Origin of the sequence: Microvirga guangxiensis (assembly GCF_900102135.1) — a bacterium.
In the GTDB taxonomy this organism is placed as follows: domain Bacteria; phylum Pseudomonadota; class Alphaproteobacteria; order Rhizobiales; family Beijerinckiaceae; genus Microvirga; species Microvirga guangxiensis.
The window spans coordinates 394,358-452,028 of the sequence record NZ_FMVJ01000004.1 but is presented as its reverse complement, the minus strand read 5'-3'; the positions used below and the strand labels follow the sequence as shown (position 1 = coordinate 452,028).

Genomic DNA, 57,671 nt, shown 5'->3' with positions numbered 1-57,671 from the left:
CAGCCCTGGTTGGCACGCCAACTCATAATCTTCCCCGACAGGGCATCAATGATGCGCTCGGGTTTTCAGGCTTCGTCTTCAAGCTCGAAGAAGCACGTTTCTCTCTTCTTCTGCGAGGATCCTAGAACGATGCGGGTCCTTACCATCACCAATATGTATCCGAGTTCCTCTCGACCAGGATGGGGCTCCTTCATCCATTCTCAGGTCGAAAGCATAAGGAAAGCAGGCGTCGAAATCGATCTCCTGGAAATTGAAGGCTACCGCAGCCGCTGGAATTATTTCCGCGCGATCTGGGACATGCGTCGGATGATCCGGCAAGGAGATTACGATCTGATTCATGCCCATTACGGATTATCGGGCCTCGTTGCACGTTGCCAATTGTCATTGCCTGTCGTCGTCTCATTCTGCGGCGATGACCTCTATGGGCATGCTGGCCCTGATGGGCGTCCGCGTCGCAAAAGTCTCGTTCTAGCGTGGATCCACCGGCAACTTTCTCGTTTCGTGGATGCCTCTATCGTGAAGTCCGCTGCAATGAACTCCCTGCTTCCGCGACAGGACGCAACCGTCATTCCGAATGGGGTTGATCTTGATCTTTTCAAGCCAATGGATCGCGCATCATGCCGGGCCTCTCTTGGCCTGGATCCAGCCAGGCTTTACATCCTATTTCCTTATGGACCGGATCGCGCCCGTAAGAACTTCCCTGCGTTGCGGGAGGCCGTCAATCAGCTCAACACGGAGGCTACGGCCCAAGGGCTGATCGAGATCCTCACCATTGAAGGAGAGCCCCAAGAGCGAATTCCGACATATATGAACGCAGCCGACCTGATGGTGCTCCCCTCATTCTGGGAAGGATCGCCAAATGCCGTCAAAGAAGCACTGGCCTGCAATCTCAAGGTCGTCGCAACCGACGTCGGAGATGTTCGTGAACGCCTCGCTGATCTTCCCGGCACATACGTCTGCGATCCGACAGCTGCTTCGATCGCGATGGGGATACGTGCCGTTCTCGCAGATTATCGCCCTGTCCGCAGTCGTGAAGCGATGCTTGATCTGTCTCTGGAGCAGGTAGGCAATCGTGTTATCGACGTTTACCGGAATATCCATCGTCATCGGCGAAACGTCCTCATCATCGTTGAGAACCTTCCCGTCCCCTTCGACCGTCGAGTATGGCAGCAGGCCAACGCGCTGAAAGCCAACGGCTTGGGCGTTTTTGTGATTTGTCCCAAGAGGGGCACCTACAACAAGTCTCACGAGGTCATCAACGGCATCGAAGTCTTTCGCCACCCGCTCCCGGAGGCCCGGGCCGCTTGGGGCTATCCGGTGGAGTATGGCATCGCTCTTTTCTGGCAGCTCGTTCTAGCATTTCGGATTTACTTCACGCGGGGTTTCGATGTCATTCACGCCTGCAATCCGCCCGATCTGATTTTCCTCGTCGCGGCCCCTTTCAAGCTCCTGGGCGTCCGATTCATCTTCGACCATCACGATCTATGTCCGGAACTTGGCGAAACAAAATTCGGAACCGGCTGGAAAGCAACAGCGGCTCGCAAAGTCCTTCATTTTCTGGAGCGCGCAACATTCCGCCTTGCCGATGCTTCGATTGCGACAAACAATTCCTATCGGAATGTCGCCATCCAGCGAGGAGGCATGAAGCCCGAGCGGGTGTATGTCGTACGCAGCGCCCCCGACCAGGCAAAGTGGCAGCTGGTCGAGGCGGATCAAAGTCTGAGGTCGCGAGCTCGCTTCCTTGTTGGCTATGTCGGCGTGATGGGTTCTCAGGAGGGCTTGTCCAATCTTCTCGCAGCCATCAGCGAGATCGTCTACGGAAGAGGACGTCGAGATATCCGTTTCATGCTCATCGGCGATGGACCCGAGAAAGCCAGCCTTCAAAACGAGGCGGTATCTCTCGGGATATCCGAATGGGTTGAGTTCACGGGTCGGGTTCCGGATGCTGATCTCATTCGTATTCTATCCTCATGTGACATCTGCGTGAATGCAGACCTCGCCACCTCCTTCAACGATCTGTCGTCCATGAACAAGATTGTCGAGTACATGGCGCTAGGAAAGGCAATTGTTCAGGTCGATCTGACAGAAGGACGCTTTACCGCAATGGACGCGGCTCTCTGCGCCGCAGCCGACGACCCGATCGATTTCGCCGATAAGATTCTCGATCTGCTCAGTGATCCAGAGCGCATGCAACGGATGGGCGCAGTCGGCCGAAAGCGCCTCGATGAAACGCTTGCCTGGAAACATCAAGTTCCCAACCTCCTGGCCTGCTACTCCTCCGTCATCGGCCCCTTTTCTACCGTCGAAACACATGCCCCTTCTCCAGAGGTGCTGCGACATGACCTCAACCCCAGTGCGAAGGCTTGACATGATTAGAGCGATTTTGGTTGGCCTAGTTATTGCCCTTTCAGGCTTATTCTCGATCCCGCCATCTCTGGCCTCAGATTACAGATACGAACTCAGGCCAGGCGACGAGGTCCGCATCACAGTCTACAAAGAACCTGAGATGTCGGGAACGTTCCGGGTCAGTGCGACAGGGAGCATATCAATCCCAGGGATCGGCGAATTGAAGACGATGGGAATGACTGCCGAGGAGTTGCGCGTGGCTGCGATCAGCGCCCTCTCAGCCCGGCATTATACGAACCCGGATGTTGCGATGGAGATCGTAAAATATGGCCCCGTCTTCATCATGGGCGATGTGAGAAATCCTGGCCGTCAAGAGTACATTCCAGGCCTAACCGTAACCCAACTCGTAGCGATCGCAGGAGGATACCCTCTTCTGGCTAGCGTATCGGATGGCAGCGCTCTCTCGCGGGATGCCGATAGGCAGCGGCAGGATCTGGCAAGCGCGCAGCACAACTACGCAGTTCAGACTGTCAAGCGGGCAAGGCTGATTGCTGAGCGCGATGGAGAGAAAGAGCTCCCGGCCCTCTCGGAGCTGGAGAACTTGGTGGGAAAGGAGCGGCTTGAACAAATTAAGTCAGCTGAGCGGCATTTGATGCGCACTCGCGCAGAGGAGGAGGCGCAAAGAATGCAGCTTCGAGTTTCGCAGCAAAAGGAGGTGGAAAAGAGCAAAGTTGCGCTTGAAGAGCAACTCATCGCTACCCGGCGGCTGCGGGATATCGTTGATGTCGACCTGAAGAACATCAAAGAGCTCAAGGAACGCGGTCTCACTGCAAGCACTAGGGTGCTGGATCTCGAGCGTATGTCATCCGACACGGACATGCGATTGAACAACACAATTGCTCTGATCGCACAGTCAAACCAGACCCGTATCAACATCGAACTGGAAATCAAGCGGAGCTCTGAGGAGCGCCGGATCACGCTGGCCGAACAGCTGATAGAGGTCGAAACGGAGTTGGCCACTCTTCGTCGTCGGATCACAGATGCCACCGAGTTCCTGAACAATCATGGGTATGCCCTTCCAAGTCCCTCAGGGCCTCAGGCCGAGATTGTTCGCAGCTTTACGCTTGTCCGAGAGGCGTCCCCAGAGCAAGTCGCAGTCAACGGCAACGATCCCGTACTTCCTGGCGATGTTCTCATCGTCACTCGAGAGACCATGACCCAACCTGCAGGTTTGGGGGCGGCTCCTCTAAACACTCAAGACCCCCGCACCCGAGTTGGCAGCTTGCCTCCCTCGCAGGATTAGGAAGAACTCATGCGCTATTCATCAATCCCACTGTCTCTGCGCCGGGCCTGTCGCGACATCCTCGCCACGGTACAGCCGGGTCCAAGCGGTGTGGTCCTCGGCATTATGTCGACACTCCCACGTGAGGGCGTGTCCACTATCACGATCGGACTATCCAAAGTCTTAGGCGATACGCAGCAGGTCCTCCTTGTCGATGCAAGCGCTGGGCTGCCGATTGCCGAGCTTATCAATGCCGAACCCCGACCACTCGTAATTTCTGAGCTCCTGCATCCGCACTACGTTAACGTTCGGGACTGGATCACCTCAGATCCCGAAAGGAACTTTGACCTTCTGACATTGCACCCCGACCAGCTATCCGCTCCGTCATGGGAGGGTAACTGGGCAGCTCTGAAAGAACTTTTGACTCAGAAATACGATCTGATCCTCGTTGATCTCGGCTCTCTGCAAAAGCAGCTTTCTCCATCCTGGAGTGGAGGCGTCGACTACATGTATATGGTTGTCGATATGTCTCTCACGACAGTTGATGCACTCGTGCGATCCCGAAAGGAGCTTGACGTCCTACGTCTTCCTATCTCTGGCGTGATCTTGAACAGACGGACCTTCTCCACGCCTGCGTTTCTTGCGGGAGATAGATTATGAACACGCATTGGGCGTCAGTGGCGCCGGTTGTATTGGATGTAGGCACTCCGTCTCGAGCAAAAGCCTGGATCTTTCTCTTTCGCCGCAGGTACATGATACTTGGTGTATTCTTGGCACTCTTCACTGCTGCGACGGCTCTGATATATCTTGTTCCTCAAACCTACACGGCAAAGTCGAGCCTTCTGGTCGAGCGCACGCGTTCCCCTATCATGCGAACTGACTACTCGCCTGGTCTTGAGATGAACGAAGTGATGAATACAGCACGCGGTATCGCGAGCTCACGCAGCGTGATTTCCGCAGCTGTCGACTCCCTTAAGCTGACGGAAAGGCCTCCCTCCAATACTTTGTTTGCCAGTCTCCTGAGAGGCGTAGATGCAATTCTCAGGACACTGGGTCTCGTACCTGAGGTCAACCCGCGGGACCGTTGGATTGAATCAGTGACGAAATGGCTTACTGTTACTCCAGTGGTTAACTCGAATATTCTGACAATCTCAATCTCACACGATGACCCACAGCTTGCCGCTGATCTGGTTAACGAGATTACCAATCAATACATCAAGCAGCACCTGAAGATTTATTCGACCCGCGGTCTCGCCGAGTTCTACCGTGACCAAAAAGATCTTGCTGAGAAAGAGTATCACGCTGCGCGCCAAAGAATCATCGATTTCAAGAAGAACGCTTCTCTCTATGCCATCTCAGCATCGCGCGATGAGTACGCTCGAGAGCTGAGCACGCTTCGTGGCCAACTTCTCACATCAACTAATGACCTGAACCGGCTCACACGGCGTTATGATGCCCAGCACCCTGAAGTGGTTGTTTTAAGAGACACCATATCGGCAGTCGAGGCGCGAGTTCAGGAAACCGAAGCCAAGCTTCAGCGTCTCGAGCGAGATGAAGCAACTCTTACGGATATGGAGCTGCAACTCGATACTCGTCGCAAGACCTACATCGACTATTCAAACAAATACAGTGAAGCTGCAATTAGCGAGCATGCCGATCCGGATGTCGTGAACGTTCGCCAGGTAGAACAGGCGGTAGTACCGCCTCAGCCATGGATTGCGCGTTTGTTCCTCATTATAGGGGCGATGATAGCCAGTCTGGCCATAGCGATCGGAGTCGGGTTGCTTCGCGATTATTTCGATGATCGCCCAACTGGGCCAGAGAATGTGGAGAGCGCTCTCGGCGTCCCGGTTCTTGGCTGGCTAGAGCGTCTTCCAGCCACAAAACTCCGTTCGATCTATGTCGAAAGCGACATACGGAGGATTGAATGACCAGTTTCAATCGGAAGCGGGTCGCCCTGATTATGCCGATCCGAAATGATGCCGCCTCAGTTCGACCGACCATGGATGCTATCTATGCTTCAACGCGCATGCCCGACGAAATCGTCGTCGCAGATGGTCTCTCTACAGATGGAACACTTGAGCTAATCAAGGAGTATGAAGGTCGTGGCATTACGATTACGGTCGTCGCCAACCCGCGCCTTTGGGCCGGCGGGGGGCGGAATGCCGCCGTCCGCGCAACAAACTGCGACATTCTCGTTCTGAACGACTTCGGCAACATCATCGAACCCGACTACATTGAAAAGATCGTCAAGCCCTTTGAGAGCGACGAACAAATTGAACTCGTCAGCGGCCTCTTTCAGATGCGTGTCACGAGCGATTTCGAGCACTGCGTCGCAGCCATCCACTATTACGATAACTACGTTCTTGAGCGATTAAACTCTGATGAAGTGCGGCGACTTCTCCCGGAGATCATTCTTCCAGGCGGGCTTTGCACAGCTGTTACCCGACGCATGTGGCTGGCGGCAGGGGGGCAGCCAGAGTGGCTCGCAAAGGGACAGGACAAGCTTTTCAGCCGCAAAGTTTATGCCCTAGGCGGCAAGAGCGTTGTCGCTCCCGATGCTAGGCTCTGGCACCATGTGCGGAGCAATCTCGGAGATCTTTTCCGTCAGGTATTCTTCTACGGACGCGGAAATGGCCAAATGCGCTTCATTTCGCGGCATGTCGTCCGTCTTATGATGGTTTACGGCTCCGTGTCAGCACTTCTCCTGCTTGGCTTCGTTAGTACTGCCTTTCCTGTGCTCGCAGCGCTCGCTTTCTTGGCTTATATCTGGCGTGCTGGCGCAAGAAAGGTCCTTCTTATAGACGGCCGCTTGAAGAAGCTCCGCTATATTCCCATGGCAGGCTTGGTGCTTGTAACAAGAGACATCGGCTCCTTGCTCGGACATCTGCTTGGCTGGGCGGAATGGGTAGCGAGGCCAAAATTCCGTGACCTCTATTACCTCTATATGCGCGAACTTCCGCCCGAGCGAATCTCTGTCTTGGCACCTGACAGTGCTGGACCGGGCATGGTCGGAAAGATGCTTCGAGCCATGAAAGTCTCCTGATGACGCCTCTTTTCCAGGATCAGATCAAGGTTGAGGCGCTTACGAATCTGGAAGCCTTCGACCGATATGCGACGGAATGGGATGCTGCCGTTCAACAGGCATCCTTTATCGGCGTGCAGATGCGCCACTTCTGGATCCGGCGATGGCTGACGACGATCGGAGCCGGACAGGATATTGCTTTCCAGATTTTGCGCGACGGCGCGGGTGTTGTCGGCTGTGCGGCATGGGTTCCTACGGTTCAGCGGATGGGCCTCGTGAGCGCCCCGGTGTTGCGCCTTGCCGGTCAACCGCTTTTCAAGCGCTCACAGATTGTCCTCGTGCGACGTCAAGCACAGGCGGTTTCTGCAATGCTGGCGGACCTGCGCAAGATGCGCTGGCGCTGGCTTGATCCAGGACTGCTAACAGATGATGATCCTTTACTCAGTAACCTTCCTGCTTTTTCTAACGGTATCAAACCCTGCGAGAGAAACAGCTATACCCTCCCCCTGATTTCTGCAGATGGGAACTGGGATGCTTATCTCTCAAGTCGCTCGCGAACGATAAGGAAGCAATATCGGCGCCGTCTGTCGACGGACGGATTGAAGATCAGAGTGTTTCCGAGCGATTTCACTTCGCTTGATGAACTCATTGGCGTGGTAGAACAAGTCGCGCGTCGAAGCTGGAGTTTCGATGAGGGGACATCCGTAGTGTCAACAGCATCGCATTGGGAGTTCTGGCGCGGCATCATCCAGGACGCTGTAGCACAAAACCTTCTGCATGCGTCTTGTCTCTTCCAAGGTGAGAGGCCAACAGCCTTCATCTTTGGAATCCATCATAACAAAGTTCTGTATGCTCTCAAATCCTCCTTCGATCCTGAGCTTTCAAAGATCGCGCCTGGACAGGCGGTCATCTGTTCTTTGATCCAGACAGCCATGGAGAATCGAGAGATCGAAACAATAGATCTCGACTGCATCATAGGGCGTGGCGATTACAAGCTCGACTGGGCGACAGAGACGCGGACAATGCGTCAGTACTATGCTTTCCGGTCCGGTTTTCTTCCCAAGATTTTCCTACACGCTTATCAGATCAAGAAGCACCTCGACAGCAGAACGCGCCTTGTGTCAGCTGACCTGACGGAGGCTGCCTCATGACCTTGGATGCTGGCTGGCACCATGGAATAGCAGCGCTCGATGCGCTCAAGAACGAGTATCAGGAACTCCTGAACCGTTCCAGCGATACGACCCTTTTCAATAGCTGGAGCTGGATCCGGGCCGCGGCCGCTCATGATATTCTCTCGGGTCGGGAAACCAGGACGCTTACGATCCATCGGAACCGTGAACTCATAGCTTGTCTGCCGATGACGTGGGGACGTGAGTTCATTTGGGGGCTGCCTGCACGAACATTGCGGCCTCTTGGTTATCCACTCAGCGACAGGATTGGGATCCCTGTAGCGGACGCAAATCCGGATGTTCTGGAATCGCTCATTGGACTCTTGTTAAAGCCCGGCTTCACGCAATCCGACGTAACTATCCTGAGTGAGCTCCCAGAGTCTGCAGGTTACCGGAAAGTTTTTCAGGATGCGCCGCTACGACATCATACTCTTATCCGCCTTTGCAGTCGGGCTCCGGTCGTCGACATAGTGGATCCGGCGAAGTCCGGTGAGTTCTTCTCCAAGAGCCTCAAGGTGCGCTTGAACCGCTCGCGCCGTAAGCTGCAGAGTACGGGATCGGTAACCTTCGAGCGTGTGCGGCCTTCTCCTCAAGATCTTCCTGGGCTGATCAGCCTCATCGCGTCAATCGAGAGCAGGAGTTGGAAGGGGGCCGCCGGCACCGGGATCTTTTCAACTTCCCAGCGGCGCTCATTCTTTGAGGATATTGCCTGCGCGCTGGCCATTGATCGGCGCGTGGAGATTACCCTGCTTAAGCTCAACGATGAAGTAGTAAGTTACCGCTTTGGTTTTTTGTTTGACCACACCTACCTGGATTACAATTTCGCCTATCCGGAAGATCTTTCTGCCCTGAGCGTTGGCCGTGTTCTACTGGGTGAGGCCATAGACACAGCCTACAAGGCTGGCCTTAGGACTTTCGACGCCTCTCGCGGCTCCTTGACCAAACCGAACATTCTGCACGACTGGACGCAACGTGCCATCGAACACGACGAGGCTTGGCTATTCGCAAAAAGCATCTGGGGCAATTTCCTGCGCTTGGCCATCGTGAAGGGAAAACCGGCGGCCAAGCGATTGATGAAACGGGTGGAGGCGGTGTGATGGCGAAGGGAGAATCCAAAGTCATTATGCGCCATGGACGAGTCTATGGGATCGCAAACCTTATCAATAGGGGCGCAGGACTCATCCTGCTTCCCGTCTATACGCATGTTTTGACCCCGGCTGAGTTCGGTCTTTACGCGAGCATTGTGATCGTCACGGACATTCTGTCCGTAATCCTTGGGATGGGACTGGGACGGGCGCTCGTCCGACTGCATGTCGAGCAACAGGACGAGGCGGGGCGAGGTGCTGTTCTCGGAACTGCCCTGGCAGCTTACGCAGGAATGTCTCTCTTAATTGCGCTCCTCGCATATCCCGCATCCCTGATTGCGAGCAGACATCTGTTTGGACTTGAGGGTGAAACCTGGGTTTTCGCATGGGCGATCTTGGGACTGATCCCATCAACCCTGTTCAACCTTCAGCTCAATTACATCATCGTTCTGAAAAGGTCGGGATTCTATCTTTTCATATCCATCGTGAAAGCCGTCTTGCTTACAGCTCTCAGTCTCTGGCTTGTCGTCCTTCTCAACAAAGGCGTCTTTGGGATCGTGATTGCAACTTTGATAGGGAGCACTGCCGTCTCGCTGATCATTCTGATCGACATGTATCGTACGACATCAATGTCCCTATCACGGCCAATCCTTGCTGAACTGCTGAGATTTGGCAGTCCCTTGGTACCTACGATCATGCTCGATACGATTCAGTCCTCGTTGGACAGGTACGTGATTGGCTCTCTGCAAGGCTCTTCAGCGCTCGGCAACTACGGGCTCGGCCTCCGAATTACGAGTCTGCTCAATCTCTTCGTGACAGCACCGTTCATGCAAATTTGGGGCGTCCGGCAGCTTGAAGTCCTTCAAGCTGGTGACGAAAACAGGGAACTCCCCCAAATTTTCTTCCGCTTCATGCTCACTCTTATAGGTTTGAGTGTCGGAATCAGCATCTTCAGCGACGAAGTAATCCGCCTCATCGCCTCGGAAGCCTATGCTCCTGCCGCATCGGTTCTTCCTTGGCTTGCATGCGTGCAGGTTCTCGCCGCGCTTCGAAGCTATGGGGAACTTGGCTTGCACTACGCCAAGAAGACCTCTCCTCTTATTGGGATCTCGCTTACCAGCCTGCTCATCGGAGCTCCGATCTATTGGATCGTGGCGCTGAAATTCGGGATTGTCGCCATCGCATCTGTATGCGCCGGGGTCATGCTCGTCCGCACCGGTCTCACGCTGCTATGGGCAGATCGGCACAGTAGCCTTGTGCGCATGTTCCCCTGGTACAGCTTTACTGCAGCCACTGCCGTTGCCGCCGTATGCGTGACTGGCACCTTCCTGCTGCCCGCTGACGCCAACCTCTTGGAGATTCTCGCGGCCAAGATCGGGATCCTGATGGCCTTCTTCGCTGCTGCACTTGCCCTCTTGTGGAGAGCTGAGAGAGCTTCGTGGGACTCATCAGCCCTGTCTTCGAGATGGTGGTGGGCAGGGCGGCGAATCGAGCGCGAAGTATAGAGGAGAAAAGGCATGGTTCAGGTCCGACCCGTTCCATCGATGCCTGGGCCGAGCATAGCGTCGCTGCTTTCTAGAAGGAATGTCACCCTCCCATTTCCCTTCGACAGTCCTCATGTCACCTTCTGGAACACGGCGCGAGTGGCGCTCTGGCAGGCGGTTCACGCGCTTGGATTGAAAGCCGGCCAGACAATCGCAGTCCCGGCCTTCTGCTGTGGATCTGAAATCGATCCTTTTCTCGCAGCTGACCTCAAACTGTCGTTCTTCGCCATTGGTGATGATCTTTCTCCCGATCCCGCTTCATTCGAGAAAGCCACGGAGAATGCATCGGCAGCGATGGTGACCCACTACCTCGGCTTCCCTGCGGATCTAACGTTTGCAAAAGATATAACCCGCTATCTCAATATTCCACTTATCGAAGATTGTGCGCATGCTCTTTACGCCACCCAGGACGGCAATCCCATCGGGATGAGTAGTGACGCGGCAGTGTTCAGCCTCCGCAAGACGGTGGCTCTTCCGGATGGAGGCGCGTTGTATCTGAAGTCCGGCGAAGTTGGCACAATCCCGGCGCCACCCTCACAAGAAATCGTTCGCCGATCGACGCGCAAGCTCGTGTCCCTAACGCTACGAACCCATCCTATTGCTGTTGTGAGGGCGGCGGAGGATCTGCGCCGGCGCATGAAAGTCAGACGTGCTCAGTCGGATGACTCGAAGATCGATCTCCCTGATGAAGTCCAGTGGGATCTTCAGCCCTTCTCTCGGAGCGCATCGAATCTCGGCATGTCGAGCCAGGCGCTCCGCCTTTTCAGAGCAACTGATCATGAGTTTGTCAGAGCTAGCCGCCGTCGAAACTATCTGATGCTTGAAGGCGCCCTCAAGAACTTGAAAGGGCTCAGGCCCATGGTGCCTCAGCTTCATCCAGGCGCTTGTCCTCTGTTTTTTCCCATTCTCGTTGACGACATTGCAAGCCTGCGCAAAGCGTTGGCGAAGGAAGCCGTCGCGGCAAAGCACATGTGGCCACTGCTTCATCCCGCAGTTCCTTGGGAGCGGTTCTCAAAAGAGCGCACATGGAAGGAGAAACTGCTCGGCCTGCCGGTGCACCAAGCACTCCAACCCAGTGACATAGACCGTCTCTTGCATGTAGTGACACAATGGAGCCGAGGATGACTCAAACCACGACCATACGCCGGGTTGCTGACCTCGACGAACTCGAAGCCATTGGCCCGCTTTGGAAGGATCTTCAGGATCAATGCGAACATTCTCATGTTCTCATGGATCATCGCTGGGTCTCTGCGTGGTGGCGTCATTTCGGTGCTGGAAAAGCTCAACATACCCTGGTTATGTCGCAGGGGCGCACGCCTGTTGGGATCGTCCCTCTCGCTGTCACAAGAGGTTTGGAAGCATACCCGTTTCGGGATGCGTATATATCGAGCCCTGACGACTACCGCTATATTCCTTCGCTCCGCTGGCAACGCATCGTACCTGTCCGCCGCCTGACATTTCCGGTTAATATTGCTTCCAGCAATGTCAGAGGTCAGATGGTTTTTCCACAACCTGACCGGAACCTGTATGCAGCCTTTGCTCGGTATGCAGCCGAAACGTCATCCTCGTGGGATGTGGCAACACTTCCCGGCCTCCGTTCTTGGATGCATGAAGATACGATGCTTGGGTCGGCGCTAAGGAGCACGGATCTATCACTCGGAAACAGGCACAGCACCCGTGAAATGCTTTATGTGGATCTTCCCGCGACATGGCCAGAGTTCCTAAAGATGCGTTCCCGGAATTTTCGGGAAAATCTCAAGCACGAGAACAAAAAGCTCACACAGACATTCTCCGCGCTTGGACCAATGAAGATCAGCAACTTTCGCGGGTCAGACATAACAAGAAACATTAACCGCCTGTTCGCTCTGGAAGAACAGAGCTGGAAGGTGACAAACGAGAAGGAACGCCGTCTGCACCTTGCACTTGACGATAAAACACGCAGCTTCCTTCGCGACGTGGCCGAACGTTTCTCCGCAGATGACGAGGCAAACTTAGGTATTCTCAGCTTTGGCGATACGGATGCAGCTGGCGTATTTAATATTGAGCGCGGCGGCACATCACTTGGCCTCGTTCTCTATCGTCACGAGAAACTCGGTGCTCCGGTCGCCATTGCCCCTTTGTTCCAGAACCTTTTCGAAATTTCGATATCACGAGGGATGAAGAGAATTGATTTCAATGGATATACTCGCAACTACATGAAATGGGCGAAAGAATCGCACATTTATTCACGCGTCATCTTCTTCAATTCGAAACCGTATTCTCAATTGCTCCGAGCCATTGACAGCAGCGCCGTCGCCATGGGCCATCTGATTTCACCTTCAGGCAATGCCTCGACAGAACAAGCGAGGACAACTCCATGACCTTTCTGGATCAGCCCTCATCATTCGCGAACATAGAGACGAATATATCAAAAAGTTTTGCGGACGCGTTTTCTGTAGAACGTATTGATTCAATTTCGAAGTATGATGCTTTCGCTTGGAGCTGGGACCAGATTCAGGACAATTATTCCTTTCGTCATGTGCTCCTAGACCGGCGGTGGGTAAGCGCTTGGTGGAACGTCTTCGGACAGAGGAAGGATTTGCATACTCTTCTGGTTCGCGAGGGGTCGGAGATGCGAGCTATCGTGCCGATGATCCTATCGCGCGGATGGGAGGCTTGGCCGAGTCGGGACGGGCCATACCAAATCACAGACGACCATGCGAATCTTGACATTCCAAAATGGCGCCGAATCGTCCCAGTCCGTCGCGTTACGTTCCCGCTCAACATTCCATCGCAGAATGCGCGTGCGCATGCGCTCCTTAATGGCGATCCCACGCCTGTCTGCGGCGCAATAACTCGATATTGGTCCAATCGTGCCTCTGAGTGGGACGTGATGGTACTTGAAGGACTTCCGATTGAATCCGGCCAGCGAGAGGCCTTCACAGAAGCGGCGATGGGGGAAGGATTTTCTGTCCTTCCTGCAGGCCGTGTTCGAGTGATGTATCGAGCGGATTTAAACGGCGGTTTTGATGCCTATCTTGCTCGGCGGAGCTCGCACTTCCGAAAGCGCCGCAGACAACACATCGCGCGATGCCGCAGCGCTGGCGACCTTACACTGATATCCTTTCGAGGTTCGAATATTCGTCGTGGCCTCAACATCCTATTCGAGGTTGAGAGGCATACTTGGAAAGCCAATCCCGATGGAAGTGTACGGGTACGGGTGCCGCTGAACGATGAACTCAGACGCTTCCTGACTGAAGTTAGCGTCGCGTTTGCCTCAAGCGACGATGCTGTCATTCATGTCATGTGCCTCAACGGCAATCCTGTCGGCGCGATTATGGGCCTTTCGCGACAACATGTCATGCTCTCTCTTCTCATCTATCTTCGTGACGACGTACGCAGTTCTATCAACACCACGCCGCTTATGGACGCCCTCATTCAAGATGCCATTTCGCATGGAATGGTCGAATTGGATATCAATGGTGTGACGGAGTTTGCGCGTAAATGGGCCACTCATGAAGAGAAGTATCAGCGACTTTACATCTTCAACCGGCATCCGAGAGCGCAGCTTCTGCGCATCAGCAAATCTCTTGTAACAAATCTATCCCAGCTATCCAGATCGATAGAGCAGGACCAGAATGGAGATGACTATGGGAGCCCTTAATGCAATTCTCCGTCTCGACGGAGGCAGTCCCTCCATCGAGACCCTCCTTCGTATGGCAGCTGCAGCTCCGCACCGAGGTCGCAACCCATCAACTTATGTGAGCGGACCCCTCGCATTGGCGCACCAGCGCAACAGTGCCTCTGTAGCGGATCCCCAGCCCTACGTTACGGACGGCGGCCGCCTAGCAGTCGTCTTGAGCGGACGCTTGTATAATCTTGACGAGCTAGCGAGCAAGTTGCGCCAACTCGGCCACTCGGTCGGCGACGGGCATTGCTCTGCTATCGCAGCAGCCTACGACGCGTGGGGAGTTCAATGTGTCAAAGAACTCGACGGTGATTTCGCATTCGTCCTATATGATGCGCGCAATCGCCGATTGCTGGGTGCGCGCGATGCAATCGGCGTAAAACCGCTTTGCTATGCTCACTGGAATTCATCCTTGTGGCTCGCCTCGGAGCCAGCCCAAATTCTTGAGGCAGGAGTTCCAGCCGATCCATGCGAGACGTCGATCTCATCCTACATCGCCCTGGAGCGCTCTCTAATCGACGCCAGCCTCTCGTTTCACAGGGACATTCGGCGCCTGAAGCCAGGCCATATTGTTGTTCAGGAGGGTACTGGTCCAGCCCGAGAGGAGCCATACTGGCGCATCGATCCGGTCAAAAAAATCGAAGAAACAAGCGAAACCGACATTGCTGCCAGAGTACGGGATTTGCTGATCGATTCCGTACGTCGCCGCACACCGTCCGAAGGGCCTTATGCGTGTGAACTCAGCGGCGGCTTCGACTCGTCGACCGTAGCGGCCCTTCTGCGGCGGGAACTTGAACGACGCAAGATCGATACGCCTATAGAAACTTTCTCCTTTGAGCTGCGGGACCAGGCGGCGGATGAGCCGGAACTCATCAAAGCTGTTGCAAAGAGCATCAACGCACGCCACCACCACATTTATGTCGATACGGAGAATGCCTTCAATCGTCTACCGCAAATTCAACGCGCCGGTGGCCAACCGCAAGTCGACATGGGCCTTCTCTATCTCTGGCGGTGCAAGGAAGAAACTGCGCGTCATGGGGTTCATGTGACCATGAGCGGGCTTGGAGGCGACGAATTGTTCTTTGGGCGCTATCACTATTTAGCGGACCTTCTTCGCTCAGGACGCTTCATTGAATTCACCCGCGACCTGATGGGTTTGTTTCCGATCGACCGAAGCACGGGAAAGCCGTCTTCCCTCCAACGTCTGACGATGGCCTATATCGCCTCGCCTCTCATCCCGCGAAATATGCGGTTTGCCCTGCGCAAGCTCCAGGGGCGACCTGTCGTACCTCCTTGGGTGAATTCCAGCTTGGCGCGCAGGACAAATCTGGCCGAGCGGATCCTCCAAGGTCCAGAGCGGGTCTATTCCGACTACTACCGCCAGGACTGCCTCGAAGTCTTTAACTCTATCCTCGTCAATATTGCGCTGCCTATGCATGAAGCCCTCGGCGCCATTTTCGACGTCGATACACGCTTTCCTCTTCTTGACCGGCGTATTGTCGAGTATCTGTTTGCGGCTCCCAGGGAGTTGAAAATCCAGCATGGCCATACCCGGATTCTCCAGCGTAAAGCCATGGAGGGAATCCTGCCGTCCGTAGTTACGCAGGAGCACTTGAAGAAGAACTTCAATCCCGTTCTGTGGCGCCAGCAGCACGAGCATTTTCTAAGCGCGCTAAAACCGTTCATGAGCCAGCAATCCTTCCGCATTGCTGATTACATCGATGTCGACTGGCTCCGCAGCACTTATGAGGCTTTCGTCGCAGGTCGCGCCCCTGGACAGACTGGCTATCTGCTTTGGTATGCGTTCAACCTCGAAATCTGGCTTCAGGCACAAGGTTCCAGCAGGGAAACTATCCGCGATGGAATACCCGCAGCTTGAAATTATGCGTTCTCAGCGCGAAGCAGCAACGAACCTGCGCAGTGCTTTCATTTCCGGCACTAGCGTTCCAAGTCGCCGGAAGCTGCAGGTGTAGGACAAACGTATATGTCACAGATTCTCAATGCGATTGGCTATCACCGTCCAATGCGGTACAGCAGCCGCCTCTTTGCGAGGATACTTGAAATCGCAGTTTGGGTCGTCCTTGGTTTAGGCCTCGCTCTTTCGGTCGCATCATCAGATTGGATCGGCGCCGCCATGTTCTTTGGCGTCGTAGGGGTAGGATTTCTGCTTGTCATCGACTCCAAGCTCATTGCGATGCTCTGGCTGATCGGGCAGCCTACCCTATTTGTGTTTCCCAACAACATCGCGGCGAGCGTTCCCTTCTTCACTTTGGAACGTGCTCTGTTTCTTCTGCTACTGGGCTTGATGATCGTGCGGATGATGACACGCTCCGTAGAGGCTCGGCCCATGTCTAAACTGGACCGGAGGGCTTTAATTTTTGTCGGCGTGCTTGTCGTCTCCTTTTTAACGACAATCATCGACAAGGATCTCAAGACGATCAGAGGCGATCTCGCTTTTCTTCTTCAATGCTACCTGATGCCGTGGCTGTCGATCCTGATTGCCCGCAGGCTGGACTGGACAGAAACTGACGTTCTCCGCTTTCTACGCCTTCTGACAATTGCTGGATTAGGCCTATTCGGGATCGGGGTACTTCAGTTTTTTCTTGGCATAAAGTGGTTTACGCCAACATCTTTCGAGGTCATTCACGAGGGACGCACAACCGGCACCTTCGCAAATGCTGTCGAATATGGATCGGTTCTTGCCGGGATTGGATTGCTGACGCTCGCACAACTGGTGACCACTCAGAATCTCCTACTTCGCCTTGCGCTCCTCTTCAGCTTCGGAATCATGGTCGGGGGGATTGTCATCTGCATGACCAGATCCCCTCTCGTAGGCCTCGCTTTAGGTCTGCTGATCGTGTTCTTGGGGGATCGACGCATTCGCCCTCTCATCGCCGCTGGCGGCGCTTTCGGAGTTCTTGCGGCAGCTGCTGTTATTCCACTTGTCCTGGATGTTGATGCTCTGCTGTATAGGTTCAGCGAACTTGAGCCGATCTATAATCGAGTTGCCTTGTTCATGACTGCGACGAACATGATAGAAAATTTCCCTGTCTTCGGGATAGGTTTCGGGAGGCATTCTTTTAGCGACGCCAAAAATGCTTATCTGGACGGAGCCGGGGAAATTGGCGCAGAATGGGCAGCAGGCATCGGAGTCCCGCACTTCGAATACATTCATGTCCTCGTACTATGCGGGACAGTAGGCCTTATCTGCTATATTCTGGCGTTCACTGCCTGCATCAGCACTCTTCGCGCCATCTATCGAGATCCACGTGCAACGACCTTCACGCGCACCACTGCGCTCTACGTTCTGGCAATGCTGGCAAGCCTTCTTGTTAACGGGCTCTTCGTCGACTTCCTGGCCTACAATTATTTCATGTCGCTTGTCTGCTTCATGGTTGGCATGGTTTCAGTCATGAGGGTCGGGCCCATAAACTATCCGGCGCTAGAGAGCGAAGAACGTAGCTCTCTCGACAATTCAACGTCCGATAGCAATCGTATTCCTGCAATGTCTTGAACGCCCGAGCGGCTCACCGCAATGATGATTGTTGGCACCAATTCGCCGGGAAAACTGCGATATGGATCGTTTCTGTATGAATGATGCAATGAGCTAGCCATGCGATCATAACAATCCTGAAGCTAGCCGCAGAAATGTATGCTCCAGGCTGAACCACGTCGCGGAATCGCATACTGAATAAGTGACGCGGGTCGCGCATTATCTCTTTTTCAATTTCATAGATTTTGCATGACTTTCTTCCTTTTCTTCATTCTACTGCCTATTGATCGCCCAGAATACATTCTTCAAATATTAAAGATTTCATAAGAAATTTTTCTTCTTAATCTTACCTGGAATACATAATCCGTGAATGCCATTATTTGGTCGCATTTTATTACGATCTATCCGCCCCGTTGCTAATGAATAATTATTAAATGAAATTTCGGGGTTCAATCATGGTTATGATCGCTTAATGGCGCGCATCTCAGCTTAATTGATGACAGCGCTTATTATTTTATGCTTTGGGTTGCTGCTTTATTTAATCTGATCAAGCCCTTGTACTGATTCTGTTTTTCTTCAGAATCTCACAATTGCTTCTTCACCCTCCAGTATCCTTTCCCCTCTGAGTATATTTCGGAGTCGGATCCCTCTTGCTTGTTTGTCAGCATCGAGAGTTCCGGTTCTGCCCTTGGCTTGAATCTCGCTGCTCGATGGCGGGGGCGAGCTTTTTCATATTTCAGTTTTTATTCCTATAATTGAGAGAGATTTATAATGGCTACGAACATTATCTGGGTTTCCACTACTGGCCGTGCCGGAGCTGCTGGAACTGAGACCGCCCCTCTGAAGTCCATACAAGAAGCTATAAGCCGCGCAACGCCGGGCACGAAGATCATGGTGAAGGCGGGTGTCTATTCGGAGAATGTGTCGTTCCCGAAGAGCGGGACCGCAAGCGCGCCCATCGAACTGGTATCGGCTGATGGTCGTGGCAAGGCAGAGATCCGCCCGGCCGATCAGAATCGTGAGACGATTAAGGTCGCTGCATCCGATTACATCACCATCGACGGCTTCAAAGTTATTGCTGGCCCTATGGCTAAAGCAGCCATCCATCTCACGTCGACCAATAACATGGCCGACCTGCCGACGAATATCATCATCCGAAACAACGACATCAAGGCAGCGGCCGGCGACGGAATCAAAGTCAGCCAGGGCGACAGGATCACCGTCACCAACAATACAAGTGAAGGCTCAACGCAGGAGCAGGGCATCGACTTTGTCGGTGTGACGAACAGCGTCATCTCGCACAATGAGATCTACGGCGTTACCGGCAGCGGTGGTATCCACGTCAAGGGTGGATCGAGCAACGTTTCCATCGAATACAACCTCCTCCATGACAATGCCCGTTGGGCCATTCAAGCTGGTGGCAGCACCGATATTCAGTCCATGCGCCCGGGCACCGGCAAGTTCGAAGCTGTGAACATCCGTATCATCGGCAACGAAGTTTACAACTCGGGCCAGCAGGCATTGCGCATCATGGGCGCCGATAAGGTTACCGTGGAAGACAACTGGTTCAGGGGCGTCTCGTCCAATCGCTTCATCGATATTGTCAGCGCCGGCTCCACCCACGAGGACTGGGCTAGCGGTACTGTGACCTTCGACGGCAACAGCATGGATCGTGCCAACTGGCTCACTGTCGACAGCGGTAACCCTCAGCCGACGATTCTGCAGAACCTTACGAATGGAAAGGCTCCGCTGGATTGGAGCACGGTGCATGCGGGAGTTGTCGCGGACGGCGCGTCCACTCCTACTCCTACGCCCACTCCTACGCCCACTCCTACGCCTACGCCTACTCCTGAACCCACTCCGACTCCTGAGCCCACTCCGACTCCTACGCCTACGCCGACTCCTGAACCCACCCCCACGGTACCTTCTGAGTCGACCAAGACTATCAACGGGACCAATGGCAAGGATACACTCGTCGGCACGTCCGGCGCCGATGTGATCAAAGGCTTCGGTGGGAACGACAAGATCGGTGGCGGCGCCGGAAACGATATCCTGACTGGCGGCGCCGGTGCCGACGTATTCGTGTTCAACACGGCTCTTGGCAGCTCGAATGTCGACAAGATCACCGACTTCGAGGTCAAGCTGGATCGTATCTATCTAGAAAATGCCGTGATGACCAAGGTTGGCAGTTGGGGCAACCTTGCCGCCAGCAAGTTCCGCATCGGCACGAAGGCGCTCGATTCCGACGATCGCATCATCTACAACAGCAGCACTGGTGCGCTCTCTTACGATGCTGACGGCTCCGGGTCCAAGGCCGCAGTCAAGTTTGCTGAATTGCAGCCTGGGTTGAAGCTCACGGCAGCCGACTTCTACATCATCTGATCGGCAGATAACGGCAGGGTTCTCGAGACAACCTGCTAGCGTGTTTGGAGGGCGGGGGCGATCCTACGGGATCGCCCCCGCCTTTTCGTTGTCCTGTTCTCCTCTACCAACAATGGATGATGTTCTCCCGTTGCTGCGGCCTGTAGAATGGGCGATGCCTTCCGACGAAGGGCGCGAGTTTTCTGATCAGGGAGCATGAAACATTTGCCACTTGCAGATTACACTGTCTGGTCCTGGTCTTCCGGGCGCGAAGCCAATGTGTGGCATAAAATCTGAACAGCCATGCTGACAGAGAGTGAACCGCGAGCTTTCGACCGCCATGAGACGAAGTTGGCTTTACGTGAACTGGCTAGCTTCTTCTACCGACAGCGCCTGTTCCTTGTCGTGACGGCTTTGGCCATTGCAAGCGTCGCCACCGGTCTGACCTATCTCATTGCTCCTGTTTATACTGCCTCGGGCAGCATCGTCGTGGAACGGACCAGCAATCCACTTTTGCGAAATCAACTCGAGCAGCCCAGTGCAGCTCCCGAGATGGCGAACGATGTCGCCAACGTGATGCGGTCACGCCCAGTCATTGAGACTGTTGTCGACAAGCTTCGCCCGCATGAGCGCCCCCGGCGGCGGTCTGCTATACGCGACGGAATAGAACAGGCGTTCGCAACGCTCGACAGATGGGGCATCCTGAGCGTGCTTCCGAGGCGGGAAAGATACATCAGACGCTGGAGCCGAGCACTGAAGGTTGAAGGCAACGGCGACTACGTGACAGTCTCGTTGTCTGATGACGATGGAGCACTGGCGGCCTCAGCAATCAATGCGATCATCGAAGAATACCGCAACCATTATGTCGAACTCTTGCGTATGCGCAGAGCCCTGGATCTGCGTCAGGAAATCTTTGCACAGACCCAATCCGACATTCTCGAGCATCGCCGAGCGGCTCTGAAAAGTGCGGCCGAGCAGCAGGCTTCCCGCATTGAAGTTCCCAGCCCGCACACATTGCTATCGGACAGCACTGGATCTCTCACAGCCAATGTTGAACATGATCTGCGGCGACTTCTGGCCGCCCGTGCGCGTTCATCACTGATCTCTCAAGCACCTGCTGTCGACAACGCAAACACAAAAGATTTTATCAGTCCGGCGAAGTACAACGCAATGATTGCGCAACTCGGCACCGTTAGACGGAAGCTCGATGCATCAGATATACAGGTTCGGACCTTGCAATTGGAACGCGGCTCTAATCACTCTGATACACTTCTTGCACTAGAGACGAGAGCCTCGCTTCGCAGAGCCGTAGCGGATCTGGAAGAAGAGTTGCATCGCAGCGCCCAGGCCGGCGCTGCGAAGGATGAAGCCGAGGCATTTAAGACAGCCTACGATGCACGCCTCGATGCCACTCGCCGTCGCGTCGATCTGGTCCGCCTCTATACCCAATCCGATACAAGAACATCCAGCGTACGCCTTGCCGAGTTCGCGGAGACACCAAACATTCCTTCCAGCACAAGGCTGCTTCAGGTGGCCATTGGGCTTGGAGCAGCGATCGCCTTCGCCTTGTGCGCAGCCGTCATCAGGGATCGGGTCAATCTCAGAATCCGTGATCCTCAAGGAATTGAGGCCATTCTCCAGAGTCCCGTCCTCTTCGCCATGTCTGAAAGCAGATCTCAAGTGAGACGCCTCAGAAGGTAGCAGCCGCTTCATGCGGCCGATCCAGCCCGCCTTGATGTGATCGCATAAGTCGCCGGGATCGAGGAAATCATGAGAGGCGCATGACGGCAGGCAAGCCAAGCGCAATCCCAGAGAGGAGGAGAAGGAAGAAGACGATGCGTCGCATTGTGAAGGGCGACAGAGGAGGCGGCCACCTGCGAGCAGCGTAAGTTGCGCCCGTCACGACCGGAACAGCCAAGAGAGCGGACATGCTCGAACTTGACGGAAGATCGCAATAAACAGCTACAAGGCTGATGCGGAATATTGCAGTAAGTGCAAAGACGGTCACCAGGGTTTCACGGATTATCGTCAAAGGCATAGGCTGGCGATAGAAGTGATAAACGAGAGGTGGCCCTGCGGTTGAGAACATCCCGCCCATCACTCCAGAAATGCCGCCGAAAAACAGGAACGTTCCGTTTCCGGATGGCTCAGCGAGCGGCTCAGGCTTTCGCGCAAGCTGCAGACTCGAGACAATGATCACCGTGCCGAGGAAAAGGCGTAAGAGATCGACATGGCTTCCAGCAAGCCATTCCAACAATAAATAGCCGACAAGAATCATCGGAATGCTCGCAGCCATGATGAGGCCGAGCTGACGCCACGCCACATCACGCCAGCCCTTAAGGAGCATCTGCGTGGCGTTCACAAGGGTCAGCATGCTCACGATCATTGCTGCATCAGGCAGGGACAGAATCCCAGTAAGCCCAACTCCACCCATGGTGATGAGGCCGAAAGCGAATCCCGTCAGAGTTTGCGCGTAAGCAGCAATGCCCGTGAGGATCAAGAAGCCTGTGAGCTCGGGAATTGACATGCTAGAAGGACGTCCTCGACCAAGCGAGTCTTTGCAGAGACTGGAAGCGGAATTGATGGAATGCCGGCTACTCAATTTGGAGAGCCGCTATTTTACTGTTCCTGTGAACTGATGACAGGTTTGCAGTCAAGCCAGATGAGGACTGGCATCAGACCTTTTTCACTGCGCGCATCCGCGATATCGCTTCTCACAAGGTGCACTTTGGAGGCATTCTTCCTGTGCCCTGTGCGATCGTCGGGCGCTTCACTGGGATATTCTCAGAACAAAGATGCTCATGCGGCTTCCTCAGAAATCTCTCTGCACCCCTTAGTGCCCCCCAACTTTTCTAAGGCACATCGCGGGCCCACGTTTTGCGCGAAGCAGTATGTCCTTCCCTGCGCCACCATACCTCTTTTGCTTATGGCGCAACGGGAGATCCGTTCACCTTCATATCAAGGTAAGCCGTATCAGCAGATACACTTTATCATTTTGACTTACCCCTTATGCCTTGAAGCTTAAAGACAGTAGCTCTTTTTGCCTGAGATTTTTCCTTACTTTCAAAAGTATTACTCGCGCAATTGCGAAATAATACCTAATAACTACCCCGTTAATTAAATAGAACCTCATTCCTATATCGGCATTAATTAGGCGTGCAGGCCGCTTTTCTGTGGCTTTACTTTGGCAATCACATTTTATGTAGGTGAACACATGAAGCGTTCGCACGCTCTTGCTTTGTCTAGCGTCGCCTTATTCCTAGCCTCCTCGACCGCGGCCTTTGCCCAGACTGTGAGACCTGGGCAGCAATGCGTGCCCGCGGTTGCCGACCCTTCGATGTATGGCAACTGCCGGCATCGGATCGTGCAAGGGCAGGAGGTTTGTCGGTGTAGGATCCTTCCTCAAGCCAGACGAGACATCCCGAATGCTACGACGACAGGCTCGCTTGCAAGCGACCCATATATGGGTGGATGGGCCGCCCCAGCAGCAGGGTTCTTAGGCTTTGGCGGCGACGGAAACCGCGGACAGAGCGATACACTCGCGAGCAGCACTGGTTCTCGTGGGAGCACCGGGAGCACAGGCGGCAATAACTCCGGTGGCGGAGCCCCTAGCGGCGGTGGCAATTCCGGCAAAGGATCAGGCGCGGGCGGTAGTTCGGGTGGTGGCAGCTCCGGCGGCGGCGGTGCACCAAGCTCAGGGACACCTGGAGGCAATACAGGAAATCCTAGCACGGGCGGACCGAGCGCCGGAGATCCGGGAACAGGTAATCCAGGAACGGGCAATCCAGGAACCGATGGTCCAGGGACCGGTAGTCCTGGCGATGGCGGCCCAGGGACCGGCGGTCCTGGAAATGGTGGTCCCGGAAATGGTGGCCCAGGGACTGGCGGTCCCGGCGGCGGCAAGGGTGACCACGGTGGCGGCAAAGGCGGACACGGCGGCGGTAAAGGCGGCCATGGTGGAGGCAAGGGCGATCACGGTGGCGGCAAGGGCGGCCATGGTGGAGGCAAAGGTGACCATGGCGGCGGCAAAGGCGGCCACGGTGGGGGCAAAGGTGACCACGGCGGCGGCAAGGGTGATCACGGTGGTGGAAAGGGCGGCCACGGCGGCAAGGATGATCACGGTGGCGGGAAAGGCGGCCACGGCGGCAAGGGCGATGATCGCGGTAGTGGGCGTGGCGACCATGGAGGCAAAGGTGGCCATGGAGGAGGTCGAGGTGATCACGGCGGTGGACGTGATGACCAAGGAGGCCGCGGCGATCACGGTAGCGGCCGTGGCGACCACGGTGGAGGCCGTGGAGATCCCGGTGGCCGCGGCGATCATGGCGGCGGGCGTGGCGACTCGGGTGGCGGGCGTGGAGAGTCCGGCTCGCGTCGCTGACCACCTTTAGGGCAAACGGATCAAAGCCCTTGGCTCCCTACGGGCCAAGGGCTTTTGCATCATAACAAGTAGCTGGAATGTCCGATGGAGACGAAAATGCGCTAGCGGCACTCCTGGCGGGCTTTCCGCATCATTGCAGTAAACCCCTTGAGAGGAAAACGGTACGTGGTTTTGTTGCCCCGCTGTGAGGTTGCTTCGACAATCGCCACACGGCCTTTCTCCAGTGCACGCACAAATTCGGCTTCTCGCTCCGTGCGTCGTAACCAGGCATAGCTGCCACGCGCAATCATCGTGAATGTCTCACCGTCGATTGCAACACGAATCGCAACAGGCGCCAATGCGTAGCCTGTTTGCAGGCTGGCTTCCGTGCGCACCTTACCGCGCTTCAGGTGGCGGACGAACAGGGTGACCCGTCCGTGATCGAGATGCTCCGGCTTCTTCGATGCAGCATCAGAGAACGCGTAGCAGACATTTGCATTGCCTTCTCTAGCCTTCCAAGCACTCCAGTGTTCGTTCGATCCGAGCAATTGAGGGCTCTGCGCAAAGGCACAGGTGCCTGATAGAACAATGAACGCAACGGCAGTGCTGAACAACTTCATCTACGGAGTACTCGCCTTGAGAGATTGCGGAGCCTGCAAACTTCCAAGGCGAGGTTACCCGATGGTAAATGTTCCGGACCATCGGCTCGCGCTATCCGCCGGCGAGCCGATTTCGACATATTACATAGGGGTTTGAGACGTCTTCAACAGATCGTGAGAATGCAGCTTCTGCTTAAAGTGGCTCTTCGGTTCTCTCGCCCTGAGCCGCCATCACCTTCGCAGACCGCATCAACGAGAGCAGCGTCTGGGCATGAAGCTCGCCGGTCACAGGCAAGCCAACAGTGCGTTGAAACTCTTCAACCGCTTTGCGAGTCGAGGAACCTATCACGCCGTCAGCCTTGAGATCTCCGAAACGGAGCTGCGTCAGCGCTTCTTGAGCGGCTATCACGTCTTGCTTCGTCGGACGAGGCTTGATGCGCAGCAGATCAGGCGAAGTGCCAATGCCCTGGACCAGACCGGTCAGAGGGGATGCCGCCAACTGGCCTCGCGCATTCGCTAGCTCCGCGTCGATTTCCTTGCTTCTTGTCGAGAGGTTCTGGAGCTCGGCCTGGGATGCGGCGAGCTGCTCACGAAGACCGGCGGTCTCCTTCGCTGCTTCCTCTGCCTTCTCCTGCTGTTCCATATACTGAGCCTGGACATCCTGAAGAATGGCAGCCTGCCCCCGCATCTGCTTCTCGATCTCAACGGACGTCAGAACAGAATAGCCAAATGCTCCCCATCCCGTGACGGACATGAGAGCCAGAACAGGAACGGCCATGCGGTTGAACTTCAAGCTAATTTCTCCGTTTTCCCAGAGTCATGATATTTCCTTCACCAATCCGGTTCCGGAAACACTGAAGAATGCCGGGCCAAGGTACGTCAAAACGTGGTCAAACCATGACGAGGCCTGCGCCTGTTGCACGCACAGAGACCAGGTCTCTCACGCTCCACGCATGTCTAGAGCTTAGTCAGCCTTTGTAAGCGACAAGCGCTGCACCAGCTGCAATGAGCCCGACGCCGAGCCAGTTGGGGAGAGACAACCGCTCACCAAGGATAGCAACCCCGAGAATCGCAACGAAAACGACGCTGAGCTTGTCGATAGGCGCAACCCGCGCAGCATCACCGATTTTGAGAGCGCGAAAATAGCAAATCCATGAAGCTCCTGTCGCAAGACCAGAGAGCACAAGAAAGACATAGCTGCGTCCCGAGATCGATCCGAGTGATTGCCATTGTCCTGTCGCAACCAGGATCGCACCGAGAGCACACAGGATCACACATGTGCGAATGAAAGTCGCGAAATCCGAATTGACGTTCTCAATGCCGATCTTCGCGAAGATGGCGGTCAGGGCGGCAAATCCCGCAGAGAGAAGCGCCCAGAAGTGCCACGACAGAAAGATTGACCTCATTGGCAATCCTCACCAATTGGAACGGTGGCTCTGTTGAAAGAGATCGCGCCTGCGTTCCTCCCAAAGCTCTCTTGCCGCTTGAAGGCACTCTCCGAAGCTCTCGGCCTGACCGCCTCTCAAGGTAAGAAGCGCGATCCCTGCCGTGGCGACAATGATAGCCGCAGCACGTTCATCCTGCACGGTTCCTGTCCAGATCGACTGCCAGTATTCGAGGCTGGCCATTCCCATCGTGGGATAGGCGGGTGGCTCCGGCGAGGCGGAGATGAAAAGGCTTTCCGCTTTTCCATCGACGAGGCGAAGAAGCGTGGAAGAGCGGAATGGCGCTGCTTCGGCAGCATCGCGGCTTGCGCCCACCACGGTGAGGTTTCGATGCCCCAGGAGCGCGCCCGTATCGCAATGCAGCTCGCGATAGGCCGGACGCGTCACGCCCATCATGAGCGATGGAGCCCCGAGGGGGTTCAGGAGCGGCATCATCGAATTGACCGGCAGGCGTGTCTCGAACAGCCCATAGAGCATGTGCAGACGATGAAGCTGAGACGACATCGCAGCGACCGGAAGATAGGCGATGCCGTGCTTGGCAATGGCATCGGTCGCATTCGTGGCGTCCGTGCAGACAGGAATACCGATAGCCTTGGCCGCGGACACGATCTTGCCTTTTGTGCCGTCACCGCCATCCATTCCATGCAGAAGGATTCTGTGCCCCACCTGAGCGAGAAGCAATGCCGCCTGCAAAAACCACGGCATCCGGCGGGATTTGGGGGAGATATAGGCCGGCCAATCCAAATCTGCGTAGGAGGCGCCCGCATCTGCGGCGCCAATGTGAGTGCGTGCCGCGCGGACGAACCCGGCGAGTTCGGCTGCAGTCTCGCCTCTAAAGTTCATGACGGAGAAAAGTGCGCCGATCTGGATGGGATCCGCCTTGCCATCAAGGATGATGGAGAGCGCATCCTCTGCCTCATCAATGGTGAGAGGGCGGCTGTGACCGATCCCTGCTCCCATCGTGGCAATGTGCTTCGCAAGCCTTTTGCGTGTATCCTCAGCCTTCCCGAGAGAGGCGAGCTTGCGCGCGAAAGTCTCCGGAGGAGGCTCGCCCTCAAGCAGAACGCTGCGCCGCACGGTCAAAGGCGCCGCTTCGATCACAGGAGCTGACGCCCAAGCGGCAAGATCGATGAGAGTACCATCCGGCGCCCTTTCCTGCGGTTGGGACAACGCCTCGGCTTCTGCGGCCAGAGCGCGCAGCCTTTGGCGCATGGTTTCCGCGAAAGGCGTCGGGATCAGGCGCCTCGACGACCGCACGAAGAGCGGGTCGTTGTAGATCTCCCGAACCTGTCCAAGAAGCCTGCTCATCGCAGGCGCACTCATGCCGAGCCGCTCGGCGGCACGGTTGACGCTGCCTTCCACGAGCAGGGTATCCAACGCCAGAAGGAGCCGGAGGCGCCCAAGTTTCAGACCAGGTTCTTGTGATGCGGAATCCAAAAGAGCTCTATTTCAAAGTTCGGCCGCAGAAAGCTGCCAGTCATATACTCATTGTTCTGAATGGTTTGCGTATTCCTCATTCCGGCAGCCCTTTCAAGTCTCACAGAACAACTTTAGAGCTATTATAAATTGCGTTTTTCTGAACTCAGAACGACTCTCAAACATAGCCGTTGACCCTCTTCTTCTGCGGAACCTAGTAGCTCCTTCCAGCAACAGGTTTTTCAGTAAGGTTGGGGGCAATGACGGGATTTCGCACTTCGGATCGACAGGATGTCGGCGGGTCAGTTGCAAGGAAGAGCGCCAATCGGACGCTGCTGCTTCTTGCCTGCACTGGCCTATCTGCTTCTCTCTCTTTTATTCCCTCTACGGCCTTCGCGCAGGTCGCAGGCAGCGCTCCATCCCCGGCAGCTAACGAGGATGTGATCGCGCTCGATCAGATCGTCGTCACGGCTGCGGGCTTCGAGCAGAGCGTCAAGGATGCGCCCGCAAGCATCTCCGTCATCACCCGAGAAGAACTCGAGAAGGGTTCTTTCCGCGACCTGACGGATGCTTTGAGAGAGGTTCAGGGCGTCACCGTAACCGGCGTTGCCAACGAGAAGGATGTCTATATTCGCGGCCTTCCGGGCAGCTACACCCTGATCCTCGTGGACGGAAAGCGCCAGAGCACGCGCGACGCTCGCACCAACGGCAATGCGGGCTTCGAGCAGAGCTTCATTCCCCCGGTCTCGGCCATAGACCGCATCGAGGTCGTCCGCGGTCCGATGTCGTCCCTCTATGGGTCCGACGCCATGGGCGGCGTGATCAACATCATCACGCGCAAGGTCTCCGACAAGTGGACTGGCACGGTCACGGCAGACGGCACGCTTCAGCAGCACGACGACTTCGGCAACTCGGCTCAGGGCTCCTTTTACACCAGCGGCCCGCTGATTCATCGGATGCTTGGCTTGCAGATGTGGGGCCGTGGCTTCGGCCGCCAGGAAGACGAGATCCTGAGCGGCATCACCGGCGCGCGCGAAGGCAATATCGGCGGACGCCTGACCTTCTCGCCCAGCGAGAACCATGACCTGATGCTGGAGAGCGGCTTCACGCGCATTCGCCGCGATGCCTCCAAATGGGGCACCCTCGAAGAGACCGCCAACGACACGTATAACTACAACGACCGCAAGTACTGGTCGCTGACCCATGAAGGCCGCTGGGGGCCGACGACCTCCAATTTCTCGATCATGCAGGAATGGGCCGAGCGCAGAAGCTATACGGAAAATCCCCGAACCTCCGCTTTCGCCAAGAATCCTCGTTCGCCTGAGATCCGCAATACGGTCGTCGACGGCAAGTTCACGACGCCGTATGAGCTGTTCGGCACGCACACGCTGGTGACCGGTGGTCAGTGGTTCAACGCCATGCTGACCGACCAGAATCCCGGTTACCGCACCGGCCGTGATGAGACGTTCAGCATCAACCAATGGGCGCTCTTCGCCGAGGATGAGTGGCGTCTGACCGATACGTTCTCGATCACCAACGGCCTGCGCATGGACCATCACGAAGTCTATGGCGAGCATTTCAGCCCGCGCAGCTATGCGGTGTGGCATGCAACGGAGAACCTCACCGTGAAGGGTGGCGTCTCCACTGGCTTCCGTGCCCCCGAGATACGCCAGATCGCACCGGGCTATGCCTACACCACCGGCGGGCAAGGCTGCTCATATGGCCCTACAGGAACCTGCGGCGTCATCATCGCCGATCCTAACCTGCAAGCTGAAACCAGTGTCAGCTATGAAATCGGCGCCGTATGGGACAGCCTCACCGGCTTCACCGCCAGCGCCACCTATTTCCACACGGATTTCAAGGACAAGATCAGCAATGCGCTGGTGCTGGACAACGCCGGCAGGCCCGTCCGCTGGTCTGAGGATCCGAACTATCGCCTCTGGTACAACTACAATATCGACGATGCGATCATTCAGGGTGTCGAGTTGGCCGCCACATGGCGGGCGACGGACACCATCTCGCTTCGCGGCAGCTATACCTACACGGATTCCGAGCAAAAGACCGGCGATTATGCGGGCTTCCCCCTTGCCCGTACGCCCAAGCATATGGCCAATGCGCGCCTCGACTGGGTCACCCCTGTAACCGGTCTGGAGACATGGATGGCCGTCAATTACCACGGCTCCGAGATCGTAGGCGGCGCCCGTATCGGCACCATCGGCACGCCGGTGCTCATCAACGGCATGTCCGGCCGCAAATACGATGCCTATGCCACGATGGATATCGGCCTGTCCTATGATTTCACGGAACAGCTGACCTTGAATGCGGCTGTCTACAACGTCTTCGACAAGGAAATCGAACCCACCGATTATAACACGGTTGTCGAGGGACGCCGTCTCTGGGTGAGCATGTCAGCCACCTTCTGATCGAACCGAGGGGAGGCGCCCCTCCCCTCGCCGATCGCAGATAAGGACTACCATGACCGACACCAGCAACATCTCTGCCCATGCGCCGCCGCGCCAAAGGCCCCAGCTCCGGAGTTGGACCTTCCGCGTCGTCGACAGCTTCAACGTGCCGCCCAACATGCGGCGTGTGGTTCTGACAGCGGATGATATCGACGAGTTCGCCTACAAGCCGGGGCAGGCCATCGTTCTGATGGTTCCTCTCTCCGAGGGTGAAACGGGACGCCGTGACTACACGATCCGCAGCATGGATCGGTCTGCGAAGACGATCAGCATCGATTTTCTGCTCCATGGCGACACGCCCGCCCCCATCTGGGCCCTGCAGGCTAAGACTGGAGATCTGATCGAGGCCAAGGGTCCACGCGGCGGCACCGTGCTGCGCACCGATGCGGATTGGCACCTCCTGACCGGAGACGAGACCTGCATTCCGGCCATCGCCCATATTCTCGAGACCATGCCTGCCCGCACCAAGGCGTTCGTCTTCATCGAAGTCGCCAACAAGAGCGGCGAGATCGCTTTGGAGACCGAAGCGGATGCCGCCATTTGCTGGGTGCATCGCAATGGCGCGCCCGCGGGTCCAAGCGAACTCATGAATGGCGTGATACAGGGCTTTCCACTGCCGTCAGGGAAAGGTCACGCCTATCTCATCGGCGAAACGAGCAATGTCCGCCGCCAGAGGCACGCCCTCATCGCGCGAGGGTTCACCCGCGATCAAATCTCATCCGAGGGCTACTGGCGCCCCGGCCGGATCGGCGGCCACGACCATGTTGAAGACTGACGCAGGTTGCACAGGCAACCAAGCCCTTTCTTGGAGAGCAATGCCATGATGAATTTTTCTGCCCGCCTGCCCTACACCCTTGCCGCGGTGGTTGCAGGCGCTCTGTCGCTGGGTGCAATGACAACGGATGTCCGTGCCCAGGAGCTCAAGATCCAGCACACGAAGGGTGAAACGGCGGTTCCTGCAAAGCCGAAGAAGGTTCTGGCCTTCGACATGGCTTCCCTCGATACGCTGAACGCCCTCGGCGTCGAGGTCTCGGGTGTGCCGACGGCGCGGTTCCCCGCGTATCTCTCGAAGTATAGTTCCGATAAATACGAGAAGGTCGGCACCCTGTTCGAGCCGGACTACGAAGCTGTCAACGCTGCAAAGCCCGATCTGATCATCGTCGGCGGTCGCTCCAGCGCAAAGTACGAGGCTCTCGCAAAGATCGCTCCCACCATCGATTTAACGGTCGACACCAAGGATTACGTGGGAAGCGTCAAGCGCAACGTTCAAACGCTCGCCAGGATCTTCGACAAGCAGGCGGAAGCTGATGCGCAGCTTACCAAGCTCGATCAGTCCATGGCCGCTCTTCGCCAGCAGGCCGCGAAAGCCGGCAAGGGCCTCCTCGTGCTGACGACCGGCGGCAAGATGAGCGCCTACGGTTCGGGCTCGCGGTTCGGGCTGCTGCATGACTCGTTCGGCGTTGTGCCGGCCGTGGAAAATCTCGCCACCACGAACCACGGGCAAGCCGTCAACGCAGAATTCATTCTCAAGACCAATCCTGACTGGCTCTTCGTGATCGACCGCGACATCGCGACGGGACGTTCCGAAGGTGCGGCCAAGAAGGTGCTGGACAACCGTCTCGTCGCACAGACCACGGCCTGGAAGAACAATCAGGTTGTCTATCTCGACCCCGTCAACTGGTATCTGATCGGCGGCGGACTGACAGCCATGCAGGCCAGCGTCGACCAGATTTCAAAGGCTCTGGCGAAGAAATAACTCTTGAACGACCATTACCCTTCGGGGCATTGCACTGGTGCGGATCACTCCTCGGGTGATCCGCTTTTCCATGTGAAACCCTTAATCGAGGTGCTCGGTACGAGCGCTCCTGACCGATCGTGAAATTTCCTCTCGCAGTATCCGCCGTCATCATTCTTGCGTCGATCAGCTTGCTGGTCGGCGCCGGCGATCTGTCGTTGACGGCGCTTCTCTGGCCGCAGGAGGGACAGCATGCCACGCAGATCCTTCTGATCTCGCGCATTCCACGCACACTGGCATTGATACTGGCCGGGGCAGCCATGGCGGTTGCGGGCACGATCATGCAGGCGCTCACCCAGAACCGCTTCGTGGAGCCTTCCACCGCAGGCACGGTTGAATCCGCAAGCCTCGGCCTGCTCACCGTGACGCTCTTCGTGCCCGATTCTCCGGTCATCGTGAAGATGCTGGTCGCAGCAGGCTTCGCGCTGGCGGGAACAGCCTTGTTCCTGCGCATCTTGAAGCTCGTGCCATTGCGCTCGGTGCTCACCGTGCCGCTCGTCGGCATCATGCTCGGCGGTATCGTCGGTGCGATCACCACCTTCTTCGCTTACCGCTTCGACCTTCTGCAATCCCTCAATGCATGGACGACCGGCGACTTCTCCGGCGTGCTGCGCGGCCGCTATGAGCTGCTCTGGATCGGGCTTGCCCTGACCCTTCTGGCCTACTTTGTCGCAGACAGGCTGACGCTCGCAGGGATGGGAAGGGACTTCTCCACCAATCTCGGCCTGCGTTACCGCAGCATCGTGTCGCTTGGTCTCATCATTGTCTCGATGGTGACCGCCATCATCGTCGTCACTGTCGGCATGCTGCCGTTTCTCGGCTTGATCGTGCCCAACGTAGTCAGCCTGATGATGGGCGACAACATGCGCCGCTCCCTTCCCTGGATCGCCGTGCTCGGCGCGGGCCTCGTGCTCGTCTGCGACATCCTCGGACGTGTGGTGTATTACCCATACGAGGTTCCCATCGGTACGATCATGGGAATCATCGGCAGCGCCCTGTTCCTGTTCCTCCTGCTGAGAGGACGCCAGCGTCTTGCGTGAGAACAGGCAACCAATCCGTGCGCTGCTGATCCTCACTGCCCTCACAGTGGGCATCATTACGCTGTTCATGTCGCTGAACGTCCGGGGCCAATGGGATTTCATCCTCACCTTCCGCGGCACGAAGGTGCTGACCATGGCCCTTGTGGGCTACGCCATCGCTGTCTCGACGGTGCTGTTCCAGACAGTGAGCCACAACCGGATCCTGACGCCCTCGATCATGGGCTTCGATCAACTCTACATCCTCATCCAGACGAGCCTCGTCTTCACCATCGGGTCGGCTGGCCTCACGGCTCTCGATCCGCGCCTGCTGTTTGCCTTCAATGTAGGAGCAATGGTGGTATTCTCGACGGCGCTTTACCGCTGGCTTTTCTCCGGCAGCAGCCGCAGCCTTCATCTGCTCGTTCTCGTCGGCATCGTCTTCGGCGTTCTATTCCGCAGCCTGTCGAGCTTCATGCAGCGGATCATTGATCCGAATGAATTCGTGGTTCTGCAGGACCGCCTGTTCGCGAATTTCAATACGATCGACAGCAATCTCCTCGGTATCGCGGTCGCAACGATCCTGATTGCATCGTTCTTCGGATGGCGGCTCATGCATGTCTATGACGTACTGGCTCTCGGCCGCGAAGCATCCATCAATCTCGGCCTCGATCATGGCCGGATCGTCACCGTCATCCTCATGCTGGTGGCCGTTCTCGTGTCGGTGTCCACTGCCTTGGTCGGGCCGGTGACCTTCTTCGGTCTTCTTGTCGCCAACCTCGCATACGGCATCGCCGGGACACACAAGCACCGCTTCGTGCTGCCGGTCGCGACGCTGCTTGCTGTTATCTGCCTCATCGGTGGTCAGCTCATTCTCGAACGCGTGTTCGCCTTCGACACGGCCCTGAGCATCGTCATCGAATTCGTGGGTGGGATCGTCTTCCTCGCCCTGCTGATCAGAGGAGTTGCCCGTTGATCGAGATCTCCAACGTTCGCAAGAACTATGGCGACACCATCGTCGTGCGCGATGTGTCTCTGCAGATCCCGCGCAAAGGCATCACATCCATCATCGGTCCCAACGGCGCGGGCAAGTCTACGCTTCTGTCGATGATCAGCCGTCTCCTGCCCCTGTCGGCTGGAACGGTGACTGTCGATGGGCTTGATGTGACCACTACGCCATCCGATGTTTTGGCAAAGCGCCTGTCCATCCTCAGGCAGGACAACCGGGTCGGCTCCCGGCTAACCGTGCGGGATCTCGTCGAGTTCGGCCGCTATCCCTATTCGAAGGGCCGCCTCACAGCAGAGGACCGTGCCCAGGCAGCACGCGCCATTGGCTTTCTCGGCCTCGAAGCGCTCGCCGACCGTTTTCTGGACGAACTGTCGGGCGGACAGCGCCAGCGCGCCTATGTGGCCATGGTCCTCTGCCAAGACACCGACTACGTGCTGTTCGACGAACCCCTGAACAACCTCGACATGAAGCACGCGGTCGGCATGATGAAGTTGCTGAGAGAAGCCGCCGACGCATTGAGCAAGACCGTCGTCCTGGTGCTGCACGACATCAATTTCGCCTCCTGCTATTCGGATTACATCGTCGCCATGCGTGATGGGACCGTTGTCCGCCATGGCTCTCCTCAGGAGATCATGACGAGTGAGGCAATCCGGGAGATCTACGATATGGAGGTGGAGATCCAGGAGACTCAGGGGCGGCGGATTTCAATCTATTACACCTGACCCGGCAGGGCGGGAACCTTGTAACTTGAAATATGCCGTCTTATGTCGGGCCGGGCGGTTTACCGCCACGCTCTTCCCTCCGTTTCTTCAGAAAAGACCGATGGACCATATCCACGATAAGCCTCAGGCGCAGTCTGCAGCCCTTAAGCCCCTGCCTGCCCTCATCTTCAGCTCGCGCTGGCTTCAGTTGCCCCTCTATCTCGGCCTGATCGTTGCCCAGTGCGTTTATGTCTTCCTGTTCCTCACGGAACTGGTCCACCTCGTCCTTCACGCGGCCGACTTCAGCGAGATGCAAATCATGCTGGTGGTGCTCGGCCTCATCGACGTAGTGATGATTTCCAACCTGCTCGTCATGGTGATCGTAGGCGGCTATGAGACCTTCGTGTCGCGCCTCCACCTGAATGGGCACCCAGACCAGCCGGAATGGCTGAGCCATGTGAACGCCGGCGTGCTGAAGGTAAAGCTCGCCATGGCGATCATCGGCATCTCGTCGATCCATCTCCTGCGCACGTTCATCGAGGCGGGCTATGTCGGTACGGCAAGAAGCTCATATACCGAAACCGGCATTATCTTGCAGACGGTGATCCACTCCGTCTTCATTCTCTCAGCCATCGGCATCGCCTATGTCGACCGGATGACGCAGGCGAAGGATCACTAAAACCTCACGCAAGAATGACGAAGGGCACGGATGAGAATGTCATCCGTGCCCTTTGTTCTTGTGGTTCGTACGGAAACTTAGTGCCGCAGTCCCGGAGCCTCCTGGCCCGTGCGCGCCACATATTCAGTGTAGCCGCCGCCATACTGATGAATGCCTTCGGGCGTCAGTTCCAGAACCCGGTTGGACAAGGCTGCCAGAAAGTGGCGGTCGTGCGAGACGAAGAGCATCGTGCCTTCGTACTTCGATAATGCCTCGATCAGCATCTCCTTGGTCGCCATGTCGAGATGGTTCGTCGGCTCGTCGAGAACCAGGAGGTTCGGCGGATCGTAGAGCATCTTGGCCATCACGAGACGTGCCTTCTCGCCGCCTGAGAGCACACGGCATTTCTTTTCCGCATCATCGCCTGAGAAGCCGAAGCATCCGGCGAGCGTGCGCAGCGAACCCTGCCCGGCCTGCGGAAATGAATCTTCCAGGAATTCGAACACCGTGCGATCGCCCTCGAGCACCTCCATGGCGTGCTGGGCGAAATAGCCCATCTTCACGCTCGCGCCGATGGTGACCGTGCCCTGATTGGGCTCGGTGGTACCCGCGACCAGTTTCAGCAGCGTGGACTTGCCCGCGCCGTTGACGCCCATCACGCACCAGCGCTCTTTACGGCTCACGGAAAAGTCGAGACCTTCATAGATGACGCGGGTGCCGTAGCTCTTGTGCACGTTCTTCAGCGTGATCACATCGTCGCCGGAGCGCGGCGCGGGCAGGAACTCGAAGGTCACCGACTGACGGCGCTTCGGCGGCTCCACGCGCTCGATCTTCTCCAGCTTCTTCACACGGCTCTGCACCTGTGCGGCATGCGAGGCGCGGGCTTTGAAACGCTCGATGAATTTGATCTCTTTCGCGAGCATCGCCTGCTGGCGCTCGAACTGCGCCTGCTGCTGCTTCTCGTTCATCGCGCGCTGCTGCTCGTAGAACTCGTAATCGCCGGAATAGGTCGTGAGCGAACCGCCATCGATCTCGATGATCTTGTTGACGATGCGGTTCATGAAGGCACGATCGTGCGACGTCATGAGCAATGCGCCTTCATAACCCTTGAGGACTTCCTCCAGCCAGATCAGGCTCTCGAGATCGAGGTGGTTGCTCGGCTCGTCGAGGAGCATCGCATCCGGGCGCATGAGCAGGATCCGGGCGAGCGCGACGCGCATCTTCCAGCCGCCGGAGAGGCCGCCCACATCGCCGTCCATCATCTCCTGGGAAAAGCCCAGGCCCGCGAGCACCTCGCGCGCGCGGCCCTCCAACGAGTAGCCGTCCAGCTCCTCATAGCGCGCTTGCACCTCGCCATAGCGGGCGATGATCTCATCGAAATTCGCCGCCTGGTCCGGGTCCGCCATCGCGGTCTCGAGCTCCTTCAGCTCGGCTGCCACCTCGCTTACGGGGCCCGCACCTTCCATCACCTCGGCAACGGCGCTGCGGCCGTCCATCTCGCCCACGTCCTGGCTGAAATAGCCGATGGTCACGCCGCGATCGACGGAGACCTGCCCCTCGTCCGGCTGCTCCTCCTTGGTGATCATGCGAAACAGCGTCGTCTTTCCTGCGCCGTTCGGCCCCACCAAACCGACTTTCTCGCCTTTCTGGAGGGTGGCCGATGCCTCGATGAAGAGGATGCGGTGGCTGTTCTGTTTGCTGACGTTCTCGACGCGAATCATAATTCCAAGGCCCAAAGCGGTTTCGGCGGCCTTATGGCATGGGTCGGCGTCAGGGACGAGGGTCCTTTGACGGGCAAATTGTCAGGGGCTGAGCGGTCGGTCTTAACCATACTCTTCGGGAGGCTAAGGCCATCCATTCCCGTCATAGGATCTTCATCTTACCTTCATCTGAGCAGTGGCATCTCGTGCCAGCAGCCCTAGATTGGCTTGTCTGACCCGTTTTCAGGGTCATGCCAAGACCAAGAACAGGCCTCCCAGAGCCGATACAAGGAAGTGCAAGCACCGATGGCGACCACTCGCGTTCCGACCACCCCGTTTTCCGATCAGCGCCCCGGCACATCGGGCCTGCGCAAGAAGGTGAAGGTCTTCCAGCAGCCGCGCTACGTGGAGAACTTCATTCAAGCGATCTTCGACAATGTGGAAGGCGCGAAGGGTTCGACCCTGGTGATCGGCGGGGACGGACGCTACTACAACGAGGCTGTGGTGCAGACCGCGCTCAAGATGGCGGCAGCCCACGGATTCGCCCGCATCCTCGTGGGACAGAAGGGTCTTCTCTCGACACCGGCTGCCTCCTGCGTGATCCGCAAGCACAAGGCCATTGGCGGCCTCGTGCTCTCGGCCAGCCACAATCCCGGCGGGCCGGATGGCGACTTCGGGATCAAGTTCAACATGTCCCATGGCGGGCCCGCGCCCGAGTCCTTCACCGAGGCCGTGTTCAAGCGCGCAAGCGCCATTACGGAATATGCCATTGTCGAGGGTGCCGACATCGACCTTACACGCATTGGAGAGAGCAAGATCGGCGATACCGTCGTCCACGTGATCGACCCCGTGGCCGACTACGCGGAGCTGATGGAGCAGCTCATCGACTTCAACGCCGTTTCCGAACTCTTCCGTTCAGGCTTCCGTATGCGCTTCGATGCGCTGAATGCGATTACCGGCCCCTACGCCAAGGCGATCCTGGAGGGCCGCCTTGGCGCTCCTGCAGGCACCGTCGTGAATGGTGAGCCGATGCCCGACTTCGGCGGCCACCATCCTGATCCGAACCCGGTCCATGCCCATGACCTCATGGAGCTGATGATGGGCCCGGACGCACCCGATTTCGGCGCTGCGTCGGACGGTGACGGCGACCGCAACATGATCGTGGCGCGCGGGCTCTTCGTGACGCCGAGCGACAGCCTCGCGATTCTCACGAGCCATGCGCACTTGGCTCCCGGCTATGCGAAGGGTCTCTCTGGCGTCGCGCGCTCCATGCCAACGAGCCGCGCGGCCGACCGGGTGGCGAAGAAGCTCGGCATCAATTTCTTCGAGACGCCTACCGGCTGGAAGTTCTTCGCCAACCTGCTCGATGCGGGCCTCATCACCCTCTGCGGCGAGGAAAGCGCGGGTACGGGCTCCAACCACATCCGCGAGAAGGACGGTCTCTGGGCCGTGCTGCTGTGGCTCAACATCCTCGCGGTCACGAAGAAGCCCGCCGATCAGATCGTGCGGGAGCATTGGGCCGCCTATGGGCGCGACTACTACACGCGTCACGATTATGAGGAACTCGAGACCGCGCCGGCGAATGAGCTGATGGATGCCTTGCGCGCCAAGCTCTCAACCCTTCCCGGCCAGCGCTTCGGCGAGCTGACCGTGCAGGAATGCGACGACTTTGCCTATACGGATCCGGTCGACCAGTCGGTGACACCGAAGCAGGGCATCCGCATCCTGTTCAAGGAGGATGCTCGCGCTGTGTTCCGCCTGTCGGGTACCGGCACGTCGGGTGCGACCCTGCGCGTCTATCTTGAGCGCTTCGAGCCGAATGCTGAACGCCACAACCTGCCGACGGCGGGCGTTCTGGCGCCAGTCACCGAGGCTGCCAACGCCATTGCGGAAATTGCAAAGCGCACCGGGCGCAACGAGCCGAGCGTCATCACCTGACGCTCTCCTTCATTTGGGCGGTCAGTAGGTCGCCCAAAGTCCGGGCGTCGCCAGTTCCAGAACATGCCCGTCAGGGTCATGGAAATAGATGCTGGTCCCACCACGTGACCACGTCACTCGACTGGCGATCGGGATATTGCGCTCGCGCAGTCTTTCCTCCCAGGCCGCAAGCTCCTCAGCCTCGATGGCGAAGCCCATGTGAAGCGGACCCTGCCCGTCATGCCCGGGAATTGTGCCGGTCGGTGTGTGCATATCATGGGCAGAAGACCCGCGCAGGAATAAAAGCAATACGCTTTTGCCTCCCACATCGAAGGCGCACATGCGCTGGTTTTCGAACAGGAGGGGCAAGGCGAGATCATCCCCGTAGAAGGCTTTGGCCCGCATCAGATCATCAACATAGAGAGCCGTTTCGAGTACAGCTTTCAGCTTGGGCATGACATCTCACGTCGTAAGGTCGCATCCATTTTCATCAGCTTACCCTAAAAGCCTGCTCATGTTGCCTTGCAGAGACTGCCTTTTTGAGAGGCGAAAAATTGGGCAGGCCTGCTGACCTTTTGATCTTGCGATCCTGTCGAGCAATCCTTACTTATTGCAGTGCAGCACGGCGATTGGCGTCGCGGTGCTGTTGCCCTTCTTGGGCGTTTCCTCCCTAAACTTCGGGCCGCTGGCAACAGCGGCCTTTTTTCTTGGTCGCAGAGCAGGTTGAGGCTCGGAGCCCCCCTTTAGGAACCTCGTGCATTCCCGGCTGTTTCCCACAGAAGGATCCCGGGAGAGTTTTGATGACGACCCGCTCAGACAACCCTAATCACAGAGACATTCCGCGCACGCACACGATCAGGCCGATGGATGCGCCGCCCATGAACGCGGGCTCGACTTCAGCGCAGCTGAAGGGAGACATCAACAGCGGGCGCACGGGCGACAAGAACGAAGTGTTCGATCCAGGATTGTCGCCGCTCGGTACGGACGACGAAGCGGGCGGCGTTTCGCCGAGTGCGGATCAGGTGGATCTCGCTCGACGTCAGGAGACCGTAGACCGCTGGCAGAACGCCAATGACAGGGACAGCTACGCTCACCAGCACTCGCGCAAGGCGCTCTATGCCTATGTGGGCTTCATCGCTCTGGTTCTCGTGGTCTTTGCCGGTGCCTTCAGCATGTTCTGAGGCGGCGCTACGCTGTCGCGAAGCACCAAATCCGTATCTAGCCGGATCCGCTTGGGTGATGGGCGCCCCTGCAGGAGATCGATGAGAACGGAGGCGGCCGCCTGCCCTAGCTCTCGCCGCGGCTGATGAATCGTGGTCAGGGCAGGCTCGGCAACAGCCGCGAATTCAATGTCGTCGAACCCCGCGACGGAGATATCTCCCGGAACTCTCAAGCCCGCAGACAAGAGCGTGCGTATGAGACCGATAGCCATTTCATCGCTGGTGCAGAACACGGCGCTCGGACGGGTTGAACGGGCGGCCAAGTTCTGCCCCGCCGCCACCCCGGCCTCGATCGTGTAATCTCCTGGCAGTACCAAACCAGGGTCGAATGGCAGACCTGCTGCTTTCAGCCCATCCTGATATCCCAGGAAACGCTCCCGTTCGAGAATATTGCTCTCCGGTCCGCTCACATAAGCAATGCTGCGATGCCCCAATGACGCGAGATGCTGCGTCATGCGGCTGGCAGCCCCGCGATTGTCGATTTCGATCTGAGGAATGTCTGCCGAAGGAATCGCCTCGCAGAGGGCGACGAGCGGGATGCCGGTCCTGTCGGTTGCCCCTCCTCCCATGCGCGTCTGGCCGAACAGGTGGCCATTGAGGAGAATGGCCCCATCGACGCGTCCCGCAGCGATGAATGCCGCGAAATGAGCTTCCTTCTCAGGCGTACCGTCGAGATCGCTGATGATCATGCCATAGCCTGCCTCGAACAACCGCTCTTCGATGCCGCGCAGGATTTTGGAGAAGAACGTGTTCGACAGATCCGGCAGGACGACGAGCACCATGTGGGTTTTCTGAGAACGGAGCGAGCGCGCGGCAGGGTTGGGCACGTAGCCCGTCTTGGCGATAGCTTCGAATACGCGAGCGCGCGCTTCCGGCGACACCCGTTCCGGTGTCGCCAGGGCACGGCTCACCGTGGCGGTCGAGACATCCGCGAGCTTCGCCACGTCCTGGATGCGCACCGCGCGATGACTGGAAGCATCATCCTGCTCCGGCCTGCCCGAAGGCCCGCTTTCGTCCATGATCCTCCCCTACCTTGGTTCTGTTTGACAGAACGTGCCGTTACGGTAAAGTGCCCATGTAATCGTTTACATGGAAGCATTGCCAAAGAATGGAATGCTCCTAGTTCGATAAATGACGCCCCGCTAGAGGGCGACCGAAAAGTCCGGAGGAAATGAATGCCAGCAAGCGCTTTATCCTGCTGACCGTTACCCCTCGATCTCTTTGAACCAACGCTGCCGCACCCGCGTCAGCGAACGGTGTTTCTTACCCTGGTGTCGCTGACCTGGAGCCGCATATGGATTCCGTTCTTCGCGCAGAGAACATTTCCAAATCCTTCGGACCCAACGAGGTCCTGAGCGGCATTTCAATCGACCTGAAGCCTGGGGAAGTTCATGCCGTCATCGGCGAGAACGGCGCGGGCAAGTCGACCCTCATGCGCATTCTCTCGGGCCATATTGCGCCTAGCAAGGGCAATCTGCATTTCCAAGGCCAACCGATCACCTTTTCCGGTCCCGTAGATGCCGAGAACCATGGTATCGTTCTCGTGCATCAGGAAATCCTGCTCGCCCCCGACCTGACGGTGGCACAGAACCTGTTCCTCGGACGCGAGATCAAACGCTTCGGCTTCGTAGACGACAGGACCATGCGCGAGCGGACGAGGGGCATTCTGGCGGAGCTCGGTACCCGGATTGATCCGGATATAGAAGTGCGCCGCCTCTCCATCGCCGATCGGCAGCTCGTGCAGATCGCCCGCGCACTTCTAGTGCCCCACAAGCTCGTGGCCTTCGATGAACCGACTGCGGTTCTCACGCCTATCGAGGCGGAAAGTCTCTTCGCCATCATCCGCAAGCTGCGCGAGCATGGCGTCGCCGTGCTCTACATTTCCCATCGCCTCAACGAAGTGAAGGCGATTGCCGACCGGGTGACGGTTCTGCGCGACGGCCGGCATATCACGACGCGTGACATGGAAGGTCTGGAGCCACTCGAAATGGCCCGCCTCATGGTCGGGCGCGACATGTCGAAGCTCTATCCCGACAAGCCTGCGACAGCCTCGGATCAGGTCATTCTCACTGTGAGCGACATGGCCGTGCCCGATTATGTGGAGAATGCCTCCTTCACGTTGAAACGCGGCGAGATTCTCGGCTTCGGCGGGCTGATCGGCGCGGGCCGCACGGAACTCTTCGAGGCAATCGTCGGCCTTCGGTCGGGCCATGGCACGGTCACTCTCGATGGAAAGAGCGTCCATTTCCGCGATGCGCGCGAGGCCATGGCGGCGGGAATCGTCTATCTCTCCGAAGACCGTAAGGGCAAAGGCCTGCTTCTTCAGCAGAATCTGAGGGTCAATCTCTCCCTGGCCGCCCTCGACAAGTTCACCCGCGGATCCTTCATCGACGTAGGCGCGGAAGAAAAGGCGCTCGATGGCGCTATCAAGGATTTCGACATTCGCACCCGAGCACGCGACCTTCTGGCGGGGCAGCTCTCCGGCGGCAACCAGCAGAAACTTCTGCTCGCCAAGATGATGCTGCTCAATCCGCGCATCATCATCATCGATGAGCCCACCCGTGGCGTGGACATCGGCACCAAGGAGCAGATCTATCGCTTCATCGCCGGTCTTGCCGAAAACGGCCTTTCGGTCATCGTCATATCGTCCGAGATGCAGGAGCTGATCGGCCTCTGCCACCGTGTCGTGGTGATGCGCAACGGACGCATCGCCGGCGAAGTGCCGCAAGCCGACCTCTCAGAGGATTCCATCGTTTACCTCGCCACTGGCGTTCATGAAGAAAGGGCGGCGGAAATCGCCGCGGGCCACGCATGACCGAAACCGTGCTTCGCACCGGCGCCGAGAAGCGCAAGTTCAACATCGACATGCGGGCGCTCTCGCCCTTCATCGCGCTCATCGCCCTCGCGATTGCAGGCGCGCTCATCAATCCTGACTTCCTCACCGCATCGAACCTGCTCAACGTAGTGACGCGCTCGGCCTTCATCGCCATCATCGCGGTCGGCGCTACTTTCGTGATCGCAGGCGGAGGCCTGGATCTCTCGGTGGGCTCCATGGCGGCTCTCACCGCAGGTGTGATGATCCTGACGCTGAATTCACTCGGTGCGGGCGACATGGGCACGCTCGCTCTCGGCATGCTCGCCGCCATCGCGCTCAGCGCGGCCTGCGGCCTGGCCAACGGCCTCATCGTCACCTTCGGGCGAATAGAGCCCTTCATTGTCACGCTCGGCACCATGGGCATCTACCGCTCGCTCGTCATCTGGCTGGCAGCGGGCGGCACCATCACCATGCGCAATTTCGAGCTGCGCGAGCTCTATCGCCCGGTCTATTTCGGGAGCGTCTTCGGCATTCCCGTTCCGATCATCGCCTTCTTGGTGGTCGCCGCAATCGGCGCGCTCATCCTCTACCGCACGTCGTTCGGCCGCCATGTGGTGGCGCTCGGCTCCAACGAAGACGTCGCACGCTATTCCGGCGTGCCGATCTGGCGCGTGCGTACGCTCACCTACATCATCCAGGGCATCTGCGTCGGCATCGCGGTGCTGGTTTACGTCCCGCGCCTCGGCTCGGCGACGCCCACTACCGGCCTGCTCTGGGAGCTTCAGGCCATCACCGCCGTGGTCATCGGCGGCACGGCGCTCAAAGGCGGCGTGGGCCGCATCTGGGGCACGGTGGTCGGCGCCATCATCCTGGAACTCGTCGCCAATATCATGGTGCTGTCGAACTTCGTCTCCGAGTTTCTCGTAGGAGCGGTTCAAGGCGCCATCATCATTATCGCCATGCTCTTGCAGCGGTCAGTCCACCGCGGGCGATGAAGCCGGAACAAAGCCCACCGGCCAGAAACTCTTGGGCTCAAAACAACCCTCTAGGGAGGAACGGATGAAAGCAACGGCTCTGAAGATCGCTCTCGCGGCAGGCCTCACCATGGGCGTAGCGACCGGCGCGATGGCCCAGCAGAAGAACGTGACGATCGGCGTCTCGATCCCAGCCGCCACCCACGGCTGGACCGGTGGCGTCGTCTATCACGCTCAGGAAACCGCCAAGGCTCTCGAGAAAGGCTATCCCGGCCTGAAAGTGATCGTGAAAACCTCACCGGATGGCGCATCCCAGGCGAATGCCCTCGATGACCTCACCTCGCAGAAGGTGGACGCTCTCGTAGTTCTGCCGTTCAACTCGGACGAGCTGACGAACCCCATGCGCGAGATCAAGAAGCGCGGCACCTTCGTCACCATCGTCGATCGCGGCCTAAAGGATCCGTCGATCCAGGACATCTATGTGGCCGGCAACAACCCGGAGTTCGGCCGTGTGGCAGGCAAGTACTTCGTCGATAATCTCAAGCAGGGCAACGTCGTCGTCTTCCGCGGCATTCCGACCGTGATCGACGAGGAGCGCGTCTCCAACTTCGAGAAGGCTCTCGAAGGCTCCGGCGTCAAGGTGATCGACAAGCAATACGCCAACTGGAATCGCGACGACGCATTCAAGGTGATGCAGGACTTCCTGTCCAAGCATCCGAAGATCGACGCCGTGTGGGCGTCCGACGACGACATGGCGCTCGGCATCATGGAAGCGATCCGCCAAGCCAAGCGCGAGGACATCAAGTTCGTGCTCGGCGGCGCCGGCATGAAGGACATGGTCAAGAAGGTCATGGACGGGGACAAGATGATCCCCGCCGACGTGTCCTACCCGCCGTCGATGATCTCCACGGCCATGGGCGTCACCGCAGCGCATTTTTACTCCAATGCGCCCATGCGCGGCACCTACGTGCTCAATGCAGAGCTGATCACCAAGGACAACGCGAAGAACCACTACTTCCCCGACTCGCCATTCTAACCGGCTGGAAAACCTCGCCCTCTTCACGGGGGCGAGGCAACGGCAAGTCGCTTGTCAGGCGAGCGGCTTTCCCTTGCCTGTTCGTCCTCTTCTGCAGCCGCATCTCGGGAGTTCATCCATGAAAACCATGAAGGGCCCCGGCCTCTTCCTCGCTCAATTCGCAGGCGACGAAGCGCCGTTCAACTCGCTCGATTCCATCTGCCGGTGGGCAGCCTCCCTCGGCTACAAGGGCGTTCAGCTTCCCACCTGGGACGCACGCCTCATCGATCTGAAGAAAGCGGCCGAGTCGGATGGCTATTGCGATGAAATCCAAGGCATCGTCCGCTCCCATGGGCTGGAGATCACGGAACTTTCCACGCATCTTCAGGGGCAGCTCGTGGCCGTCCATCCGGCCTTCGATGAAGCCTTCGACGGCTTCGCGGCCCCGGAAGTACGCGGCAATCCGAAAGTCCGTCAGGCCTGGGCCGTCGAGCAGATGATGATGGCGGCGAGAGCCTCGAAGCGCCTCGGCCTGAAAGCGAGCGTCACCTTCTCAGGCGCGCTCGCATGGCCTTTCGTCTATCCCTGGCCACAGCGTCCGGCAGGCCTCATCGAGACGGCGTTCGAGGAATTGGGTCGGCGCTGGAAGCCGATCCTCGATGCCTATGAGGATGCCGATTGCGACGTCTGCTACGAGATCCACCCGGGCGAAGACATTCACGACGGCGCAACCTTCGAGCGCTTCGTGGATGCGGTCGGCGGGCACAACCGCGCCTGCATCAACTACGACCCGAGCCACTTCCTGCTGCAGCAACTCGACTACGTCGCCTTCATCGATCTCTACCATGAGCGCATCAAGGCGTTTCATGCCAAGGACGCGGAGTTCAATCCATCGGGCCGGGTCGGTGTCTATGGCGGGTACGAGAGCTGGATCAACCGCGCCGGGCGCTTCCGCTCGCTCGGTGATGGGCAGGTGGATTTCGGCGCCATCTTCTCGAAGCTCGCACAATACGATTACGATTCCTGGGCCGTGCTTGAATGGGAATGCGCCATCAAGCATCCCGAGGACGGCGCGCGGGAGGGCGCGGAGTTCATCAAGGCGCATATCATCCGCGTGACAGAAAAAGCCTTCGACGACTTCGCAGCCGGCGGAACGGATGAGGCAGCCAACCGCCGTCTTCTCGGCATCGGCTCTTGAGCGAGGTGACGCCATGACCATTGCAGGATCACGCGATCAGAAACTCAACCGCCGCCTTCGCCTCGGCATGGTGGGCGGCGGACGCGGCGCCTTCATCGGGGCCGTGCACCGCATCGCCGCCCGTCTCGACGATCGATGGGAGTTGGTGGCAGGCGCCCTCTCGTCCGACCCGGAACGAGCACGTCTTTCAGGCGAGGATCTTCTTCTGCCGTCCGACCGCAATTATGGCAACCTCCACGAAATGGCCCAGCGCGAGGCGGATCGGGAGGACGGCATCGATGCCGTTGCCATTGTCACCCCCAACCACGCCCATGCCGCCGTAGCCGAAGCGTTCCTGAAAGCCGGCATCCATGTGATCTGTGACAAGCCTCTCACCACCACCGTGCAGGAGGCAGACAGGCTGGCGCAGCTTGCCCGCGAGTCGGGCCTGATCTTCGCCGTCACCCACAATTACACCGGCTATCCGCTGGTGCGGCAGGCCCGCGCCATGGTTGCGGAAGGCGAACTCGGCACGATCCGCGTCGTGCAGGTGGAATATGCGCAGGACTGGCTCGCCACGCGCGTCGAGGAGACCGGCAGCAAGCAGGCCGAGTGGCGTACGGACCCGTCCCGTTCGGGCCCTGCGGGAGCCGTTGGCGATATCGGCACGCACGCCTTCAATCTTGCCGAATTCATCGTCGGCGACGAGGTTGCGTCCTTGTCTGCCGAACTGCACACCTTCGTCCAGGGCCGCAGGCTCGACGACAATGCCCATATGATGCTGCGCTTCGCTTCCGGCGCGAAGGGCATGCTCTGGTGCAGCCAAGTGGCGTCCGGCCTGGAGAACGGCCTGCGGATTCGTGTCTATGGCGACAAGGCAGGCCTCGAATGGGAACAGGAAAATCCGAACGCGCTATTGTTCTCCCCGCTCGGAGAGCCGCCCCGGATCATCCGCCGCAACGGCTATGGCGCCAATGACGTGTCGCGGGCGGCCTCCCGTATTCCCGGCGGGCATCCCGAAGGCTACCTAGAAGGCTTTGCCCAGCTCTACGCTGATATCGCAGAGCAGATTGCTGCGCGTATCGAAGGTCGTGAGCCCAATCCCTTCTCCCTGCAGGTTCCGAATGTCGAGCATGGCGTGCGCGGTGTGCGTTTCATCGATGCGGCAGTGCGGTCCTCACAGAACAAGGCTGCCTGGGTGGACGTGTAACAGGCATCCGACAATCCGCTGTCTCGCCGAACAAGGCGGGACAGCGGGACTATCCAGCATCGAGATGTGCCCTATCATCACAGAGCCACGCTCTATGCCTTGAAATCATCCCTACAATCATGACGTATAAGGGCGACCTAGCCCCCTTAGGAAACCCGACCCGTCATGGCCGAGCACCACCATCATCATCAGGCTCTCGAGGAGTTGAACGATACGCAAAAGCGTGTTCACCGGATCCTGACGGCTGCTCAAAATCCTCTCTCGGCCTATGAGGTGCTGGACAAGATGCGGGCGAAGGGCGCGGTCACGCCGCCTACGGTTTATCGCTCTCTCGACAAGCTCATCGAGAAGGGGCTGGCTCATCGGCTCGAGAGCGTCAATGCCTACGTTGCCTGCAAGCACCCCCACCACCATGAGATGGCGGCCTTCGCCATCTGCGAGAGCTGCGGGCTCGTTACGGAATTCAGCGATCAGAGCATTAATGATCGGCTGACCCAGTGGAGCGACGACAATTCCTTCTGCTCAAAGAAGGTTACCGTTGAGATTCGCGGCCTTTGCGAATCGTGCTCGAAGTGACGTTACAACTTGGAACTCTGCCCCAATTTAAACGTTACTACAGTGCATTAAGTGCTGTTTTAGGGAATTCGTCTGCCAATTCGCCAACTTACCCTGCGTAATATGCGTAATTGCAAAGGCTTATTGCAACGATAACACATTGTTCAGGCGGCACTTAGCCTATATGAATATATAGGTTTTGAAATAACAGGAGCGTGGCCTATGAGCACAAGAGCCCTCAGAAAAGAAGAAGAAGACAACCTCCTCCGTCGCGCGGACGACCTCTGCCGTCAGAACAACCTTCGCCTGACGCCCATCCGCGAGCGCGTTTATCGCGAGCTCGTTCAGAGCGGAGGGCCGGTGGGTGCCTATGACCTCGTCGACCGCCTCAGCAGCGACAAGAAGCGTCTGGCTCCGGTCACGATCTATCGCGCTCTCGACTTCCTGCGCGATGCCGGCCTCGTTCACCGCCTCGCCACGCAGAACTCCTATGTGGTGTCCCACGGCCAGCCGGAAGTGAACGCCATGAAGATCATGTTCGTGGATTCCAAGACCGGCGAAACCATTGAGGTTCATTCCACGGAAGTGGCCGATGCAGTCCGCAAGGCTGCAGAGCAGGCAGGCTTCAAGTCGGTCTCGCCTTTCATGGAAGTTGAAGGCGAACTGACCCGCCAGGCCTAAAACAATAAAGAGGACCAGGAAAAAGGCGGAGGCGCCCAGCGCCTCCGCCTCTTGTTTGGGGAATGTGAAATGCCCGGGCATCTCTGCCCGGCCTTTCGTTTTTATTCTGCGGCGTATGCCTGGCGGGGAGCGTGTTCTTCGCTCCTCTTTTCGCTGCGCACCGTCTCCTTGGAGATGTAGGTGTAGAACATCGGCACCACAAAGAGCGTGAAGATCGTGCCGATGGACATGCCCGATGCAATCACGAGGCCCATGGAGAAGCGGGCCGCCGCGCCTGCGCCGCTCGCATAGAGCAGCGGAGCGACGCCGAGCACCATGGCCGCCGTGGTCATGAGGATCGGGCGCAGACGGACACGAGCCGCCTCCTCGATGGCCTCGCGGCTGCTCACGCCATGCTTCTCCTTCAGCTCGTTGGCGAACTCCACCATCAGAATGCCGTGCTTCGTGATCAGACCCACCAGGGTGATCAGACCCACCTGCGTGTAGATGTTGAGCGTCGCCAGACCGAGGTTGAGGAAGATCATGGCGCCGAACATGGAAAGAGGAACCGACATCATGATGATGAACGGATCGCGGAAGCTCTCGAACTGCGCCGCCAGCACCAGATAGATCACGATGATGGCAAGGCCGAAAGCGAGGAAGATGGAGCTTCCCTCCTGTACCTCGAGGCGCGACTGACCGGCATAATCGACATAGAAGCCCTGAGGCATGACCTCCTGCGCGATGGAGCGCAGGGTTGCCAAGCCTTCCGAAGTCGTCACGCCCGGCAGGGGCAGCGCCGATACGGTCGCCGAGTTGAGCTGGTTGAACTGCTCGATGACCGCCGGAGCTGCATCCGTCTTGATGCTGACGAGCGCGGAGAGCGGCACCATCGAACCATCGGAAGCACGCACGTAGTACTCGGCCAGACGCTCAGGATTCAGGCGATCTTGCTGGCGCACCTGGCTGACAACGTCATAGCTGCGGTTGTCCCGGTCGAACTTCGAAATCGAAGCGCCACCGACGAGCGCACCTAGCGTGTTGCCGATCTCTGACACCTGCACACCCAACGCGGCCGCACGGTCGCGATCGATGACGATGCGAGCGCGGGGCGTCTCGTAGGAGATCGAGTTCTGCACCACGATGAACTTGCCGGACTTCATCGCCCGTTTGCGGATCTCCTCTGCGACCTCATAGGCCTGAGAGGAATCGCCGATGGTGCGCAGCACGTACTGGATCGGCAGGCCGTCGCCGCCGCCAGGCAGGGACGGAGGTGCGAATGCGAACGCCTGAACGCCTGCGTTCTCATTCAGAAGGTTCTGAATGTCCTGCTTGGTGGCCTCGCCCTTCTTCTCACGCTCGCTCCATTCCTTGAGCTTGAAGCCGAAGAAGCCGCCGCCGCCGCCGTCGATGCCGACGATGAGGAAGCTGTCATCGATCTCAGGGATTTTCTCGGCCGCGTTCGTGAACTGCTTGGAGAAAGCCTGCGTGTACTCGGCCGTGGCGTATTTCGGCACGTTCAAGATACCGAGATAGGCGCCCTGATCCTCTTCCGGAGCCAGCTCGGAGTTGGTCTTCATGAAGAGGAAGGCCGTGGTGCCGAGCAGGACCGCAACGATCACGAGCGTGACGGCGCGATAATCGAGCGAGCCCTTGAGGCGTCGCGCATACCAGTTCTCGAGCCGTGTGAAGGTGCGGTCGACGAAAGCTGCGAAGCGGCTCTGCGAGCCATGCGACTTCAACAGCTTCGAGGACATCATCGGCGAAAGCGTCACAGCGACGATGCCTGAGATGATCACTGCGCCTGCCAGCGTGAAGGCAAATTCGCGGAAGAGGGAACCCGTCAAGCCGGTGGTGAAGCCGATGGGCGCATAGACCGCCGCGAGCGTGATGGTCATCGAGACGATGGGAAGGAAGATCTCCTTCATGCCCACGATGGCAGCATCGACGGGTTTGAGTCCCTCCTCAATATGGCGGTGGATGTTCTCCAGCACCACGATGGCGTCGTCGACCACGAGACCGATGGCCAGCACCATGGCGAGCAGGGTCAGGAGGTTGATCGAATAACCCAGCGCGTAAAGGAAGAAGCACACGCCGATGAGCGAGAGCGGAATCGTGACGACCGGGATCAGCACCGAGCGGAAGGAGCCCAGGAACAGCAGGATCACCACCACGACGATGAGGGCCGCCTCACCGATGGTCTTGAAGACCTCTTCGATGGAAGCGGAGATGAAGTTCGAGGCATCGTAGACGATCTCGACGGTCATGCCCTTGGGCAGGGTCGGACGGATCGATTCAATGGCCCTCGTCACCTCGTCGGCCACCGTGAGCGGGTTGGCCGACGGCGTCGGCACGATGCCGATGAAGGTACCCTCGCTGCCATTGAAGCTGACGATAGTGTCCGTGCTCTTGGGGCCGAGTTCCACATCCGCCACGTCGCGCAGGCGCACGACCTGATCGCCGTTCGAGCGAATCGGCAGCGCACCGAAAGTCTCGGGCGTCTGCAGCGTGGTCTGCATGTCGAGGGTATAAGCGACGTACTCGTTCTTGGTCTTGCCGGGAGCGGCAAGGAAGTTATTGGCGTTGATCGCCTGCACCACGTCGCCAGCCGTCACGCCGCGCGCGGCGAGCCGCACAGGGTCAATCCATACGCGCATGGCGAAATCACGCCCGCCGAGGATCTCGGCGTTGCCGACACCTTCGAGCGTTGCAAATCGCGGCTGCACGACGCGGGTCAGGAATTCGCTGACCTGCTCGGAGTTCATCTCCGTGCTGCCGAAGGTGATGTACATGAGAGCGAAGCTCTGGCCCGTACCCTTCATGATCACTGGATCTTCAGCCTCAGAAGGAAGCTGCGCGCGGATCTGCTGCACCTTGGCGGTCACCTCGGTGAGTGCGGCGTTCGGATCCGTGTTCAGGCGCATGCGCACGGACACCGTGCTCACGCCCTGGCGGCTCTGCGTGGTCACGTAGTCCACGCCTTCCGCACTCGACACGGATTTGGCGATGGGCGTGCTGATGAAGCCCTGAATCAGATCGGCGCTGGCGCCCACATAGGCCGTGGTGACGGTGATCGTAGTCTCCTGAACCTCAGGATACTGACGCACCTGCAGGTTCATCAGACCCTGTGCGCCGAGCAGCAGGATCAGGAGGCTCACCACCATCGACAAGACGGGGCGGCGAATAAAAAGCTCTGTGAAACTCATGGCGTTTTTGCCTACTGCCCGTTCGCGAGCTTGGTCGCGTCGAGCTTCGTCACATCAATGCTGTTGTCGATCTTCACGGTCGCGCCGGACTGAAGCTTGTTCTGGCCTGAAGCCACAACCTGCTGACCCGGCTGGATGCCCGAGAGAACTTCGAGCACGCCGCCGCGGCGGCGGCCGGTCTTCACGAAGACCTGCTTGGCGACCTGGACCTGATTGCCTGCCCGTTCTTCCTGATCGATCGTGTAGACGTAATCCCCGTAAAGGCTCGTGATGACAGCCGTCTGTGGCACGGTGATGACGTTGGGCTGCTCCGGCAGGACGACCTCTACATGGAGGAACTGACCTGGCAGGATCGACCTTTCCTTGTTGTCCTCGATGAGAGCCTGCACGGAAACGAGACGGGTCTTCGGATCGACCCGGGGGTCTTTGCCCGTCACACGCCCCTTGAAGGGCAGGTCAGTCTCGTTCATGCCCAGGCGAACCTCCTGCCCGAGCTTCACCTGATCGGCCATCTGCTCGGGAACCGTGAAATCGACTTTCATGGAATCGAGGTCCTGGAAGCTCGCGATGACGGAACCGGGCTGCAGATACTGACCCACATCGATGCGCGGAATGCCGATCACGCCGGAGAACGGCGCCTTCAAAGCCTTCTGCTCGAGTGTTGCCTCAAGGCGGGCCAAACGCGACCGCGCAGCGGCAAGCAACGCGCTCGCCTGATCGAGGTTGGCTTCCGTGCCATAGCCGCGGGTCGAAAGGGTTCTCGCCCGCTCATAAGAGCTCTCTGCCGTCTTCACGTTGGCTTGAACGTCTTGGATGTCGGCACGCTCCACCGTATCGTCGAGCTGAACGAGGATATCGCCTGCGCGGATACTCTGATTGGCCTTAAACTTGATTTCCTTGACGATGCCGGGCGTCTCGAAGGCCAGTTCGACGCCGTTGGCGGCTTTGGCCGTGCCAATGGCGCTGATGCTTGGCGTCCAGGTCTTCGCCTCAACCTTGGCCGCAGAGATCGCCTGCGGAGGCGGCTGCATATTGGCGAAGAAGTCCGCGATCATCTTGTCCCGGAAGAAGTTGAACCAAATCAGCCCAGCACAGAGCAGGATCGTAAGAGTGAAAACGAGGCCGACGACGATGCGCCTTTTCATGGACTTCTTCCAGAAAGTTACAGGCCCGCCGGGCGGGCTACAGACATTGAAGATGGAGGTGCGGCATTAGCTCAACTTGCCCTTGACGCCAATGCCGCGGCATCATTTATATACCGACCGGACGGTTTAGTTGCAAGAGTTGTCAATGTTGGAAAATGCCCGAGGCCGCAAGAGTTCCCGCGAGAAAATTCTCGACGCGGCTGCAGAGCTTGTTTCCGAAATCGGCGCGGGGCGCCTCACTCTCGACGCCGTGGCCGAGCGCGCCGGGCTCAGCAAAGGTGGACTTCTCTACAACTTTCCCAGCAAGGAAGCGCTGCTTCAGGCCATGATCCGTCGCATGATCGATCAGGTGACGGAATCCAGAGAAGCCCTGCGCCCGCAGCTTAAGCCCGGACCTAATCTGGAAGCGCGGCTGGCGACGACAACTCTCCTGAATATGTGTTGTGACGGCAAGATGCAGGAGATCGCAACTGGATTGATGGTAGCGACGGCGGAGAATCCGCGTCTGCTCGACCCTGTTCGCGAGGTCATTTCAGAAACGTTGCAACGCATCAAATCCGACTCGGATGACGACGCCGCGCTTCTCGGCTGGCTTGCGGTCGAAGGTCTGAGCAATCTTGAAATGCACAATCTCAGCCCGTTCTCGGATCAGGACCGCGAGAGGATCGTGCAGGCGATCAATCGCCTGCTTACGAAGGGCATCGCCTCCTAAGGCATCGTCATGCTGAGGCTGCTCAAGCCATCCAGGACGGATCGCTCAACACTTCATCCGTATGCTCACCGAGGCGGGGCGAAGGACGCGCAGCCGCCATCGGCTTTCCGTTCATGACGATGGGTGAACGCACCGACGGAATCGCGCCGCCTTTGGCGGCGATTGAAGGCAGATCGATTTTCATGCCGCGCGCGATCACCTGAGGATCGGCAAACACATCCTCGACCGTATTGATGGGGCCAGCCGGCACCCCCTGCTTTTCAAGCGCTGCCAGCAAAGCATCCCGTGTCGTCTCAAGCGTGAGCCTCGTCAGAATCGGCACAAGCTCTGCGCGGTGGCGCACGCGGCCTGCATTCGTGGCAAAGCGCTCGTCCTGCGCCAGCTCGGGGTAGCCGAGCACAGCGACGAAGCGGGAGAACTGTCCGTCATTGCCCACCGCCACGATCACGTGGCCATCAGCCACCGGGAACACCTGATAGGGCACGATGTTAGGATGCGCATTGCCCATGCGGCGCGGCGACTTGGCGGAGGCAAGATAGTTCATCGCCTGATTGGCGAGCACGCTCGTCTGCACATCGAGGAGCGCCATGTCGAGATGCGAGCCCTCGCCGGTCTGATCGCGCTGGCGCAGAGCCGCAAGAATGCCGACCACCGAATACACGCCCGTGAAGATGTCGACATACGCCACGCCGATCTTCTGCGGCTCGCCGTCGGGATCGCCGGTCAGATCCATGATGCCGCCAAGGCCCTGGATCATGAAGTCGTATCCCGCGCGCGCCGCATAGGGGCCGTTCTGCCCGAAGCCCGTAATGGAGCAGTAGACGAGACGCGGATTGACGGCCTTCAGGCTCTCGTAGTCGAGACCGTATTTCTTCAGCCCGCCGACCTTGAAATTCTCGATCACCACATCGGCGTGAGCTGCGAGCTTGCGCACGAGTTCCTGCCCCTCGGCGCTTTCGAAATCGACGGCGATGGAACGCTTGCCGCGATTGCAGGAATGGAAGTACGCCGCCGACAGATCACCGCCATCCTCCGCCTCCACGAAGGGAGGCCCCCACCCGCGCGTGTCGTCGCCCGCGCCCGGACGCTCCACCTTCACCACATCGGCGCCGAGGTCGGCGAGCAGTTGACCGACCCAGGGACCAGCGAGAATACGAGCGAGTTCGAGGACCTTGAGGCCTGAGAGAGGACGATTTTGTTGCTCGGTCAAGGACGTGCACCTTTTCTGTAGGTGATTTTACCGCGCAAGAAGTCTTCGCCCTTCTCTAACCGGGTCAAGTTTTCTTGCGATATGCATTGCTGCGTTTTAACTGCCTTCGCGCTTCCGACCTGAGCCTCGGGGGTATCGAGAACATCAACCTCGCAAAGAACTTGGTCCGAGCTCGAACAGACTTTCATGTCAGGCCAGCAGATCGTGTTGGTCGGAGAATGAGTGCTCGGACCATAAACCGTAGGCGCGTATTGGTATTTTTCGTCCAACCAATCTGTTGGTTGCATCGGAGAAATGACTAGATCGACGAAAGGCAAAGCACTCTTCCACTGTAACCAATCAAACGCACGCGTTTTCAAAGTAGGACGGTCAGCCCCGAACGCCGCACCACAGCCCATAGCGAGAATCACAAGAAGAGATGCGACCTTGAAGGTTTCAACTCTCGTTGTGATTCCATCCGCAATGGCAGCGAACCGCCTCATGCGCTCAATCCATCACGGCATCGAGGCCGCGCTTCAATCCGATGAAAGAGGAGACACGGCGGGCCGCCAGCAATGTTCCGGTCACATAAGGAGCAGCCGAAGAGCCCGCATCGTGACGGATCACGAGGCGCTCGTTATCGGCGCCGAACACGGCCTCGCACGAGAGCACGAAGGACGGCATGCGCAGGGAGTGAACCTGCACAGGTTCCCTCGCGCCGAGCGCACCGCCTCGGGTCTCGCGAACACCGGCGAGTTCATCGACGGCCTTCGAGGTTGCGGGCTGACGCACATCGCTCAAGAGTTCGGCCAGTTCTCTCGCCGTGCCGGAAGGCGTGTCGGGTTTCTTGGCGGAAGCATAATCGATCACTTCCACATCCGGCACGAAGCGCGCCGCTTCGAGCGCGAAGCGGCGCAGCAGCGTTGCGGTGATCGAGAAGTTGCCGGCGGCGAGCACCCCGCGCTGGGCCTTGAGCGCAACGGCATCGATCTCTGCGTATTCTTCCGCCGAAAGACCAGATGTGCCGACAACCACATTGCGGCCATGCGCCAATGCGGTCAGGGCGTGCGCCTTGACCACATTGGGCTTGGTGTAATCGATCACCACGTGTGACGGTGCCTTCAATGCCTCTTCGAGCGTGGCGCTGATCGTGACGCCAAGATGGGGAAGGCCAGCAGCCTCGCCCGCATCCTGCCCCGCAGCGCTGCGGCTGACCGCGCCTGCGAGCTCCAGATCGTCGGAGGCTGCAATCGCAGCCACCAGTGCCTTGCCGACCCAGCCGGTGGCTCCTGCCAGCGTGATCCGAAGAGACATCGCCTTGTCCTTTCTTAGAAGAACGCCTGCAGTCCCGTCTGTGCGCGACCCAGGATCAGAGCATGCACGTCGTGCGTGCCCTCATAGGTATTCACCGTCTCCAGGTTCTGCGCATGGCGCATCACATGGTATTCTTCCTGAATGCCGTTGCCGCCGTGCATGTCGCGGGCGATGCGCGCGATGTCGAGCGCCTTGCCGCAATTGTTGCGCTTCACCAGCGAGATCATCTCGGGCGCCATGCGGCCTTCATCGAAGAGGCGACCGACGCGAAGCGAGGCGTGAAGGCCCAGCGTGATCTCGGTCATCATATCCGCGAGCTTCTTCTGCACGAGCTGAGTGGCTGCGAGCGGCTTGTTGAACTGCTTGCGGTCGAGCGTGTACTGGCGCGCGCGGTGCCAGCAATCCTCCGCCGCACCCATCGCACCCCAGGAGATGCCATAGCGCGCGCGATTGAGGCAGCCGAACGGACCCTTGAGGCCCGAGACGTTCGGGAGAAGCGCGTCCTCGCCCACCTCGACGCCGTCCATGACGATTTCGCCGGTGATGGAGGCGCGCAGCGAGAGCTTGCCGCCGATCTTCGGCGCGGACAGGCCCTTCATGCCCTTGTCGAGCACGAAGCCGCGGATCTCGTTGTCATGCGCTTCCGACTTCGCCCACACGACGAACACGTCGGCGATGGGGGAGTTCGGGATCCACATCTTCGAGCCGGTGAGGCGATAGCCGCCGTCGATCTTCTGGGCGCGGGTCTTCATGCCGGCGGGATCGGAGCCCGCATCCGGCTCGGTGAGGCCGAAGCAGCCCACGAACTCGCCCGAGGCGAGCTTGGGCAGATACTTCCGGCGCTGCTCCTCGGAGCCATAGGCATAGATCGGATACATGACGAGGGAGGATTGCACGCTCATCATGGAGCGATAACCGGAATCGACACGCTCCACCTCGCGGGCGACGAGGCCGTAGGCCACGTAGGACGCGCCGGCGCAGCCGTAATCCTCCGGAAGGGTCACTCCGAGAAGGCCGAGCTCGCCCATCTCGTTGAAGATCTCGCGGTCCGTGCGCTCCTCGCGATAGGCATCGATCACGCGCGGCAGGAGCTTGTCCTGAGCATAGGCGCGGGCCGTGTCGCGGATCATCCGCTCGTCGTCGGTGAGCAACTCATCGAGGAGGAGCGGATCTTCCCACTTGAGCTTCGCGAGTTCGTGCTTTGCACCAGCCATGATGAGGATTCCTCTTGGAGACGGCGCTGGAGACCCCTCCAGAGCGCCGGATAAACCTATTGAATTTTGCCCGAAAAATCGCGCTGGACAGGGGAGAAGTAAAGCGACATCTTCGCAGCAGGTTATTCGAAAACGGAATGAACTGGTGCTCCGTCGCGGCTTTCTGCCCAATATCGGCAATCTTCTCGCCTTCGAGGCCACGGCCCGGCATGGCAGCG

48 protein-coding genes (2 of these 48 running past the window's edge) are annotated in these 57,671 nt (G+C 58.1%); 33 read left to right on the top strand and 15 right to left on the bottom strand.

All coding sequences use genetic code 11. The features are described 5' to 3' along the window. The 15 genes from BLP10_RS08545 to BLP10_RS08475 form a co-directional block, all read left to right on the top strand. Positions 1-2,367: the 3' portion of a glycosyltransferase gene (locus tag BLP10_RS08545; protein ID WP_175493832.1), read on the top strand. It extends 72 nt beyond the left edge of the window; only the last 2,367 of its 2,439 coding nucleotides appear in the window; its start codon lies beyond the left edge, outside the window; it ends in the stop codon at positions 2,365-2,367. A 1-nt stretch (position 2,368) separates the two neighbouring features. Beyond that, positions 2,369-3,649: a polysaccharide biosynthesis/export family protein gene (locus tag BLP10_RS08540; RefSeq protein WP_210183604.1), complete on the top strand. Its 1,281-nt coding sequence runs from the start codon at positions 2,369-2,371 to the stop codon at positions 3,647-3,649. A gap of 9 nt (positions 3,650-3,658) precedes the next feature. Continuing rightward, entirely contained in the window at positions 3,659-4,288 is a 630-nt protein-coding gene (locus BLP10_RS08535) for a P-loop NTPase family protein (RefSeq protein WP_091133324.1), read from the top strand. After that, positions 4,285-5,559, top strand: coding sequence for a GumC family protein (locus BLP10_RS08530; protein ID WP_091133322.1), 1,275 nt, complete (start codon positions 4,285-4,287; stop codon positions 5,557-5,559). The genes BLP10_RS08535 and BLP10_RS08530 overlap by 4 nt, the downstream gene beginning before the upstream one ends. Further along, positions 5,556-6,674, top strand: coding sequence for a glycosyltransferase (locus BLP10_RS08525; RefSeq protein ID WP_091133320.1), 1,119 nt, complete (start codon positions 5,556-5,558; stop codon positions 6,672-6,674). The genes BLP10_RS08530 and BLP10_RS08525 overlap by 4 nt, the downstream gene beginning before the upstream one ends. Beyond that, positions 6,674-7,804: a GNAT family N-acetyltransferase gene (locus tag BLP10_RS08520; protein WP_091133318.1), complete on the top strand. Its 1,131-nt coding sequence runs from the start codon at positions 6,674-6,676 to the stop codon at positions 7,802-7,804. The genes BLP10_RS08525 and BLP10_RS08520 overlap by 1 nt, the downstream gene beginning before the upstream one ends. Next, positions 7,801-8,919 (top strand): GNAT family N-acetyltransferase, encoded by a 1,119-nt coding sequence (locus BLP10_RS08515; RefSeq protein ID WP_091133316.1) that lies wholly within the window; start codon positions 7,801-7,803, stop codon positions 8,917-8,919. Before BLP10_RS08520 ends, BLP10_RS08515 begins: the two co-directional genes overlap by 4 nt. After that, entirely contained in the window at positions 8,817-10,412 is a 1,596-nt protein-coding gene (locus tag BLP10_RS08510) for a lipopolysaccharide biosynthesis protein (protein WP_175493830.1), read from the top strand. Before BLP10_RS08515 ends, BLP10_RS08510 begins: the two co-directional genes overlap by 103 nt. Before the next feature lie 12 nt (positions 10,413-10,424). Continuing rightward, positions 10,425-11,576, top strand: a complete 1,152-nt coding sequence (locus tag BLP10_RS08505; RefSeq protein ID WP_091133312.1) for a DegT/DnrJ/EryC1/StrS family aminotransferase — start codon at positions 10,425-10,427, stop codon at positions 11,574-11,576. Beyond that, positions 11,573-12,811 (top strand): GNAT family N-acetyltransferase, encoded by a 1,239-nt coding sequence (locus tag BLP10_RS08500; RefSeq protein ID WP_175493829.1) that lies wholly within the window; start codon positions 11,573-11,575, stop codon positions 12,809-12,811. The genes BLP10_RS08505 and BLP10_RS08500 overlap by 4 nt, the downstream gene beginning before the upstream one ends. Further along, the gene (locus BLP10_RS08495) at positions 12,808-14,094 is read left to right on the top strand and encodes a GNAT family N-acetyltransferase (RefSeq protein ID WP_091133307.1); all 1,287 of its coding nucleotides are present in this window, start codon (positions 12,808-12,810) and stop codon (positions 14,092-14,094) included. The genes BLP10_RS08500 and BLP10_RS08495 overlap by 4 nt, the downstream gene beginning before the upstream one ends. After that, positions 14,069-15,997: an asparagine synthase-related protein gene (locus BLP10_RS08490; protein WP_091133306.1), complete on the top strand. Its 1,929-nt coding sequence runs from the start codon at positions 14,069-14,071 to the stop codon at positions 15,995-15,997. The genes BLP10_RS08495 and BLP10_RS08490 overlap by 26 nt, the downstream gene beginning before the upstream one ends. Before the next feature lie 105 nt (positions 15,998-16,102). Beyond that, positions 16,103-17,632, top strand: a complete 1,530-nt coding sequence (locus tag BLP10_RS08485) for an O-antigen ligase family protein (protein ID WP_091133303.1) — start codon at positions 16,103-16,105, stop codon at positions 17,630-17,632. 750 nt (positions 17,633-18,382) lie between these two features. Then, positions 18,383-19,993 (top strand): right-handed parallel beta-helix repeat-containing protein, encoded by a 1,611-nt coding sequence (locus BLP10_RS23490; protein ID WP_091133301.1) that lies wholly within the window; start codon positions 18,383-18,385, stop codon positions 19,991-19,993. Positions 19,994-20,275: 282 nt separating this feature from the next. After that, on the top strand, positions 20,276-21,673 hold the full coding sequence (locus BLP10_RS08475; protein WP_091133299.1) for a Wzz/FepE/Etk N-terminal domain-containing protein: 1,398 nt from the start codon (positions 20,276-20,278) through the stop codon (positions 21,671-21,673). 67 nt (positions 21,674-21,740) lie between these two features. On the opposite strand, the gene BLP10_RS08470 is transcribed toward BLP10_RS08475, so the two are convergent. From BLP10_RS08470 to BLP10_RS08445, 6 genes are all read right to left on the bottom strand, one after another. Continuing rightward, entirely contained in the window at positions 21,741-22,499 is a 759-nt protein-coding gene (locus BLP10_RS08470) for a sulfite exporter TauE/SafE family protein (protein ID WP_091133297.1), read from the bottom strand. A 1,167-nt stretch (positions 22,500-23,666) separates the two neighbouring features. Next, complete coding sequence (locus BLP10_RS23125; protein ID WP_175493827.1) at positions 23,667-24,293, bottom strand: hypothetical protein; 627 nt, start codon at positions 24,291-24,293, stop codon at positions 23,667-23,669. Between the two features lie 158 nt (positions 24,294-24,451). Continuing rightward, complete coding sequence (locus BLP10_RS08460; RefSeq protein ID WP_091133295.1) at positions 24,452-24,949, bottom strand: invasion associated locus B family protein; 498 nt, start codon at positions 24,947-24,949, stop codon at positions 24,452-24,454. A 172-nt stretch (positions 24,950-25,121) separates the two neighbouring features. After that, positions 25,122-25,721, bottom strand: a complete 600-nt coding sequence (locus BLP10_RS08455; protein WP_091133293.1) for a peptidoglycan-binding domain-containing protein — start codon at positions 25,719-25,721, stop codon at positions 25,122-25,124. Positions 25,722-25,896: 175 nt separating this feature from the next. Continuing rightward, positions 25,897-26,334, bottom strand: coding sequence for an EamA family transporter (locus tag BLP10_RS08450; RefSeq protein WP_091133291.1), 438 nt, complete (start codon positions 26,332-26,334; stop codon positions 25,897-25,899). 9 nt (positions 26,335-26,343) lie between these two features. Continuing rightward, positions 26,344-27,810 (bottom strand): glycosyl transferase family protein, encoded by a 1,467-nt coding sequence (locus tag BLP10_RS08445; RefSeq protein ID WP_091133289.1) that lies wholly within the window; start codon positions 27,808-27,810, stop codon positions 26,344-26,346. Between the two features lie 239 nt (positions 27,811-28,049). Between BLP10_RS08445 and BLP10_RS08440 the strand changes: the two genes are divergently transcribed. The 7 genes from BLP10_RS08440 to BLP10_RS08410 all read left to right on the top strand — a co-directional run bounded on the left by BLP10_RS08440 (position 28,050) and on the right by BLP10_RS08410 (position 35,451). Then, on the top strand, positions 28,050-30,212 hold the full coding sequence (locus BLP10_RS08440) for a TonB-dependent receptor domain-containing protein (protein ID WP_091133287.1): 2,163 nt from the start codon (positions 28,050-28,052) through the stop codon (positions 30,210-30,212). Between the two features lie 52 nt (positions 30,213-30,264). Continuing rightward, complete coding sequence (locus BLP10_RS08435; RefSeq protein WP_091133285.1) at positions 30,265-31,026, top strand: siderophore-interacting protein; 762 nt, start codon at positions 30,265-30,267, stop codon at positions 31,024-31,026. 45 nt (positions 31,027-31,071) lie between these two features. Continuing rightward, on the top strand, positions 31,072-32,007 hold the full coding sequence (locus tag BLP10_RS08430; protein WP_091133543.1) for a siderophore ABC transporter substrate-binding protein: 936 nt from the start codon (positions 31,072-31,074) through the stop codon (positions 32,005-32,007). Between the two features lie 116 nt (positions 32,008-32,123). Further along, entirely contained in the window at positions 32,124-33,086 is a 963-nt protein-coding gene (locus BLP10_RS08425) for an ABC transporter permease (protein ID WP_091133283.1), read from the top strand. Further along, positions 33,079-34,038 (top strand): iron chelate uptake ABC transporter family permease subunit, encoded by a 960-nt coding sequence (locus BLP10_RS08420; RefSeq protein ID WP_244510449.1) that lies wholly within the window; start codon positions 33,079-33,081, stop codon positions 34,036-34,038. The genes BLP10_RS08425 and BLP10_RS08420 overlap by 8 nt, the downstream gene beginning before the upstream one ends. Then, complete coding sequence (locus BLP10_RS08415; RefSeq protein ID WP_091133281.1) at positions 34,035-34,793, top strand: iron ABC transporter ATP-binding protein; 759 nt, start codon at positions 34,035-34,037, stop codon at positions 34,791-34,793. Before BLP10_RS08420 ends, BLP10_RS08415 begins: the two co-directional genes overlap by 4 nt. 100 nt (positions 34,794-34,893) lie before the next feature. Beyond that, positions 34,894-35,451 (top strand): TIGR00645 family protein, encoded by a 558-nt coding sequence (locus BLP10_RS08410; RefSeq protein ID WP_091133279.1) that lies wholly within the window; start codon positions 34,894-34,896, stop codon positions 35,449-35,451. Positions 35,452-35,528: 77 nt separating this feature from the next. Here the strand turns inward: BLP10_RS08410 and BLP10_RS08405 are convergent, their stop codons facing one another. Beyond that, positions 35,529-37,151, bottom strand: a complete 1,623-nt coding sequence (locus tag BLP10_RS08405; protein WP_091133277.1) for an ABC-F family ATP-binding cassette domain-containing protein — start codon at positions 37,149-37,151, stop codon at positions 35,529-35,531. Positions 37,152-37,436: 285 nt separating this feature from the next. Between BLP10_RS08405 and BLP10_RS08400 the strand changes: the two genes are divergently transcribed. Continuing rightward, entirely contained in the window at positions 37,437-39,068 is a 1,632-nt protein-coding gene (locus BLP10_RS08400; protein WP_091133275.1) for an alpha-D-glucose phosphate-specific phosphoglucomutase, read from the top strand. A gap of 21 nt (positions 39,069-39,089) precedes the next feature. On the opposite strand, the gene BLP10_RS08395 is transcribed toward BLP10_RS08400, so the two are convergent. After that, the gene (locus BLP10_RS08395; RefSeq protein ID WP_091133273.1) at positions 39,090-39,503 is read right to left on the bottom strand and encodes a VOC family protein; all 414 of its coding nucleotides are present in this window, start codon (positions 39,501-39,503) and stop codon (positions 39,090-39,092) included. Positions 39,504-39,847: 344 nt separating this feature from the next. On the opposite strand from BLP10_RS08395, the gene BLP10_RS08390 reads away from it, so the two are divergent. Further along, positions 39,848-40,228: a hypothetical protein gene (locus BLP10_RS08390; RefSeq protein ID WP_091133271.1), complete on the top strand. Its 381-nt coding sequence runs from the start codon at positions 39,848-39,850 to the stop codon at positions 40,226-40,228. Here BLP10_RS08390 and BLP10_RS08385 read toward each other — a convergent pair. Beyond that, positions 40,168-41,286, bottom strand: coding sequence for a LacI family DNA-binding transcriptional regulator (locus BLP10_RS08385; protein ID WP_091133269.1), 1,119 nt, complete (start codon positions 41,284-41,286; stop codon positions 40,168-40,170). The two genes, BLP10_RS08390 and BLP10_RS08385, sit on opposite strands and share 61 nt — an antisense overlap. A 275-nt stretch (positions 41,287-41,561) precedes the next feature. On the opposite strand from BLP10_RS08385, the gene BLP10_RS08380 reads away from it, so the two are divergent. The 7 genes from BLP10_RS08380 to BLP10_RS08350 all read left to right on the top strand — a co-directional run bounded on the left by BLP10_RS08380 (position 41,562) and on the right by BLP10_RS08350 (position 48,694). Further along, positions 41,562-43,082 carry a sugar ABC transporter ATP-binding protein gene (locus BLP10_RS08380; RefSeq protein ID WP_091133267.1) on the top strand — a complete coding sequence of 507 codons (1,521 nt, stop codon included), beginning with the start codon at positions 41,562-41,564 and terminating at the stop codon, positions 43,080-43,082. After that, entirely contained in the window at positions 43,079-44,077 is a 999-nt protein-coding gene (locus BLP10_RS08375; protein ID WP_091133265.1) for an ABC transporter permease, read from the top strand. The genes BLP10_RS08380 and BLP10_RS08375 overlap by 4 nt, the downstream gene beginning before the upstream one ends. 64 nt (positions 44,078-44,141) lie before the next feature. Then, positions 44,142-45,092 carry a substrate-binding domain-containing protein gene (locus BLP10_RS08370; protein ID WP_091133263.1) on the top strand — a complete coding sequence of 317 codons (951 nt, stop codon included), beginning with the start codon at positions 44,142-44,144 and terminating at the stop codon, positions 45,090-45,092. A 118-nt stretch (positions 45,093-45,210) separates the two neighbouring features. Further along, the gene (locus tag BLP10_RS08365; RefSeq protein WP_091133261.1) at positions 45,211-46,269 is read left to right on the top strand and encodes a sugar phosphate isomerase/epimerase family protein; all 1,059 of its coding nucleotides are present in this window, start codon (positions 45,211-45,213) and stop codon (positions 46,267-46,269) included. Between the two features lie 13 nt (positions 46,270-46,282). Next, a complete protein-coding gene (locus tag BLP10_RS08360; RefSeq protein WP_091133259.1) occupies positions 46,283-47,458 on the top strand; it encodes a Gfo/Idh/MocA family protein in 1,176 nt (391 codons plus the stop codon). Positions 47,459-47,623: 165 nt separating this feature from the next. Continuing rightward, positions 47,624-48,034 (top strand): Fur family transcriptional regulator, encoded by a 411-nt coding sequence (locus tag BLP10_RS08355; protein ID WP_091133257.1) that lies wholly within the window; start codon positions 47,624-47,626, stop codon positions 48,032-48,034. A gap of 201 nt (positions 48,035-48,235) precedes the next feature. Further along, the gene (locus BLP10_RS08350) at positions 48,236-48,694 is read left to right on the top strand and encodes a Fur family transcriptional regulator (protein ID WP_091133255.1); all 459 of its coding nucleotides are present in this window, start codon (positions 48,236-48,238) and stop codon (positions 48,692-48,694) included. A gap of 101 nt (positions 48,695-48,795) precedes the next feature. Here BLP10_RS08350 and BLP10_RS08345 read toward each other — a convergent pair whose 3' ends face one another. Further along, positions 48,796-51,879, bottom strand: a complete 3,084-nt coding sequence (locus tag BLP10_RS08345; RefSeq protein WP_091133253.1) for an efflux RND transporter permease subunit — start codon at positions 51,877-51,879, stop codon at positions 48,796-48,798. Positions 51,880-51,890: 11 nt separating this feature from the next. Then, entirely contained in the window at positions 51,891-53,024 is a 1,134-nt protein-coding gene (locus BLP10_RS08340) for an efflux RND transporter periplasmic adaptor subunit (protein WP_091133251.1), read from the bottom strand. Between the two features lie 145 nt (positions 53,025-53,169). Here BLP10_RS08340 and BLP10_RS08335 point away from each other — a divergent pair, with 145 nt between their 5' ends. Continuing rightward, positions 53,170-53,736 carry a TetR/AcrR family transcriptional regulator gene (locus BLP10_RS08335; protein WP_091133249.1) on the top strand — a complete coding sequence of 189 codons (567 nt, stop codon included), beginning with the start codon at positions 53,170-53,172 and terminating at the stop codon, positions 53,734-53,736. Positions 53,737-53,758: 22 nt separating this feature from the next. Here the strand turns inward: BLP10_RS08335 and BLP10_RS08330 are convergent, their stop codons facing one another. Genes BLP10_RS08330 through BLP10_RS08315 form a run of 4 tightly spaced genes read right to left on the bottom strand, consistent with a single transcriptional unit; the run spans position 53,759 to position 57,453 of the window. After that, positions 53,759-54,946 (bottom strand): CaiB/BaiF CoA transferase family protein, encoded by a 1,188-nt coding sequence (locus tag BLP10_RS08330; protein ID WP_091133247.1) that lies wholly within the window; start codon positions 54,944-54,946, stop codon positions 53,759-53,761. Then, a complete protein-coding gene (locus tag BLP10_RS08325; protein ID WP_091133245.1) occupies positions 54,943-55,428 on the bottom strand; it encodes a hypothetical protein in 486 nt (161 codons plus the stop codon). The genes BLP10_RS08330 and BLP10_RS08325 overlap by 4 nt, the downstream gene beginning before the upstream one ends. A 4-nt stretch (positions 55,429-55,432) precedes the next feature. Continuing rightward, positions 55,433-56,239 (bottom strand): 4-hydroxy-tetrahydrodipicolinate reductase, encoded by an 807-nt coding sequence (dapB, locus tag BLP10_RS08320; RefSeq protein WP_091133244.1) that lies wholly within the window; start codon positions 56,237-56,239, stop codon positions 55,433-55,435. 14 nt (positions 56,240-56,253) lie between these two features. Beyond that, a complete protein-coding gene (locus BLP10_RS08315) occupies positions 56,254-57,453 on the bottom strand; it encodes an acyl-CoA dehydrogenase (protein WP_091133241.1) in 1,200 nt (399 codons plus the stop codon). 145 nt (positions 57,454-57,598) lie between these two features. On the opposite strand from BLP10_RS08315, the gene BLP10_RS08310 reads away from it, so the two are divergent. Next, positions 57,599-57,671: the start of a LysR family transcriptional regulator gene (locus BLP10_RS08310; RefSeq protein ID WP_091133239.1), read on the top strand. 824 nt of this gene lie beyond the right edge of the window; the window shows 73 of its 897 coding nt (coding positions 1-73); the start codon lies at positions 57,599-57,601; the stop codon falls past the right edge of the window.

Coding starts and splice junctions, on each gene's coding strand:
- BLP10_RS08485 (WP_091133303.1), top strand. CDS start 16,103: ATGTCACAGATTCTCAATGCGATTGGCTATCACCGTCCAATGCGGTAC.
- BLP10_RS08505 (WP_091133312.1), top strand. CDS start 10,425: ATGGTTCAGGTCCGACCCGTTCCATCGATGCCTGGGCCGAGCATAGCG.
- BLP10_RS08355 (WP_091133257.1), top strand. CDS start 47,624: ATGGCCGAGCACCACCATCATCATCAGGCTCTCGAGGAGTTGAACGAT.
- BLP10_RS08315 (WP_091133241.1), bottom strand. CDS start 57,453: ATGGCTGGTGCAAAGCACGAACTCGCGAAGCTCAAGTGGGAAGATCCG.
- BLP10_RS08375 (WP_091133265.1), top strand. CDS start 43,079: ATGACCGAAACCGTGCTTCGCACCGGCGCCGAGAAGCGCAAGTTCAAC.
- BLP10_RS08530 (WP_091133322.1), top strand. CDS start 4,285: ATGAACACGCATTGGGCGTCAGTGGCGCCGGTTGTATTGGATGTAGGC.
- BLP10_RS08335 (WP_091133249.1), top strand. CDS start 53,170: ATGTTGGAAAATGCCCGAGGCCGCAAGAGTTCCCGCGAGAAAATTCTC.
- BLP10_RS08370 (WP_091133263.1), top strand. CDS start 44,142: ATGAAAGCAACGGCTCTGAAGATCGCTCTCGCGGCAGGCCTCACCATG.
- BLP10_RS08405 (WP_091133277.1), bottom strand. CDS start 37,151: ATGATTCGCGTCGAGAACGTCAGCAAACAGAACAGCCACCGCATCCTC.
- BLP10_RS08520 (WP_091133318.1), top strand. CDS start 6,674: ATGACGCCTCTTTTCCAGGATCAGATCAAGGTTGAGGCGCTTACGAAT.
- BLP10_RS08450 (WP_091133291.1), bottom strand. CDS start 26,334: ATGAGGTCAATCTTTCTGTCGTGGCACTTCTGGGCGCTTCTCTCTGCG.
- BLP10_RS08365 (WP_091133261.1), top strand. CDS start 45,211: ATGAAAACCATGAAGGGCCCCGGCCTCTTCCTCGCTCAATTCGCAGGC.
- BLP10_RS08495 (WP_091133307.1), top strand. CDS start 12,808: ATGACCTTTCTGGATCAGCCCTCATCATTCGCGAACATAGAGACGAAT.
- BLP10_RS08525 (WP_091133320.1), top strand. CDS start 5,556: ATGACCAGTTTCAATCGGAAGCGGGTCGCCCTGATTATGCCGATCCGA.
- BLP10_RS08400 (WP_091133275.1), top strand. CDS start 37,437: ATGGCGACCACTCGCGTTCCGACCACCCCGTTTTCCGATCAGCGCCCC.
- BLP10_RS08460 (WP_091133295.1), bottom strand. CDS start 24,949: ATGAAGTTGTTCAGCACTGCCGTTGCGTTCATTGTTCTATCAGGCACC.
- BLP10_RS08380 (WP_091133267.1), top strand. CDS start 41,562: ATGGATTCCGTTCTTCGCGCAGAGAACATTTCCAAATCCTTCGGACCC.
- BLP10_RS08435 (WP_091133285.1), top strand. CDS start 30,265: ATGACCGACACCAGCAACATCTCTGCCCATGCGCCGCCGCGCCAAAGG.
- BLP10_RS08470 (WP_091133297.1), bottom strand. CDS start 22,499: ATGTCAATTCCCGAGCTCACAGGCTTCTTGATCCTCACGGGCATTGCT.
- BLP10_RS08350 (WP_091133255.1), top strand. CDS start 48,236: ATGAGCACAAGAGCCCTCAGAAAAGAAGAAGAAGACAACCTCCTCCGT.
- BLP10_RS23490 (WP_091133301.1), top strand. CDS start 18,383: ATGGCTACGAACATTATCTGGGTTTCCACTACTGGCCGTGCCGGAGCT.
- BLP10_RS08385 (WP_091133269.1), bottom strand. CDS start 41,286: ATGGACGAAAGCGGGCCTTCGGGCAGGCCGGAGCAGGATGATGCTTCC.
- BLP10_RS08410 (WP_091133279.1), top strand. CDS start 34,894: ATGGACCATATCCACGATAAGCCTCAGGCGCAGTCTGCAGCCCTTAAG.
- BLP10_RS08340 (WP_091133251.1), bottom strand. CDS start 53,024: ATGAAAAGGCGCATCGTCGTCGGCCTCGTTTTCACTCTTACGATCCTG.
- BLP10_RS08390 (WP_091133271.1), top strand. CDS start 39,848: ATGACGACCCGCTCAGACAACCCTAATCACAGAGACATTCCGCGCACG.
- BLP10_RS08540 (WP_210183604.1), top strand. CDS start 2,369: ATGATTAGAGCGATTTTGGTTGGCCTAGTTATTGCCCTTTCAGGCTTA.
- dapB (WP_091133244.1), bottom strand. CDS start 56,239: ATGTCTCTTCGGATCACGCTGGCAGGAGCCACCGGCTGGGTCGGCAAG.
- BLP10_RS08475 (WP_091133299.1), top strand. CDS start 20,276: ATGCTGACAGAGAGTGAACCGCGAGCTTTCGACCGCCATGAGACGAAG.
- BLP10_RS08430 (WP_091133543.1), top strand. CDS start 31,072: ATGATGAATTTTTCTGCCCGCCTGCCCTACACCCTTGCCGCGGTGGTT.
- BLP10_RS08345 (WP_091133253.1), bottom strand. CDS start 51,879: ATGAGTTTCACAGAGCTTTTTATTCGCCGCCCCGTCTTGTCGATGGTG.
- BLP10_RS08515 (WP_091133316.1), top strand. CDS start 7,801: ATGACCTTGGATGCTGGCTGGCACCATGGAATAGCAGCGCTCGATGCG.
- BLP10_RS08395 (WP_091133273.1), bottom strand. CDS start 39,503: ATGCCCAAGCTGAAAGCTGTACTCGAAACGGCTCTCTATGTTGATGAT.
- BLP10_RS08360 (WP_091133259.1), top strand. CDS start 46,283: ATGACCATTGCAGGATCACGCGATCAGAAACTCAACCGCCGCCTTCGC.
- BLP10_RS08325 (WP_091133245.1), bottom strand. CDS start 55,428: ATGAGGCGGTTCGCTGCCATTGCGGATGGAATCACAACGAGAGTTGAA.
- BLP10_RS08535 (WP_091133324.1), top strand. CDS start 3,659: ATGCGCTATTCATCAATCCCACTGTCTCTGCGCCGGGCCTGTCGCGAC.
- BLP10_RS08500 (WP_175493829.1), top strand. CDS start 11,573: ATGACTCAAACCACGACCATACGCCGGGTTGCTGACCTCGACGAACTC.
- BLP10_RS08490 (WP_091133306.1), top strand. CDS start 14,069: ATGGAGATGACTATGGGAGCCCTTAATGCAATTCTCCGTCTCGACGGA.
- BLP10_RS08440 (WP_091133287.1), top strand. CDS start 28,050: ATGACGGGATTTCGCACTTCGGATCGACAGGATGTCGGCGGGTCAGTT.
- BLP10_RS23125 (WP_175493827.1), bottom strand. CDS start 24,293: ATGATCGCCGCGGCCACCGGGATCTCCACGGCCTCCACCGTGGTCGCC.